This is a genomic window from Kitasatospora sp. NPDC086791 (genome assembly GCF_040685975.1).
Classification (GTDB): domain Bacteria; phylum Actinomycetota; class Actinomycetes; order Streptomycetales; family Streptomycetaceae; genus Kitasatospora.
The window spans coordinates 1-56,341 of record NZ_JBFBOC010000017.1; the positions used below are offsets into that span (position 1 = coordinate 1).

The following is a 56,341-nucleotide window of genomic DNA, read 5'->3' on the forward strand; positions in this document are numbered from 1 at the left end:
TGAGCGCCCAGTTGGCGAGCTGGGAGACGGTGATGCCGAGCACGATCGCCATCTGCTGGAAGGAGGCCAGCCGGCCGCGGTAGGCGGTCGGCGGGCCGTACGGTCAGGGGACGGTGTCCGGGGGAGGGGAGACGGGGGGTCAGTACACCTTCACGCCGTAGGCGGCCAGCGCGGCGTTGACCGGCTGGTAGAAGGTGGTGCCGCCGACGGTGCAGTTGCCGCTGCCGCCCGAGGTGAGGCCGAGCGCCTTGGTGCCGTCGAAGAGCGGGCCGCCCGAGTCGCCGGGCTCGGCGCAGACGTTGGTCTGGATCAGGCCGCGCACGGTGCCGCCGCCGCCGCTGTAGCGCACGGTGACGTTGAGCCCGGTGACCCGGCCGCTGTGCGTGCCGGTGGTCGAGCCGGTGCGCTTGACCTGCTCGCCGAGGACCGCGTTCGGGGCGGAGGTGAAGCCACCGGGGTGGCTCAGGGCGGGGTTGTCGTAGCGGACCAGCGCGTAGTCGTGGCCCGGGAAGGTGGAGGAGAGGGTGGGGCCGATCAGGGTCTTGTGGGCGGCGTCGGTGTACCACTGCGCGGCGACGTTCCCGCAGTGTCCGGCGGTGAGGAAGTAGTGGTCGTGGGAGTCCGCCACGTTGAAGCCGAGTGAGCAGCGGTACTGGCCGCCGTAGATGGCGTCGCCGGCGGAGACCAGCGGGGTGAAGGCGCCGGGGACGCGGCGGACCGTCAGGACGGACGCGTCGCCGCCGGAGACCTGGGTGAGCCGGTTGAGCGCCGCCGTGGAGACCGTGCTGTCGGCGGTCACCACGACGCGCCCGGCGGCCTCGTCGATGTACCACGCGGTGCCGTCGACCTCGGCGTGCAGGACGGCCTCGCTGATCGCGGCGAGCTGTTCGGGTTGGGGGGTGCGGGCGGGGGCGGCCGCGGCGCCCGGCACGGCGACCGCGGTGGCGGTCAGCAGGCCGAGGGCGACGGCGAGCAGGCGGGTGCGGCGTCGGGTGGTGCCGGGGCGGGGGGTCCCGCGCTTGGTCCTCACCGATCTCCTCCTGGGAGTGCGGCCCCTGGGGTTCAGGGCCGTGAGGCGCGGTCAGACGGCGGGCTGATCCCGGCCGTGCTGTCCGGAAGCGCGACGGATGATCTGCCCCTGACAGGCGCTGACCGGAAGTATCAGGAAACGGACCTTTCGGTACAAGCTTCCGGGCCGGGTGTCGGCCGACCGTGCGCGGTCGGCGGAGTGCACGGGGAAAAGTGTTATCGGTGCGGTCCGGTGCGGTCTCCCAGGTGCGGGAACGGGCGCACGATGCCGCGGGTGAGGGTCCGCGGCGGGTCAGCGGAGTTCGATACGGGGCGCTCCGCGCGGAGGTACACCTCCGCCGCGTCCGTTCCCGGTGCGCCGCCGGATCGTCCCGTCCGGCCGAGCGCGCCCGGCGGTCCGCACGCTCCCCCCACGGCGGCGGACCGCCGGGGTCACCCCCGGACTCGGGTGGCGCTCCGGGCGGCGGCCTGGGCACGGGTGAGCCGCCAGACCTGCTCCTCGCCGGTCTCGGCCGGGGCGACCGCCTCGCAGCGGCGGAGCAGGTGCGCGGTGAACCCCAGGCGGGCCGGGACGGCGCCGCTGGCCCGGTTGGCCGGGTCGTGGACGATCTCGACGTACTCCACCCCGGGCAGGCGGAAGGCCTGCTCGACCAGGGCCGCCGCAGCCCGGGTGGCCAGCCCGCGGCCGGTGGCGCCGGGGTGCAGCCAGTAGCCGATCTCGCAGGCGCCGTCCGGGGAGTCCTCGCGCCGGTACAGCCCGCAGGCGCCGAGGATGGCGCCGTCCCGCACGATCGCGTACGCGAAGTCCCGGCCGCTCGCCCAGCGTTCCGCCCGGGTGGCCAGGTACTCGGCGGTCTGGGCGCGGCTGTGCTCGGCGACCCACGCCATCCACGGGCGCAGGTGCTCCAGCGACTCCTCGATGACGGTGAGGAGTTCCGGGAGGTCCGCCTCGCCGGCGAAGCGGCGCAGCGTCACCTCGCCCAGGGCGATGACGGGCCGGGGGGAGGCGGGGTGGGCCGTGGGTTCCGTGCGTGCCGTGGGTTCCGTGGGTTCCATGGGGAGAGGATGGTCCGTGCCCGTTTCATCGGGCAACCGGATTCGGCGGCTGCGGGGGCTGCGGGGGCTGCGGGGGCCACGGCGGGCGGGCGGCGGCGCGGGTGCGGAGGAGGCGGAGCAGGGCGCCGAGGCCGGCCGCCGTACCGGCGACGGCGAGCAGGGAGGCGTCGGAGAGGCCCAGCAGCGAGAGGTCGAAACGCCCGCCGGTGGCGGCCCCGGTGAACTCCGGGCCGACCAGGCCGCCCGGGTCCTCGGTGACGCTGACGTGCTCGCCGACGGTGTCCCCGGCGCCGCAGGTCACCGAGCTGCCGTGCCCCGGGTCGTCCTCGTAGCGCACGGCGCAGGAGTACGAGGTCGTCTTGCCGTGGCTCACCCGGACGCCGGTGACCGTTCCCGGGTGCGCGACACCGCGCAGGCCGAGCACGGCGGCCTGCGCGGTGTTCATGGCCAGCAGCGGCACGCCGATCAGCGGGGAGAGCACCAGCGCGATGGCCACCAGCCGCAGCGCGGCGGACCGACACAGGCTGAGCAGGGCGTAGAGCAGGCCGACCAACCCGGTGATGACCACCACCAGCGAGGGCACCAGCAGCCACGGCCCGAAGGCGCCGAGCGCCCCGCCGATCGGTAGCAGGACGGCGGCGGCCGGGATCCACAGGGCCGTCAGCAGCGGCCGGCGCGGCCACGGCGGGTCGGCCTCGGTGCCCCGGCCGCGCCGCTTCCCCCGGCCGCGCCTCCGCCCCCGGCCGGGGGCGGAGGTCTCGCTTCGCGTCATGGCGGGAGATCCTGCCAGGTCGGGCGGCCGAGGGCGAAGCCCTTTCGGGGCCCCTCCGGCGACGTACGTCCGGGCTGCCGTCGCCGCTCGGGCCGCTACCGCTCGCCGACCGCCGGCAGGACCGGCTTCACGTCCAGCACCGGGGTGCCGTCGATCGCCTCCAGGCCGCTGACCCGCAGCCGCAGGCCGTCCACGGCCAGGACGGTGACCCGGTGCAGCCCGATCGGGTTCGGCCGGTCCGGCGAGCGGGTCGCGAACACCCCGGTCTCCGGCCGGGAGCGGTCCCCGCGCGGACGCACCGCCAGCACCTCCCGGTCGGCCCGGTCCAGCCAGGTCAGCAGCAGCACCTCCTGCCCGACCGTCAGGTCCCGCACCCCCCGGTCCACCGAGGCGTCGAACACCACCCAGGCCTCCGGCCCGCCCTCGTCCCCCTGCCGGGGCGCCCCGGCCCGCTCCAGCAGCGGCGACTCCACCCGTCCGATCTCCCGCACCTCGAAGCGCCGCTCCCGCTCGCCGCGCCCCTGGAAACCCCTGTCCGCCATTGCGCCCTCCGTGCACCCGGGACTCCGTCTGCCCGCACCGTAGCGGGCCCGGCCGTCCGTGGCCGGGTGCAGACTGGAGGTTCCCTCTCGTGGTCGATGGCAGAGATGAGACGCCATGAACGAGTACGACGGTGAACTCCCCATCCGCAAGCCGGTCTTCAACACCGAACCCGACCGCCTCCCCGACCCCGACCTCGACCCCGACCCCGACCTCGACCCCGACCTCGACCCCGACCGAGCCGACCGGCCGGAGTGGACGTACCCGTCGCTCCGGCGGGGCCCGCGCACCGCCACCCACCACGACCCGCACCGCCGGTCGCAGGACGGACCGCGCAACGAGCAGCGCGAGGCCTACCAGGAGCGCTACGCCCGCGCCGCCGCGAGCGACGGGCACGCCGTCGAGATCGAGCCCCGCACGGCCGACGGCCGCCTCCGCACCGCCGTCCTGGTCACCGGCGCGGACGGCCGCCGCTTCGGCTTCGAGCCCCAACTGTCCTACGCCACCGCGCAGTCCGTCCGGCGGCGGAACCGGATCGCGCGGCAGGACGGCATCACCGCGGTCTGGCACACCGTCGACCCGAAGGCGCCGCTCATCGACCGGGTGCCCTGGGCGCGGACCGACGACCTGCCGGCGCAGGCCATCCGGGAGGACCGCGACCTGCTGGTGCGCGGCGGCGTGCGCACGCTCCGGCTGCTGCCGTGCGACCGCACCGACCCGCGGCCCTGCCCGGTCCGCGGCCGCGGCCGCTGCCACCGCCGGCACCCGTACTGGGAGGTGCTGGCCCCGCGGATCGACGACTTCGTGCGCAGGGTCGCCGCGGGCGTCTACGTCCCGGTCGCCCTGTGCACCGGCTCCGGCGGCACGCTGCGCCTCTGGGTGCCCGAGGAGGACCGGCGGCGGTTCGTCGCCCACGGCGGGCAGCTCGCCGATCCGGACACCCGGCCGCTGATCCCCCGACAGCGCGGCTCCTCGACCGGCCGGCGCGCGGAGGAGTGCGTCCGGGGCCGCACCCGGCGGCGCGGCGCAGGCCTCCCACCGCTGCCGCCCCGGGACACCGGGGAGCCGTACGGCGTGCCGCCGACGGTGAGCGTCCCGCCGCCGGCCGGCCGGGTGATCCCGCCGGTGCGCGTGGGCCACTGCTCCGCCGGGTGGACCCCGTGCGGCGCCCCGGGCGCCCGGCTGTACCCGGGCGGCTGGTACTGCGACGACCACCGCCCGTGAGCCCCGCGCCGGCCGTCGGGCCCGGCCCGCGCGGACGGGGGCACACGGGACGGCGGTCGGTGGGGCCTCGGCCGAGGAGATCCGGGAGTGGTCGCGGGCGGGGGAGCCCCGGGCGCGGCCTGCGGCGGCTTCGCCGTCGGGACACGCGGTGGTGGGACTCCACCCTGGTCGTCGGGTGGGCGCCGGGACTCGCGGAGCCGTCGACGCCGCGGCACCTGGACGGTGATCCGGACGAGGATCAGACCGGTCTCGGCCCGGGAGCGAGGAGTTCTCCGGGGACGGGCGTTCGGACGGGCGGCGGGATGGCCGGATGTTGCAGAGTCCCGTCATTGCCGCCATCACCGCCCCCGGGCGAGGGTGGGGGCATGGACGACGCACTCCGACTGCCGCACCTGGTCGTCATCCCGGTCTTCGCCGGGGTGAACGCGCTCGACGTGACCGGGCCCGCCGAGGTCCTCGCCCTGGCCGGGCGGCTGCTGGCGCCGGACCGGCCCGGGTACGAGGTGCGGGTGTGCGCCGAGCGGAGCGGGCCGGTGGACACCTTCTCGGGGGTGCCGCTGTACGTGACCGCGACGCTCGACGGGGCGCGGGTGCGCCCGGACACCGTGCTGGTGCCGGGGCGGGTGGACCTCGGGCCGCACGGGCCGGTGCCGCGGGTCGACCCGGCGGTGGTGGCTTGGCTGCGGGAGGTCGGCCCCGGGGCCGGGCGGGTCGCCTCGGTGTGCGCGGGCGCGCACGTCGCGGCGGCGGCCGGGCTGCTGGACGGGCACCGCGTGACGACCCACTGGGCGACCGCAGAGCGGCTGGCCGCCGACCATCCGGCCGTCGAGGTGGACGCCGACCCGGTGTTCATCCGCTCCGGGCGGCTGTGGACCAGCGCGGGGCTGACCACCGCGATGGACCTCACGCTCGCCCTGGTCGCGGAGGACCACGGCGACGACCTCGCGCTGGAGATCGCCCGGATCATGGTGATGTACCTCCAACGCCCCGGAGGGCAGAGCCAGTTCAGCGTCCCGCTGGCGCACCGCACCGGCGGCCGCGCCGAGCTGCGGAGCCTGCGCCGGTGGATCGGTGAGCACCTGGACGCCGACCTGTCGGTCCCCGTGCTCGCCGACCGGCTGGCCATGAGCGAACGGCACTTCGCCCGGGTCTTCCGCGCCGAGACCGGCACCACCCCCGGGTCGTACGTGGAGGAGCTGCGCCTGGAAGCCGCCCGCCGACTGCTGGAACGGACCGACCACCCGCTGCCGGGCATCGCCCGGGCCTGCGGCTTCGGGTCCGTCGAGACACTGCACCGGGTGTTCCGCGACCGCCTCTCGACCACCCCCGGGGACTACCGGCGCCGTTTCCGCGTCGGTACCGCGAAGTGACGGAAACCGACCGAACCGACCGACCGACCGAACCGACCGAGCCGGCCTACCGAACCGACCTACCGACGGACCGAAGGAAGACCATGAAGATCACCGCCACCCACATCGGCACCGCCACCGTCCTGCTGGAGATCGGCGGGCTGCGGCTGCTCACTGACCCGGTCTTCGACCCGGCGCCCGCCGAGTACCGGCGCGACCCGGTGGTGCTGCGCAGCACCGGCGGGCCGGCCGTCGGCGCGCACGAGCTGCCGCCGGTGGACGCCGTGCTGCTCAGCCACGACGAGCACCCCGACAACCTGGACGCCACCGGCCGCACCCTGCTCGCCGGGCGCCCGGTGCTGACCACGGTCAGCGGCGCCGGCCGACTCGGTGGCGGCGCGCTCGGCCTGGCGCCCTGGCAGAGCCGTGATCTGACCGTGGACGGCCGGAGCCTGCGGGTCACCGGCACGCCCGGGTTGCACGGGCCGGTCGGGGACGTGACCGGCTTCGTGGTGGAGGTGCCGGGCGAGGAGGAGGTCCTCTACGTCTCGGGGGACACCGTCCACATCCCCGAACTGGACGAGGTGGGGCGGCGGTTCACCGTCGGGACCGCGCTGCTGCACCTCGGCGCGGCCCGGATCGAGGCCTTCGGTGGCGGCGAACTGATCACCATGGACGCGGCGCAGGCCGTCGCGCTCACCGCCTCGCTCGGGGCGCGCCGGGTCGTTCCGGTGCACTACGCCTCGTGGGAGCACTTCACCGAGGGCCGGGACGCGACCACCGCGCAGTTCGCCGCGGCGGGCCTGGCGGACCGCCTGCACTGGCTCACCCCGGGTGTGCCGGAGCTCCTGGGGTAGCCGTCCGCCGACGATCGCGCCGCTGTACGACTAATCCACCCCTGTGGGTGGTCCCGGCGTATCGCTGCCGTCGCGCGCCGGTCGGCGCGCCTATAAAGGGCCCGTCCTGTTGATCAACTGATGGGCTCTCACCATGTTGCAAGCCGCTCTGCGGGTGCTCGCCGCAGTCTCGCTCGCCTCCGCCGTCTCCGCCGTCGCCGTCTCCCCGGCCGCCGCCTCCCCGGCCGCGCCCGCCGTGCCCGCCGTACCCACGGTGCGGGCGGCCGCGGACGACGACCTGACCACCCCCTGCGGGCCGGTCCGCGACTACCGCGCCTCGGACTGGTGGCGCACCACGACCGAGCCGCAGATCGCCCAGACGGTCGCCTCCGTCGCGACGAACGAGCGCTGGCAGTGGCGCAACGACGTCAACACGCTCTGGCGCGGCGACACCCGCGAGAACGTGGAGGACATCTTCCGCACCGGCTTCACCCCACGGGGTGACCAGGTGACCCCCCTCGCCGAGTACATCGTCCAGGGCGGCGGGCAGAACAGCGCGCACCTGAGCACCAGTTGCGAGATGTGGGTGGCCCAGAAGTTCGCCACGTACGGGGCCGACAAGACGGGCTGGGTCTACGAGATCTACGCCCCCGGCGGCATCGACGTCAACGCCACCGCCCGGCTCAACAGCTACCAGTCCCCCTACCTCTGGAACAAGGAGATCGACTTCCCCGGCGGGGTCGAGGGCTGGTACCTCAAGGGCGCCTGCAAGTACCACCTGACCTACACCGACCCGGACACCAAGGTCAGCACCTTCGAAAACCTCGGCTGCAAGACCAACGCCGGCTTCGCGCCCTACCGGTAGGAGCCGGACCGCCGGACCGTCGCACAGCCGGACGCCGCCGTCGGGCGGGCTCAGCGCGGGCCGACCGGGGGCAGCCGCTCCAGGATCCGCTCCATGCCACTGGTCCAGTTGGCCTCCAAGGCGGTGACGGCCTGTTCCGTGTCGCCGTCGAGGAGGCACTGGGCGATCCGCTCGTGCTCCTCGGCGGCGCGTTCGAGGATCTCGTGGTCGCCGACCACCACCCGCTCGTAGCGGTGCAGGGTCAGCTTCAGCGAGTCGATCATCTCGCGCAGCCGGGTGTTGGCGCAGCCGGAGAGCAGCAGTGCGTGCCAGGCGTCGTCGTAGCGCTCTATGGTGCCGTGCGGGGCCTGCGGCGCGGAGAAGGCGCGGGCCTCGGCCAGCAGCCGGGGGGCGATCGCGGACAGGTGCGCCGGGTCGGAGGTGCGCAGGGCCAGCGACTCCAGGGCGATCAGGATCGCGGTGAGGTCGAGGAACTCCTGCTTGCCGGTGGGCGCGAAGCGGAAGCCCTTGCCGCGTTCGCTGGTGATGATGCCCTCGCGCTCCAGGCTGATCAGGGCCTCGCGCAAGGGGGTCCGGCTGACGCCCAGTTCCTCGGCGAGCTGGACCTCGTTGATCGACTCGCCGGGGGTGAACCGGCCGCGGCCGAGCTGCTCCAGGAGTTCGTCCTTCACCTGCTCGCGCAGGGGCCGCCGCTCGATCGCCATCGGGCTTCCCTTCTGTCCGGTTCCGTAGCGTACCGGCCGGGCGACCGGTGCTTCCGCCCGGCCGCCCGGACGACCGCGGGTCGTGCGGGGTGCCGGGCGGGCTCGGGCTCAGGCGGTGCCGGCCCCGTCGACGGCGATGACCGCGCCGCTGATGAAGGCGGCGGCGTCGCTCGCCAGGAAGGCGACGGTCTGGGCGATGTCCCGGGGGCGGCCGATCCGGCCGAGCGGGCGGTCGGCGGCGTCGGCGTAGAAGGCCTCGGGGCTCTCGCCGAGTTGACGGGCTTCCTCGGCGAGCATGCCGGTGTCGGTGTCGCCCGGGCAGACGCAGTTGACCCGGATGTCGTCCGGTCCGTGGTCGATGGCCATGGCCCGGGTCATGTTGACCACGGCGCCCTTGGAGGCGCAGTACGAGACGGCCCGGGCGCCGCCCCTGATGCCCCAGCCGGAGCCGGTGTTGACGATGCTGCCGCCGCCGGCCGCGGCCATCAGCGGGACGACCAGCCCGCTCAGCAGCATGATCGAGCGGACGTTGACGGCCATCACCAGGTCCCAGTCCTCGTCGGTGATCCCGGTGACGGTGGAACGGCGGATGATGCCCGCGTTGTTGAACAGCACGTCCACACCGCCGTGCTGGTCGACGGCGGTGCGCACGGCCCGCTCGCAGTCGGCGCGCCGGGAGACGTCGCAGTGCACGAAGGTGCCGCCGATCTCCTTGGCGGCCGGTTCGCCGCGCTCGGCGTCGAGGTCGGCGAGGACGACGGCGGCGCCGAGTTCGGCGAGCAGGGCGGCGGTGGCCCGGCCGATGCCGGAGGCGGCGCCGGTGACGATCGCGCGCTTGCCGTGCAGGTCGATCATGGGGGAGCTCCTCTGCGGGTCGGATTCAGGCGGATCGGTCGGGCGGGCGGATGAGGCGGATCGGTCAGGCGGACAGCCGGTAGACGGCGCCGGAGCGGCGGCCGGTGATCACCCGGACGTGGCCGGAGAGGGCATCGTCCAGCGCGGGATCGCCGGTGTCCAGGAGCAGCGGGCGGCCGGCCAGGGCGGCGAGTTTCGCCTCGGTGGCGAGGACGAGCAGCCGCTCCCGGCCCGCGGCGCGCAGCAGTTCGGGGGTGAGCTGCTGGTTGCCGCGCCCGAGCAGGAAGCCCTGGCCGCCGATGGGGGAGAGGGCGATCCAGGGGGCGGCGGGCAGGGCGCGCAGCTGGTCCGCCCGGACGTCCCGGAGCAGCACGCGGGCGGTGCGGTCGGGCAGCAGCCGCAGCAGGTCGACGCCGGTCAGGCTGGCGTCGGGCGCGCCGAGCGCGGTGGCGACGGCGTGGGTGGTGCTGCCGGGGCCGAGGACCAGCAGCCCGCCGGGGCCGACCCGTTCGGCGACTTCGGCGGCGAGGCCGGCGGGCGCCGCCGGGTCGGGCCCGGTGCTGCCGGTCTTGCGCTGCTGGACCCGCTCGGGCAGCACCGGGACGGTGAGCCGGCCGTACAGCCGGGCGGAGACCCGGCCCTCGCGCAGCGCGGCCTCGTCGCGGTCCACGACCTCGGCGGGCTCCAGCCGCACGCCGCGGCCGGTCACCCAGGCGGAGGCCACCTCGGCGGCCGCGCGGGGGTGGACGGCGAAGACGGCGGAGTGCATCTTGACCCCGGCTGGGATCCCGAGGACGGGCAGCCGGGGCTCGGGGCCCAGCGCGTCGAGGACGTCCCGGGCGGTGCCGTCACCGCCGCAGAACAGCAGCAGTCGGGCACCGGCCGCGACCACGGCGCGGACCGCCGCGCGGGTGTCGGCGGCCGTGGTGTCCGGGCCGGCGGGCCGGTGGACCACCCGCGCGGGCCGGGCGGCGGCTGCGGCGGCGTCGGCGCCCATCGGCCCGGCGGCGGTGATCAGCTCCACCCCGGGGAGGTGCCGGAGGGTGAGCGAGGCCCGGCGGACCGCCTCCGGCCGGGCCCCGAGCGCCCGGGCCCGCCGCTGGATCTCGGCGCCGTCGCTGCCCTTGAGGCCGACCCGGCCGCCGAGACCGGCGACCGGGTTGACCACGAGCCCGACGGAGGGTCCGGTCACGGCTGCTGCTCGCCGAGGACCTTGCGGCGGTAGGCACGCCAGCTGACGGCCCAGACCGCCGGGTCGTCCAGCGGTTCGGGCCGGATCCGGTGCACGGTGGAGCGGTGCGGGGCGGTCCGGACGATCTCCGGGTCCTCGTACGCCTCGCGGGCGACCTCGGCGAGGATCGCCGCGTACTCGTCCAGGTCGGCCCGGGAGTAGGACTCGGTGGGTTCCAGGGTCATCGGCTCGGGGACGACGTACGGGTGGTGGCTGGTCCAGTAGTGGGTGCCGAAGTCGGCGGCGCGGAGGCCGAGGTCCTCGCTGTGCAGACCGGTGTCCTCGTTGAGCCGCTGCCAGCTGTACCGGACCTGCTCGACCCGGGGCCGCCCCTCGGCGTACGGGACGGACACGCCGGGGATCCGCCGGACCCGGTGCAGCAGGTAGTTGTTGTTGAGCACGGCGGTCTCGGCGGCCTCGCGCAGGCCCTCGGCGCCCAGCGACATGATCCAGGCGTAGGCGCGCACCAGGTTGGGGACGACGCCCAGGTACGGGCGGATCTTGCCGATGGACTCCGGCCGGTCGTGGTCGAGCCGGTACCGCTCGCCGTCGAACTCGACGGTGGGGCAGGGCAGGTGGGGCGCCAGCTCGGCGGTGACGCCGCAGGCGCCGGCCGCCGGGCCGCCGCAGGCGTGCGGGGTGGAGAAGGTCTTGTGCAGGTTGAAGTGGCACAGGTCGAAGCTGGCCTCGCGGGCCCGGGTGATGCCGAGGATGCCGTTGGCGTTGGCCTGGTCGTAGGCGCACAGGCCGCCGGCCTCGTGGACGATCCGGACGAACTCGGCGATCCGGGGGTTGTAGATGCCGGTGTCCTCGGGGTTGGTGATGAGCAGCGCGGCGGTGCGCGGGCCGACGGCGGCGCGCAGCGCGTCGAGGTCGGGGTAGCCGTCGGCGTCCGGGTGCAGGGTGGTCACCCGGTACCCGGCGGTCTTGGCGCAGGCCGCGTTGGAGGGGTGCGAGAAGGCGGTGGTGATCACCTCGTCGCGCTGCTCCGCCTCGCCGCGGGCGGCGTGGTACGCGCGGATGACGGAGACGTTGGTCCAGATCGCGGCGGAGCCGGCGCCGGGCTGCAGGCTGACCCGGTCCATGCCGGAGATCTCCTTGAGCAACTGCTCCAGTCGGTACACGAGTTCGAGCACGCCCTGGACGGTCGAGGCGTCCTGGGCCGGGTGCAGGGCGGAGATCCGGGGGTCGCGGACGAAGGTGTCGTTGACCTTGGGGCTGTACTTCATGGTGCAGGTGCCCTGTCCGACGTCCACGTTGAGGTCGGCGCCGAGGTTCTCCTGGGAGAGCCGCAGGTAGTGTCGGAGCACCTGCTGCTGGCCGAGTTCGGGCAGCGCGGGCGGGGTCCGGCGGCGCAGCGCGGCGGGCAGCCGGTCGGCCGGGTCGCCGACGGCGGCGGTGACGGCGGGCTCGGGGAGTGGGGGCAGGACGCCGCGTTCGCCGGGGGCGCCGAGTTCGAAGACCAGCTTCTCGTCCCAGCGGGCCTGGTGGAAGCGGCGCAGCGCGGGTTTGCGGGCGATCCGGGCATCGACCGGTTCGTTGTGCTGACGATTCGTCACTTCGCGATCTCCTCCAGGGTGTCGGCGAGGCGGTCGAGGTCGGCCCGGGTGTGCTGCTCGGTCACGCAGTACCGGCCCTCGCGCGGGCCGGCCGGCGTCCCGCCGTGCAGGCCGCGGGCGAGCAGGGCGTCGGCGATCTCGGCGGCGGTGCGCGCGCCGGTGTAGCGGACGGTGAAGTCGGCGAAGTGCACGGCCGCGGGGTCGTCGAGCTCGATGCCGGGCACCTGAGCCAGGCGCTGCCGGGCGTAGGCGGTGTGGGCGAGGACGGTCCCGCCGATCTCGCGCATGCCGTGCGGACCCATGAGCGCGAGGTAGACGCCGGCGGCGATGCCGTGCAGGGCGGCGGCGGTGCCGACCCACTCCTTGCCCTCCTCGCGCAGCGCGAAGGAGGTGCGCTCGTACGCGACGTCGCCGAAGCCGTACTCGCCCGGGACGTCGGTGGGGGCGAGGCCGAAGAGGCGGCTCGGGTACTCGGCCACCAGGCGTTCGTCGTCGGGGCTGCCGATGAAGCCCGCGTTGCCGCCGCCGAAGCTCGGGTGGATGCCGAGCGGCTGGAGGTCGCCGCAGGTGAGGTCGGCGCCGAGGTCGGCCGGCGGGCTGAGCACCCCGAGGCTCAGCGGGTTGACCTGGACGACCGCCAACGCTCCGGCCGCGTGGGCGAGTTCGACGTACTCCGGCAGCGCCGGGTCCACCCGGCCGCGGTGGTCGGTGAGTTGGGCGTACACGGCGGCCACGTCGCCGCCCGCGAGCGCGGTCCGGACGGCCGCCGGATCGGCGGTCACCGGGTGGAGCCGGTGCGCGCCCCGGGTGTAGTCGCGGATCCGGGAGAGCCGGTCCGGGTCGATCGCGCCGACCAGCAGCAGCCGGTGCCGCCCGGTCGCCCGTCCGGCCATCCGCAGCGCCGTCGCGGCGGCCTGGAAGCCGTCGTACGTCGGCACGTTGACGACGTCGACGGCGAGCAGTTCGGCCATCAGCGACTGGTACTCCCACAGGGCCTGGAAGCGGCCGTGGTCCTCGTAGGGCTCGCCCGCGTAGGCGGTCAGGAACTCGCTGCGGTTGACGATCTCGTCCACCACGGCGGGCACGTGGTGGCGGTAGCAGCCGGCGCCGAGGAAGCTGCGGCCGGGCGGGACGGCGGTGTTGCGGGAGAGCAGCTCCTCCAGGTGTGCGACCAGCCGGGCCTCGGAGCGGAACGGCTCGGGCAGCCGCAGCGGGCGGTCCAGCCGGAGCGCGGCCGGGATGTCGGCGTAGAACTCCTCGACGTCCTGGGCGCCGACCGCCGCCAGCATCGCTTTCCGCACCTGCGGGGCGGAGTTGGGGATGTACGGGTGGGTTCGGGGAACGCGTGTGCTCATGCCGGCACCTTCCGCGATTTCCGTCGCAAGCCTTGACGGGCTTCTGAATGCTGAGTTCTGTATACAGCATTCGGCATTCACCAGTCGGGAGGCAAGATGTCCGCACGAACCCGGCCCGGAGAACATCCCCAACCCGCCCGTGAGCAGCGGGAGTTCGGTCGATCTCCGTCCCGTCGCCGACTGCTCTCCGCCGGACTCGCGGGCGGCGCCGCGCTGTTGACGGGCGCCACGGGCTGCGCCACCGGCGGCGGTGGTCCCGCGGACGCCAAACGGCTCACCGGCAGCCCGGGCACCGCCGTCACCGGGAAGGTCACCGTCTGGTCCTGGGACACCGCGGCCAAGGCCCTGCAACGGCTCGGCCGGACCTTCGAGCAGGCCCACCCCGGAACCACCGTCGAGGTCCTGGACATCGGCTACGACAACGCCTACGACAAGATCACCGTCGGGCTCGGCGCCGGCAGCGGACTGCCCGACGTCCTCACCGTCGAGGGCCACAAACTGCCCAGCTACCTCGGCAACTTCCCGAACGCCCTGGTCGACCTCACCGGCCGGGCCGGCGGCCTGCGGTCGCAGTACCCGCAGGCCGCCTGGCGCACGGTGACGGACGCCGGGGGCCGGGTCTTCGCCCTGCCCTGGGACAGCGGCCCGTGCGCCCTGTTCTACCGGCGTGACCTCTTCCAGCAGGCCGGCATCGACCCGGCCGCCCTCGCCACCTGGGACGACTACCTCGCCGCCGGCACCACCCTCAAGGCCGCCACCGGCCGGAAGCTGCTCATCCTCGACGGCAAACGGGACAGCCTCTTCGCCCAGCTGCTCCAACAGCAGGGCCAGGCCTGGTTCGTGGACGGCAAGGTGGCCGTCGCCTCACCCGCCGCCGAACGCGCCCTCACCCTGCTGAAACAGCTGGTCGACCGCGACCTCGTCGACTTCGAGAACGGCTGGGACGGCCTGGTCTCCGGCACCCACGACGGCAAGGCCGCCACCACCCCCACCGCCGCCTGGTGGGACGGCACCCTCACGACCGATCTGGCCGACCTCAGCGGCACGTTCGGCGTCGTCCCGCTGCCCGCTTTCACCCCCGGCGGACCGCGCACCTCCAACAGCGGCGGCTCCACCCTCTGCGTCACCGCGCAGAGCCGGAACCCGGAGACCGCCTGGGCGTTCCTCGCCCACCTGCTCGCCGACAAGGCCAACCAGGCCTCGATGATGCAGCACGAAGGGCTCTTCCCCGCCTTCCTCCCGGCCCTGGACGACCCCTACTTCCAGCAGCCCTCCCCCTACTACGCGGGCCAGTCCGTCATGCGGCTGTTCGCCGACCTCGCCCGCGCCATCCCCACCGTCGAGCGCACCGCCGACGACGCCAAGGCCGGCGACATCGTCACCACCGCCGTCAACCAGGTGCTGCACAACGGTGCCGACCCGGGCACCGTCCTGCGCTCCGCCGCCCGCCAGATCGCCACCGCGACCGGCCGCCAGACGGCCGCGTAGGCGGGCGCCGTGACCAGCAGCCTCCCGGCCCCGCCGGGCGAACCCGGGCGCACGGCCGCCCGCGAACCGGCGGCCCGCGAACCGGGGCCCCTGAGCGCCGCCCTGACGACCGCTTCGACAGCCGGCCGCAGACTCGCCCGCAGCACCGCCCGCGCACCGGGCCGCCGAAAACCGCTCCCCGAGCACGGCTCCGCCCGCCGCCGGCACTCCCCGCACCGGGCCGCCTGGCTGTTCGCCGGGCCCACCGCCGCCCTCTTCACCGCCTTCTTCGCCTACCCGCTCGCCGCCAGCCTCTACCAGAGCTTCACCGCCCGCCGCGGCGGCGCCAACGTCTGGGTCGGCCTGGACCAGTACCGCCGGCTGCTGCACGACCCGGCCTTCCTGCAGTCGCTGACCAACACCGGCCTGATCCTCGCCGTCCAGGTGCCGGTCATGATCGGCCTGGCCCTGGTGCTCGCCGTCCTGCTCAACCAGTCCTGGCTGCGGTTCCGGGCCGGCTGGCGGGCGGTGTTCTTCCTGCCCGCGATCACCACCCTGGTCGCCTACGCCGTGGTCTTCCAGGTGCTGCTGCGCACCGACGGCGGCCTGGCCAACCAGCTGCTCCGGGCGCTCGGCGCCGGCCCGGTCGACTGGCTCGACTCGCCCACCTGGGCCCGCGTCTCGCTGATCGGCTCGGTCACCTGGCGGTGGACCGGCTACAACGCCGTCATCCTGCTGGCCGGCCTGCAGGCGATCGGCCGCGACCAGTACGAGGCCGCCGCCCTCGACGGCGCCGGCACCGTGCGCACCCACACCCGGGTGATCCTGCCGCAACTGCGGCCCGTCGTGCTGTTCTGCGTCATCACCTCCACCATCGGCACCCTCCAACTCTTCGACGAGAACTACGTGCTGACCCGCGGCGGACCCGGCGACGCGACCCTCACCCCGGTGGTCTACCTGTACAAGGTCGGCTTCCAGCAGCTCGACTTCGGCTACGCGGCCGCCATCGCCTGGGCCGTCGTGCTGATCATCGCGACCGTCTCGCTGCTCCAGTTCCGGCTCTACGGAAGGGAACGCCGCCGATGACCGTCCCGCCGAAGGCGGCGTCACCGAACGCGGTGCCGGCGAAGGCAGCCCTGCCGAGGGGCCGGCGACCGGCCACCCCGCGACCGGCCACCCCGCTGCCCGCCCGCCTCGGCCGCGCCGCCGTCCTCGCGGCCCTCACCCTCGGCGCCGTCGTCAGCCTGGTGCCCTTCGCCTGGATGATGATCGCCAGTACCCACAGCAGCTCCGAACTCTTCCACTCCCCACCGCCGTTCCTGCCCGGCGGAGAGCTGCTGCGCAACCTGGCCCACCTCCAGCAGAGCATCGGCTTCGGCCGGGTCCTGCTCAACAGCCTCGGCATCGCCGCCGTGCACACCGTGCTCAGCTCGCTGCTGTCCGCCATGTGCGGCTACGGGCTCGCCAAGTACCGCTTCCGCGGCCGCGGTCTGCTGCTCGGCGTGGTGCTGGCGACGATGATGATCCCGCTGCAGGTGCTGCTCGTCCCGCTGTTCCAGATGATGGCCGGCCTCGGCTGGATCGACAGCTACCAGGCCGTGGTCCTGCCCTTCCTCGCCAACTCCTTCGGCATCCTGCTGATGCGCCAGGGCTTCCTGGACTTCCCCGACGAACTGCTGGAGTCGGCCCGGATCGACGGCTCCGGCGAGCTGCGCACCTTCTACCAGGTCGTCCTGCCGTGCGTACGGCCGCAGTTGGGCGCGCTGGTGATCTTCACCTTCATGGGCCAGTGGAACGGCTTCATCTGGCCGCTGCTGATGCTCAACACCGAGGACAAGTACACCGTGCCGGTCGCCCTCAACACCCTGACCGGAATGACCCACGTCGACTACTCCGGCCTGATGCTCGGATCCCTCCTGGCCACCCTCCCGCTGATGCTGCTCTTCCTGCTCTTCCAACGGCAGTTCGTGGCCGGCCTGCTGGGCGGAGCGCTGAAAGGATGACCGTGGACCGTCTCACCCGGGTGCCCGGCCTGCTGTACGGCGGGGACTGGAACCCCGAGCAGTGGCCCGAACAGGTGTGGGCCGAGGACGTGAAGCTGATGGCCGAGGCCGGGGTCAACCTGGTCACCGTCGGCGTCTTCTCCTGGGCCCGCCTCCAACCCGACTCCCACCGACGGGACTTCGGCTGGCTGGACCGGCTGCTCGACCTGCTCCAGCGGCACGGCATCGCCGCCGACCTGGCCACCGCCACCGCCTCGCCGCCCGCCTGGCTGGTCCGGGCCCACCCCGAGCTGCTGCCGGTCACCGCCGACGGCGTCCGGCTGGAGTTCGGCTCGCGCCAGCACTACTGCCCCTCCTCGACCGCCTACCGGGCCGCCGCCGTCCGGCTCACCCGGATGCTCGCCGAGCGCTACCGCGACCACCCGGCCCTCGCCCTGTGGCACATCCACAACGAGTACGGCGACCACGTCCAGGAGTGCTTCTGCCCCGCTTCGGCCGCCCACTTCCGCCGCTGGCTGCGCGAACGGCACGGCACGATCGGGGAGTTGAACCGTTCCTGGGGCACGGCGTGCTGGTCCCAGGGCTACGGCTCCTTCGAGCAGATCGAGCCGCCGCGCACCGCCCCCGGCCCGGTCAACCCGACCCAGCTGCTGGACTGGCGCCGGTTCTGCTCGGACGCGCTGCTCGCCCTGCACCGCGCCGAGAAGGCCGTCCTCGACGAGGTCTCGCCCGGCGTACCGGTCACCACCAACTTCATGTCGATGCTCAAGGCCCTCGACTACTGGGAGTGGAGCCGGCACGAGGACCTCGTCTCCGACGACGCCTACCCCGACCCGGCCGACCCCCGCGCCCACGTCAACGCCGCCATGACCTACGACCTGATGCGCTCGCTCAAGGGCGGCCGGCCCTGGCTGCTGATGGAACAGGCACCCTCCGCCGTCAGCTGGCGGCCGGTCAACCTGCCCAAACGCCCCGGCCTCCACCGCCTCTGGTCCCTGCAGGCCCTGGCCCGCGGCGCCGACGGCATCCTGCACTTCCAGTGGCGCGCCTCCTCCGCCGGCGCCGAGAAGTTCCACAGCGCGATGCTCCCGCACCGGGGCACGGCCTCGCGCGGCTGGCAGGAGACCGTCCGCCTCGGCGCCGAACTGCGCCGCCTCGGCGAACTCGCCGGCAGCCGGCTGCACGGGCGCACGGCCGTGCTGCTCGACTGGGACAGCTGGTGGGCACTGGAGCTGGACGACCACCCCTCCGCCCGGATGCGCTGGCTCGACCTGCTCCGCCCCTGGTACGCGGCGCTGTACGAGCGCGGCGTCACCGTCGACTTCGTCCCGCCCGGCGCGGACCTCGACGACTACCGACTGGTGCTCGCTCCCAACCTCTACCTGCTCGACACCGCCACCGCCGACCGGCTCACCGCCCACGTCCGGGCCGGCGGCCACCTGGTCTGCGGCCCGTTCAGCGGCATCGCCGACCGGCACGACCACATCCACCCCGGCGGCCACCCCGGCCCGCTGCGGGAACTGCTCGGCGTCGTCGTGGACGAGCACTGGCCGATCCCGGACGGGACGAGCACGGCCGTGACCCTCGGCGGGGCTACGGGAGCTGCACCCGGTGCGGCCCCGGGCGCGGGCGCCGGCGACCGGGAGCTGCGCGCCGAGCACTGGAGCGAGTGGATCGAGACCGAGGGCGCCGAGACCCTGGCCCGCTACGCCTCCGGCGCCCTGGCCGGCCTGCCCGCCGTCACCCGCCGCCGGTACGGCACGGGCAGCGCCTGGTACCTGAGTTGCCACCTCGGCACCGGCATCGGCCGGGTGCTCGACCTGCCGCTCGCCGAAGCCGGGGTGGGCGCCGAACTGCCGGGCCTGCCACCGGACGTCGAGGCCACCCGCCGGCACGCCGCCGACGGCACCCGGTACCTCTTCCTGCTCAACCACGGCCCCGCCGAACGCCGGGTGCCGCTCGACGCACCCGGAACCGACCTGCTCACCGGCACCGCCGTCGCCACCGCAGCCACCCTCGCGCCGCTCGGCGCCGCCGTCATCCGCATCCCCGCCGCCGAGGAGCGCCCGTGAACCCGCTGTCCCGCCGCCGCCTGCTGGCCGGATCCGCCGCCCTCGCGGCCGCCGGCACCCTCGCCGCACCGGCCGCGCACGCCGTACCCGCCGCACCGGCCGCCCCCGCCGCACCGGCGGACACCGCCGACCCGGCAGCCCGGCCCGACGAGCAGTACGCCGACGTCCTCGACCTGCACGGCACCCCCGCCCAGGCCTACCCCGGCGACCCGAGCGGCAACAACCCGATCACCGTCTTCGCCGACCTCGGCGCCTGGCACGCCTACGCCCTGCCACGCCCCACCGACCCGCCCGGCGGCTTCACCGGCCCGCTGTACCTGGCCCAGGAGTACCCGTGGTGGCTCAGCGACGGCCTCACCCGCCTGCGGCTCACCGAGCAGGACCGCACCCTGGACCTCACGGCGGGCGCACCCCCGCGCGCCACCGCGCTGCCCGGCCTGCTCCGCCAGTCCCACGACCTCGGCGGCGGCCTCGCCCTCACCCTGGAACTGCGCTTCGCGGGCAACCGCACCGCTCTGCTCCGGGCCCGCCTCAGCAACGGCGGACCCACTGCCCGCACCCTGCGCGCCGCCTGGACCGGCACTCTGCTGCGGCCCGCCACCGGCCCGCAGCGCGAGGCGCCGCGGCTGGTCGCCGGGGAGCGCGGCCCGGAGGTCCGGTTCGCCCGCGTCCGGCAGACCTGGGACTACCTGACCGACGGCACCGAGCGCTTCACCGTCCGCCACGCCCGGCCGGTGCGGGTCACCGTGGACGGCGACGGCCACCGCACCGAACTCGTCGAGCCGGTACGGCTGGCGCCCGGGCAGTCCCGCACCCTGGACTGGACCGAGAGCTACACCTTCACCGACGCCGAACACGACCGGGCGACGGTCGAGTCCGACGCCGCGCTGCGCGCCCCCGAGCGGGTCGCCGCGGCCGGCGCCGCCCGCTGGGCCGGGTACGTCGCCCGCGCCACCGAGGGCGTCCCGGCGGCCCGCCGCCGGACCGCCGTGAAGTGCGTGCAGACCCTGGTCACCAACTGGCGCAGCCCGGCCGGGCGGATCCGGCACGACGCCGTCACACCGACGCTCTCGTACAAGTGGTTCAGCGGGGTCTGGGCCTGGGACACCTGGAAGCAGGCCGTCGGCACCGCCCTCTTCGCGCCCGGCCTGGCCGCCGACCAGATCCGGGCGGTCTTCGACCACCAGGTCCCGCCCGGCGCCGCCGACCGGCCGCAGGACGCCGGGATGGTCCCGGACTGCGTCTTCTACAACGACCCGAGCAGCGGCGGCGGCAACTGGAACGAGCGCAACTCCAAGCCCCCGCTGGCCTCCTGGGCGGTGTGGGAGGTCTACCGGCGCAGCGGCGACCGCGCCTTCCTGCGCGAGCTGCTGCCCAAGCTGACCGCCTACCAGGACTGGTGGTACCGCACCCGGGACCACCACGGCGAGGGCCTGTGCGAGTACGGCGCGACCCTCGACCCGGCCAACGCCACCCCGGAGGACTGCCGGCAGGCGGCCGCCTGGGAGTCCGGCATGGACAACGCCCCGCGCTTCGACGCCGCCACCGTGGTCCCCAACCGGGACGCCGACGGGACGCCGCTCGGCTGGTCGCTCACCCAGCGCTCCGTCGACCTGAACGCCTACCTGGCCGCCGACCACCGCCACCTGGCGGCGATCGCCGCCGAACTGGGCGACCGCTCCACCGCCGAGCGGCTGCGCGCCCGGGCCGGGCGGATCGACGCCGCCGTGCGCGACACCATGTACGACCCGGCCGGCGGCTGGTTCCACGACACCGACCTGGCCACCGGCGCCCGGCTCACCGCGCGCGGCCGCGGCATCGAGGGCGCGATCCCGCTCTGGTCCGGCACCGCGACCCCCGCCCAGGCCCGTACGGTCCGGCGGCTGCTGCTCGACCCGGCGGAGTTCGGCACGGCACTGCCCTTCCCGACCGTCGCCCGCAGCTCGACGGCCTTCGACCCGGCCGGGTACTGGCGCGGACTGGCCTGGCTCGACCAGACCTACTTCGCGATCGAGGGCCTGCGCCGGTACGGCTGGGACGGGGACGCCCGCCGGACGGTCGAGCGGCTGCTGGCCACCGCCGCCGGGCTCGGCGGTGACGGCCCGCTGCGGGAGAACTACGACCCGTTGACCGGGGAGGGGCGCAACTCGACCAACTTCAGCTGGTCGGCGGCGCTGCTGCTGCCGCTGCTGCGGGAATGAGCGGCTTTGGCTCCCGGCGGTCCGAGCAGGCATGATCGGGGGCATGGTCGAACGAGTCATTGCAGCGTGTGACGGAGCAGCCAAGGGCAACCCGGGCCCGGCGGGCTGGGCGTACGTGGTGGCGGACGCCGCCGGGGCGCCCCAGCGCTGGGAATCCGGCGCCCTCGGGCACAGCACCAACAACGTCGGCGAACTGACGGCGCTGCAGCGGCTGCTGGCGGCGACCGACCCGGCCGTGTCGCTGGAGGTGCGGCTGGACAGCACCTACACCCGCGACTCGGTGACCAAGTGGCTGAAGGGCTGGAAGCGCAACGGCTGGAAGACGGCGGCCGGCAAGCCGGTCGCCAACCAGGAGCTGATCCAGGCGATCGACGCGCTGCTGGATGGCCGGGACGTCACCTTCGTCTACGTCCCGGCCCACCAGGTGGACGGCGACCCGCTGAACGCCATCGCCGACCAGGCCGCCAGCGACGCCGCCCGCACCCAGCGGGACGCCGCCGGCACCGCCGCCGACCTGCCCGAGCCCGACCCGGCCGCCGCCGCCAAGCCCCGCACCACCCGCGCCGGTACCGGCTCCCGCGCGGCCGCCGGCAGCGGAGGCACCGGCGGCGCGGCCGCGAAGCGCAGCTCCTCGGGCACCTCCCGCACCCTCGCCGCCCGCTACCCGGGCACCTGCCCGTGCAGCCGCCCGTACGCCAAGGGCGACAAGATCACCAAGGTCGGCTCCAGCTGGGGCCACCCGGAGTGCGTCACCGCCCACGCCTGAGCCGTTTCCGCCCGGGGCCGTTTCCGCCCGGGGCCGATCACGGCTGAGTCCCCGGGCGCCGCGCACCGTACAGGTGGGTGGGCAGGTTCGGAGGAAGGTGAGTGCGGTGATCGTCTCGGAGACGGCGGAGTTCCACGTCGGGGACGAGGTGTGGGTCTACCGGGAGTCGTCCTACGCCGCGGTCGAGAGCGCCGTCGTCGAGGCGGCTCCGGAGGACCGGAGCCTGCGGCTGGTGTTCGCCGACGGTCACCGCAGCCATCTGCGCTCGGGGCGGGTCGAGGTGCCGGCCCGGCGTTCCGCGCGGGCGGCGTAGGGCCCCTCCCCGCGCAGGGCGGAACGCGACCGGCCGACCGCGCAGTCGCGGTCGGCCGGTCGTGGTGAAGCGGTGGAGCTGTGGCGCCGTGGAGCTATGAGGCTGTGAGGCCGTGGAGCCAGGCAGCGTCAGCTGGGCTGCGAGATCTCCTTGATGTCCTCGAAGCTCATGCCGAGCGCGTTGAACGCGCGGGCCTGGGACTCCGGGACGCCGAGCTTGGCGAGCTCCTTGAGCTGGGCGTCGGTCAGCGGGGTCGCCGTGGTGGCCGTGCCACTGGCGCCGGGGGTGAGGCCGCCGGGGCCGGCGGCGAGGCCGAGCACCGCCTTCATCAGGTCGTCGCTGGTCAGCTTCACGGCGTCGGCCGGGGCCTGGACGTCCGGGGCCGACCGGTTGAAGGCCAGCTTCACCGGGAAGTTGACGCCCGGCTCGACCTTGCTCTCCAGCTGGGCGAGGTCGAAGGTGGCCGAGGAGAAGGCGCCGTCCTTCAGGTAGAGGTCGACGCCGACCTTGCGGTCCGGCACGTCGCTCGGGGCCTGGGACGGGAACTTCTTGAACTGCTGCGGGAACTTGTCCGCGACCGGCTTGACGGCCTTGAACACCTCGTCCACCAGCTGGCGGGCCGGGGCACTCATCCAGATGTGCTCGGCGCCGTCCTTCTTGCCCTTGTCCTCGTACGTGACGGTGCGGCCGAGCACGTCCTTGAGCGAGTTGAGGAGCTGCTTGGCGGCCTCCGGGTCGGCGGTGGGCGCTCCGCTCGGCGCGGCCTTCTTGCCGTCGTCCTTCTTCGCCGCGTCGGCGAGCTCCTGGAGGTCGAGCGAGACCCACTTGCCGGCCAGCGCGTCCTTGACCGGGCCCAGGTCCGCCGGCAGGTCCTTGCTGACGGAGTCCACCTGCGAGGGGTCCTCGCCGATCAGCTTGACCAGGCCCTTGGCGTCGACGTGCAGGTACCCCTTGGCGTCGACCTGGCGGTACTCCAGCAGCGGGGTGCCGCTGCGGTCGGACAGCACGTAGGAGACGCGCACCGACGTGTCGAGCGTCAGGTCCTTGTTCGCGGCCGAGCCCTTGGCCTCCTTGAAGGCCTCGATGTCCTTGAGCGGCTTGTCCGCGGAGACCGCGACGGCGATCGTGAGCCCGGACAGGGCCTTGGCGCTCTTCTCGTCCACCCCGTCGCCGGCGCCCTTGCCCCCGGTTGCGCCCTTCTCCCCGGTGGCCTTCGCGAAGGCGAGGATCTGCTCGGGGGTGGCGTCGATGGAAAGGGCGAAGCCGGCCGACTTTCCGTCACCGACCTTGTCGAAGGCCTTGGAGACCTTCTGGGCGGCGGACAACTGCTCGACGGTGCCGCAGGCGGCGAGACCGGTGGCGAGGACGGAAGCGGTGACGGCGACGGGCATCGCACCGCGGGCGGCCTTGCGGATGGCGGTGTTGATGGTGCAACTCCTGTGTGACTGGGCCCGATCTGACGACCGGACCTCCCCCTGTGGTGTGCAGCGCCACGGCGCCTACACATACGAGCACATTATCAGCAAGCAGTCATCCGATTATTTGGCGCAGACTTTAAGTGATGTGGCCGAGAACATCCGCGATGACCCGATGTGTCCGCATGCGTACCGTCATGGGGGAGTCGGCGGACGCGACTCCCTGCGGTGACCCGTCGTCATCCCGTTCGTACGGAAGTTTCCGGAGAGTTCGCCGATTGCTCGCCCGACGTCTACGTCTACAACAACGCCTGCGGCTCCGACTGGTGGTCCAACAAGGGCTTCGTCCACGCCGTCCTGAACGTCGACGGCCGTCGTACCCACGTGGTCGGCACCCACCTGCGGTCCACCGACTCGGGCTGCTCCAGCGGCCAGGCGGCCGACATCCGGGCCAAGCAGCTCACCGCGATGCGGACCTTCACGACGCCAAGCGGATCCCGGCCGACGAGCCGGTCGTCCTCGCCGGCGACCTCACCATCGACTCCCACGGCTCCGACTACCAGGCCCTGCTGACCGACGGCAACCTCGCCCCGGCCTCCGCCCGCCCCGGCCGGCCGTACTCCTTCGACACCGCCGACAACTCCATCGCCGCCTACCGCTACCCGGGCGACCCCAAGGAGGACCTCGACCACGTCCTCCACCGCGCCGACCACGCCCGCCCGCAGCAGTACGCCCACCAGGTCGTCCGGGTGCACAGCGCGCCCTGGACGGTGAGCAGTTGGGGCAAGAGCTACACCTACACCGACCTCTCCGACCACTACCCGCTCGCCGCGCACTGACGCCACGCGGGCCGTCGCCCGGACCGCCGGGCCCGGGCGGGCGGTGAAGGGCCCGCCCGGGGGCCGGTGTGGGATGCGTCACCGTCACGCCCCGGCGGCGGTTCGGCCCCTTACGATCCTGAACGCCGAGGTCGGGCGCCGTCGTACCCCGGCGGCGCCCGCCCGGTGCCCCGCGATCGGCCCGAGGAGAAGCGCCCGTGTCCACCCCCACCGCAGCGCCCGACAGCTACTTCCAGCGCACCGGCGAGAACCGCTACAAGCCCACCGTCCAGGCCCAGGGCGCCTGGCACCCCGACGAGCAGCACTTCAGCCCGCTCGGCGGCCTGATCGTCCACGCGATCGACCGGTACCGGGCCGACCGCCCCGGCGACGGCCTGGCGCTGGCCCGGATCAGCTTCGACATACTCGGCCTGATCGCCCTCGACGAGTTCGAGGTCACGGTGGAGACCGTCCGGCCCGGGCGCACCATCGAGCTGGTCGAGGCCACCGTGGTGGTCGGGGAGCGCGCCGTCGTCCGGGCCCGCGCCTGGTTCCTCGCCGAACTCGACACCGCCGCCGTCGCCGGGACGCACGACGAACGGCTGCCCGCGCCGGAGGAGTTCGAGCCCTGGGCGATGGACGGGGTGTGGGGCGGCGGCTACATCTCCTCGATCGAGGTCCGCCACCGGCGGACGGCACCCGGCCGGGCCGCCGCCTGGGTCTCCACCCCGGTCGAGCTGGTCGCCGGGGAGCCCAGCAGCCCGCACGCCTCCTTCGTCGCCCTGGTGGACACCGCCAACGGCATCGCCGTCCGGCAGGCGCCCACCGAGTGGATGTTCCCCAACACCGACCTGACCATCCACCTCTTCCGCCGCCCCGAAGGCCGCTGGACCGGCCTGGACACCAGCGTCAGCTTCGGCCCGGCCGGCCACGGCGTCACCAGCACCGTGCTGCACGACGAGCGCGGTCCGCTGGGCCGCGCCGAGCAGATCCTCACCGTCCGCCCGCAGCGCGGAAGGTGACGACCCGGACGGTCGGGTAGACCCGGTACGGCCGTGATGCCCGGATTCCCGGAGCCTCACGGCCGTCACTCACCCGGAGGACGCGCTCACTCGGAGATCGAGTCCATGAACGAGCTGACCGAGAAGACCGCCCGGCCCGGCCCGGCCGGCCCGTAGCCGGGCGGGGAGGAGAGGCCGAACTCCTCCAGGGTCGCGCGGTAGGTCCGCAGCAGCCGGATGTGGTACTCCAGCGGCGCGCCCTGCGGGTTGGCCTTGCCGAGCGGGGTGGTGGGCTCGGGGCACCAGGTGGTGAAGCGCGGGACCACGCCGTGTGACATGAAGTGGCGCAGGCCCTCCTCGGTGGAGGCGATCGCCTCGTCCACCGTGGTGAAGCCGAAGGGCTCGGCCATCTCCACGCCCGCGACGAAGTTGGGGATCACGTTCTCCGGGCCGAACACCTCGGTGGAGTCGAGGATCCGGCGGTGCCACTCGTCGCGGCCGACGTAGCGCTCCTTGCCCGGGCAGTAGAGCTCGAACAGCCGCTTGTCCCAGACCTCGAAGTTGGGGTGGTAGATCCGCACGCCGTAGTCGTGGAAGCGCTGGACGTCCTCGCGCGGCAGTGCCTGTGCCACGACCTTGCCGATCCAGCGGCCCGGGAAACGCTCCTCGATGGCCTTCGCGTACTGCCCGTAGAAGTCGGCCTCGTCCCGGCCGCCGACCTGCGAGGTGATCGCCCCGCCGGTGAGGGTGTACGCCCGGGAGGCGCGGGCGGTGTCGTGCTCGTCGATCAGCGCCAGCGCCTCCAGCACCTCCTCGACCGGCTTGACCCCGGTGTACGGGCGGCCGGCGGCCTTGTGCTGGCGCCAGTTGTGGTTGATGTCGCAGTACTGGCACTCCTCCTTGGCGCCGAAGTACTGGCAGACCCGGAACACCGTGAGGTAGATCAGGTAACCCCACTGGATGGTCGGGGCGACCTCCATCACGGACTTCCCGTTGGCGAGCGTGTGGCGGTAGTAGTCGGGCATCGGCGGCAGGCCGACGTCGGCGATCCGGGCGCCGTCCAGGTGGAGGCCGAGCGTCCCGTCCTCCCCGGCACCGACCCGGTACGGCGAGTCCGGGTTGACCCGCACCGACACCACCGTGCGGCGCAGCCCGTACGGCCCGCCGGTCAGCACGATCTCCTCCGGCGGCCGGTTGAGCGCGGCGGCGCCCAGCTCGGGCAGGGTGCGGTGGTCGAAGGAGAAGATGAAGTACGACTTCGGCTTCACCTCGCCGCCCCCGTCGGCGCCCGCGCTGCCGCTGAGCGCGGACTCGTCGAAGGCCATGCCGCCGCGCAGCAGGTCCTCCTTGATCACCGCCTCCCGGGGCACGTCGGGATAGCGCTCCATCAGCCCCTCGACGAGTGCGGTGCGGCTACCGGCCTGGCTCTCCATGCGCTGGTCTTCCTTCCTGGCCCCGATCCTCCACGGCGCCGCGCCCATTCTTCTCCCCCTTACGGGGCCGGTCCGCTTCGGTCCGCTTCGGGCGGGTTCGGTCCTGAAGCGCCGAAGTGTGGTCGGGTCAATGCACGGCAGGGGCGCCGCCAAACCTGGTCAGCCGAAACGTTCACCCTATCGGGTGTAGAAGATCGTCCGTTGCATTCCGTAATGCGCCTGCGCGCCTACGGTGAGGAACCGAGCGGGACCGGGCTCACCGCCCGGAGTTCCCACAGCGGGGGAGAAGTGACGCCCCGTCATGTCCTGTGATCCTTCTCAGAGGAGGCTTCATGCCCCTGCGTGTCCGACCGGACGCACCGCCCGGGCCCGCCACCCCGGCGGTGGGCCCATGAGCTCCCCGGCGATCGAGCGGATCCTGCGCGGGCCCGCCGGACTGGGTACCGCCGGGCTGCAGTTGAGGCCGGAGGCACCGCAGACGCCGGAGGCACCGGAGGTCGAGGTGCCCGAGCTCGCGACGCCCGAGGTCGAGGTGCCCGAGGTCCCGGCCGTCCCCGCCTTGTCCGTCCCGGCCCTGCACGGCCCCGCCCTGCCTGGCCTGGCCGGTCTGCCCGTTCCCGGTCCGGCCGTGGCCGCCGAGGTGCCGAGCGGCGGCAAGCCCAGGGCCGGCGACCCGATCCCCGGTCTCTACCACCACCCGGTCGCCGAGCCAGACCCGGCCCGGGTGGAGGCGCTCAGCCTGAGGATCAAAGCGTGGGCGATCGACGAGATCGAGCTCTACCCGCCGGAGTGGGAGAAGGACTTCGACGGCTTCTCCACCGGGCGCTACATGGTGGCCTGCCACCCCGACGCGCCCAGCGTCGACCACCTGATGCTCGCGGCCCGGCTGATGGTGGCCGAGAACGCGGTGGACGACTGCTACTGCGAGGACCTCGGCGGATCGCCGGTCGGCCTGGGCAGCCGCCTGCTGCTCGCGCACACCGCGCTCGACCCGCTGCACACCACGCCGGAGTACCGGCCGGCCTGGGAGGCCTCGCTCTCCGCGGACCCGCCCCGCCGGGCGTACCACTCGGCGATGCGGTACTTCACCCAGGCCTCCACGCCCTCCCAGGCCGACCGCTTCCGGCACGACATGGCGCGGCTGCACCTGGGGTACCTGGCCGAGGCCGCCTGGGACCAGACGGACCACGTGCCGGAGGTCTGGGAGTACCTGGCCATGCGCCAGTTCAACAACTTCCGCCCCTGCCCGACCATCACGGACACCGTCGGCGGTTACGAGCTGCCCGCCGAGCTGCACGCGCTGCCCGCCATGCAGCGGGTGATCGCGCTCGCCGGCAACGCCACCACGATCGTCAACGACCTGTACTCGTACACCAAGGAGCTGTCCAGCCCCGGACTGCACCTGAACCTGCCGGTGGTGGTCTCCGAACGCGAGGGCGTCTCGCGCAAGGAGGGCTACCTGAAGGCCGTCGAGGTGCACAACGACCTGATGCGCGCCTTCGAGGCCGAGGCGGCCGCGCTGGCCGTCGCCTGCCCGGTACCGACGCTCGTACGGTTCCTGCGCGGCGTGGCCGCGTGGGTCGACGGCAACCACTACTGGCATCAGACCAACACCTACCGCTACACCCTGCCCGACTTCTGGTGACCGCACCCCGACGCCGGGCCCACCGCACCCCCCCACGCCGGGCCACCGCACCCCGGCAGCGGCCGCCGATCCCGCCGACCAGTCCCACGAACCCTGGAGTTGACCCATGTCCCTGACCGACGACCGCACCACCCCCGGCCACCTCATCCCCGGCCCGGCGACCCCTTACCAGGGCGACATCGCACGCTACTGGGATCACGAGGCCCGCCCGGTCAACCTTCGTCTGGGTGACGTCGACGGCCTCTACCACCACCACTACGGCATCGGCGAGATCGACCAGGCCGCGATCGGCGACCCGGCCGACAGCGAGCGGGAGAAGAAGGTGATCGCCGAGCTGCACCGCCTGGAGTCCGCCCAGGCCGACCTGCTGCTCGACCACCTCGGCGACATCCCGGCCGACGCCACCCTGGTCGACGCCGGCTGCGGCCGCGGCGGCTCGATGGTGATGGCCCACCAGCGCTTCGGCTGCCGGGTCGAGGGCATGACCCTCTCCACCCAGCAGGCCGACTTCGGCAACAAGCGCGCGGCCGAGCTCGGCATCGGCGACTCCGTCCGGTCCCGGGTCGCCAACATGCTGTCCATGCCCGTCGGGACCGGCACGGTCGCGGGCTCCTGGAACAACGAGTCCAGCATGTACGTCGACCTGCACGACCTGATGGCCGAGCACTCCCGGGTGCTCGGTGTCGGCGGCCGGTACGTCACCATCACCGGCTGCTGGAACCCGCGGTACGGCCAGCCGTCCAAGTGGGTCTCGCAGATCAATGCCCACTTCGAGTGCAACATCCACTCCCGCCGCGAGTACCTGCGGGCGATGGCCGACAACCGCCTGGTGCCCCAGGCCGTCATCGACCTGACCCCGGACACCCTGCCCTACTGGGAGCTGCGGAACACCACCTCGCTGGTCACCGGCATCGAGGAGGCGTTCATCGAGTCCTACAAGGACGGCTCGTTCCAGTACGTCCTGATCGCGGCCGACCGGGTCTGAGTCGACCGGTCCGAGCGGAACGGGACGGATCGACGGCGGCCTCCTCGCACCGGTGGGGAGGCCGCTGCCCTGATGAAACGTCAGGGACGGTGGGGTCGCCACCGCCCCGGGTGCCGGATGTGAAGGAAGGGGAGGGGACCGGGGGAGAAGCAACGCACCCGTCGCGCTACTGTCGTGCCTTCTTCACGCGGAGCACGCCCGGCTCGGGAATGCTCCGGCGGGCTGCCCGGAGGAGGGCCGCCGGCCCGTTTCCGAACCTCGGGGGGTTCCCATGACCGCACGTCGCACCCTGTCCGGATTCCTGGCGGCCGGCCTGATCGCCGGCGCGGCGGCGCTGTTCACCACCGGCCCGGCGGACGCCACCCCGGGTGGCACCGGCGAGCTGCCGTTCGGCTCGGCCACCACCCTCGGCCTGCACAACACCTACGACCCGGCCGCGTTCCCGTACCTGGCCCAGGGCCTGGACACCGGCACCGGGATGATCGAGCTGGACCTCTGGCCGAACATCGTCACCAAGGAGTGGAAGGTCAGCCACTCCAACCCGCTCGGCAACCGCAACAACTGCACCGCCGCGACCACCCCCGCCCAGCTCTACGCCGGCGCCACCAACAAGAACCTGGAGAACTGCCTGGACGACGTCCGGGTCTGGCTCGCCGCGCACCCGGCGGCCGGGCCGCTGGTCGTCAAACTGGAGCTCAAGCCGGGCTTCTCCGCCAACCTCGGGATGGGCCCCGACCAGCTGGACGCGCTGATCGCCCAGCACCTGGGATCCGCCGTGCTGCGCCCCGCCGATCTGCTGGCCAAGCCCGGCGGCGGCTCCTACCCGAGCCTCGACGCGGCGGTGCGGGCGGGCAACTGGCCGAGCCGTTCGGCGCTGGCCGGGAAGGTGCTGCTGTACGCGATCCCGGGCACGGCCGAACTGGGCAACCCCTTCGACACCCTGCACACCGACGTCGAGTACGGGCGGCACCTGCGCGACCTGGCGGCGGCCGGCCGGATCGGCCGGGCCCAGGTGTTCCCGTCCGTGCTGGGCGCGGCGGCCGGCGACCCGCGCGGCCGGTACACCGGCGCGGACGACTCGATCCGGCCCTGGTTCGTGGTCTTCGACGGCGACGCCGCGACCTTCCTCGACGGCATCGACACGGGGTGGTACGACGCCGCGCACTACCTGCTGGTGATGACCGACGCCCACAAGGTCGCGCCGCGGATCAGCGCCACCGACCCGACGGCGGACCAGGCGCGGGCCCGCGCCGAGCAGTTGGCCGAGGCGCACGCGAGCATCGTGTCCAGCGACTGGCGCAGGCTGCCGACGGTGCAGTCCCTGGTGCTGCCGCGCGGCTGACGCCGCTGGCGGGCGACGGTGACCGACCGGGTCACGTCGCCCGCGGGTACGGGGAGTTGACCTCGGATGAAGAGTTGGATCAGGGCTTCCGGGGTGCCCGGACCGTCGCCATGCTGGTTGTCATGACCCGAACTCTACGCGCGTGGAAATCGCGCCTCGTCGCCACCGCCACCGTCGCCCTGGTCACCCTCGCGCCGATCGCCGTCGCCACCGAGGCGCACGCCGCGGTGAGCGGCTCGGTGTGCGCGTCCGCCCTGCCCGCCCAGGCCCGCACCACCCTCGACCTGATCGCCCGCGGCGGTCCGTTCCCGTACAGCCAGGACGGCGTCGTCTTCCAGAACAAGGAGCGCGTGCTGCCCTCCCAGTCGTACGGCTACTACCACGAGTACACCGTGGTGACCCCCGGCGCCCCGACCCGCGGCACCCGCCGCATCATCACCGGCAAGCAGTACCACGAGGACTACTACACCGCCGACCACTACGTGACCTTCCGCAGAGTCGACTTCGGCTGCTGAAGCGGCGGCCACCGCTCCACCCGAGGGCCCCGGCGACGCACCCCGCGCCGGGGCCCTCGCCCGTCCTCGCCCGTCTTCGCCCGTCTTCGCCCGTCTTCGCCCGTCCTCTCCCGCCCTCGCCCGTCCTCTCTCCCGCCCTCGCCCGTCCTCTCCCGCCCTCGCCCGTCCTCTCTCCCGCCCTCGCCCGTCCGTTCCCGTCCTCGCCCCGCCGGGCCGGCAGTGCGCGTCAGCGGTGGCGGTCCAGCCGGGCGCGCACGGCGTCGGCGTCGCGGTGCCGCAGGTCGTCGAGGATGGCGAGGCCCTGCGTCCAGGAGTGCCGGGCGGCCCCGGTGTCGCCGAGCGCGAGGTGGGTGTCGCCGATGTGCGTGTGGATGTCGGCCTGGAGGAAGTAGTCGCCGACCACCTGACGCAGCCGGAGGGACTCCTGGTACGCGGGAAGGGCCTCGTGGTACTCGCCGAGGCTGTGGTGGATGTAGCCGATGCTGTCCAGGGTGGAGGCCTGGGCCGGGAGGTTTCCGCAGGCGCGGGCCAGCTCCAGCGCGCGCCGGCAGTACCCGAGGGCCTCCCGGGGGCTGCCGAGGAGCGTCAGGTACCAGCCGATGCTGTTGAGCGCGAGCGCCTGTCCGTCCGGATCGCCGATCGCCTCGAACAGCCGCAGCGCCCGCCGGGACTCGGCCACCGCGTCGGCGTGGGCGTGCTCCTCGCCGTAGGTGAGGGCGAGGTCGAGCTGGGTCTTGCCCTGGCGGGTCCGGTCGCCGAGCGCGTCGAACAAGTCCAGGGCCAGGCGCAGTTCGCGGTGGGCCTGGGGCTGGCGGTCCTGGGAGCGGTGCACCTGGCCGAGCCAGCGGTGCGCGTGGGCCTGGCGGGCGAGGTCCCCGGTGCGCTCGGCGGCGGCCAGCGCGATCTCGCTGACCTGCTGCCACTGCTGCCACAGCCCGGACTTGAGCAGGTAGGAGACCTGTGCGCCGGCGAGCTGCCAGGCATGACCGTCCAGCCGCTCGCGGTCGGCCAGGGCGAGGACCCCTTCGAGCACCGGCTGCTCGTCCCGGTACCAGGCCAGCGCCCGTCGGCGGTCGGTGACCTCCTCGGGGGTCACCCCGGCGGACGGCTCCGCGAGGTCGAGCGGCGGCCAGGAGGTCTCGTCGGTGTAGGCGTGGGTGCCGGCGCGGTGGGCGGTCTGCAGGTAGTGGTCGAGCATCCGCAGGGTCGCCTCGGCCCGCTCCTGCGGGGAGTCGTGGGCGGCCGTCCGCTCGGCGGCGTAGGCGCGCAGCAGGTCGTGGAAGCTGTACCGCTCGCGGTCCGGCGTGGTGATCAGATGGGCGCGGTGCAGTTCGTCCAGGTGGCGGCGGGCCCGGACGGGCGGCAGGCCGGCGAGGCTCGCGGCCGCGGCCGCGCTGAGGTGCGGACCGGGGTGCAGGCCGAGCAGGCGGAACAGCCGGGCGGCCCCGGGGGTCAGGGCGCGGTAGGACCAGGAGAACACCGCCCGGACGTCGGCGTGGGCGTCGGTGTCGGCGCCGTCGGCCGACAGCAGGTCCAGCCGGGCGCGGACGTCCCGCAGCTCGCTCGTCCAGACGTCCAGCGGGGTGCCCGGGTGCGCCGCCGCGCGGGCGGCGGCCAGGTTCAGGGCCAGCGGCAGCCGGGCGCACAGCTCCACCAGCTCGCGGGCCGCGTCCGGCCGGTCCCGCACGGGTTCACCGCCCAGCCGGAGCGTGAGCAGGTCGAGCGCCTCGCCGGGGGAGAGCACGTCGAGGGCGAGCGGCACGGCCCCGTCCAGGGCGACCAGGCCGGGCATCCGGTTCCTGCTGGTGACCAGCACCAGGCAGGTGTCCGCACCGGGCAGCAGTGGGCGGACCTGCTCCGCCTCGCGGGCGTTGTCGAGCACGATCAGCGTCCGGGTGCCGGCCAACCGGCTGCGGTAGAGCGCGAGTCGCCCCTCCCGGTCGGCGGGGATGCGGGCGGGCGGCACGCCGAGCGCCACCAGGAAGCCGCGCGCCACGCCCGCGGCGTCGACCGGGGGACCGGCGGGGTCGAAACCGCGCAGGTCGGCGAAGAGCTGGCCGTCCGGGAAGCGCTCGGCCACCCGGTGGGCGAAGTGCACGGCCAGCGCGGTCTTGCCCACCCCGGCGGTGCCCGCGATCGCCGAGATCACGACCGCGCCGCAGCCGGGGATCCGCTCGTCCAGCAGCGCGTGCAGATCCTTCAGCTCGCCGACCCGGCCGGTGAAGTGCCTTACGGTCGCCGGGAGTTGGCGCGGCGCCGCAGTCGCCCCGTCGAGCGCGCCCGGGACGGCCCGGACGGGCGGGGCGGCCGATCCGGAGGCGGGCGAGTCGGGTCCGTGGGCCGCCGGCGTCGAGCGTGACTCGTCGCGGGCCCGCGCGACGTCCTGCCACCGCGCCCGCCACCGTGCCTCCTCCGCCGGCGTCGCCCCGCAGGCCCGGACCAGGGCGAGGCAGACCTCCAGCCGCGGTAGTGCGCGCCGACGCGGGCTGAGCGCGTCGGACAGGGTGCTGCGGGCGACGCCGCTGCGCCGCTGCAGCTCCTGCAGGGACGGCTGACCCGCCCGTACCTTCAGCGCCCGCAGATCGCGGACGAAGGCGGACACGTCCGCCGTCGCTCCACCCGCCTCCGGGCGTGGCTGTGCCTCCGTCATGTCGTCCCCCCTGTGCGACCGGCCGCCGCCCGAGCGCGGGCAACCGGGTTCGTCCGGACCTGACCGAGAACATTGTGGTGCCGGTGCCGGGATCCGCAGACTCCCTTGCAGACGGAAAATCCCCCGGCACGGTGCCGGGGGCAGGGAGGGGGAACACCATGCGGATCGTGAAGCGGCTCGGGGCCGGCGCCGCCGTGCTGGGCCTGGCCACGGCGGGGGTCGTCGGCATCGGGGCCGGCGCGGCGCACGCCGACGGCTGCAGCAGCTACGCCACCAAGTACGGGGCCCGGGTGTCGCTGTGCCTGACCGGGGACGGCACCTCGTGGGGCCACGGGTCCTGGTCGGTCGACACCTCGGGGGCGAGGACCGACGAGCGCGTCTACGTCACCTTGCAGACGAACTGCGGCGGCTACTGGCACGTCGTGTTCAGCGACAACAACAACGACTACACGCAGGCCAAGTCGGGCAGCCAGTGGGTCTCCTGCGGGTACGGCGCGGCCAACTACTACTTCAGCTCCTACGCGACCGAGTCGGGGAGCGTGACCGGCAGCGGCTCGGTCTCCTGAACCGTCACGTCGGCCGGCGCGGCCGGCGCGGCCGGGCGCACCGGGGGTGACGGGCGCGACGGGGGAACGCCCGTGGCCGGCCGGCCGGGACGGGACGAGGGCGGCACCACCGACCCCACGCGGTGGTGCCGCCCCTCGCCGTACCCGCCCGTCGCGTCCGCGCGCCGCGCCCGTCCCGCCCGTCCCGACCGTGCCGGACCGGCGGCGGCCGCCCCGGCCGAGGACCCGTCCGCGCACCGCCCGGCGGCACCCGGTAGCGTCGGCGCCGTAGTGTCCGACTCCCGGGAGGTTCCCGTGCCGCAGATCCTGGTCGACCACTCGGCCGAACTCGCCTTCGACCGGACGGCCCTGGCCGACGAGGTCCACCGGGCGATCACCGAGGTGATCGACACCACGGTGGCGGACTGCAAGACCCTCTTCCGCCCCGCCGCGCACCACCGGGTGGGCGACGGTACGACCGGCGAGGCCCTGGTTCTGGTCGAGGTCAAGATCCTGGCCGGCCGCAGCGCCGAGCAGCGGGCCGAACTGACCGCCCGGGTCCTCGCCGCCCTCCGCGCCCGGATCGAGGAGCCCGCCGCCCTCGGCGTCCAGGTCACCGAACTCGACCGTGACACCTACCGGGTCGTCCACCACCCGGGGCACTGACCCCGGTCAGTCCGTCGGGCAGTGGGTGCCGGCCGTCGGCACGGTGCCGTCCACCAGGAAGGCGTCCACCGAGGCCCGGATGCACTTGCTCGCGCCGTACCCGGTGTGGCCCTCGCCGTCGCGGGTGAGCAGGACGGCGTTGCCGAGCTCGGCGGTGAGCTTCTCGGCCCACGCGTACGGGGTGGCCGGGTCGCCGGTGCTGCCGACGACCACGATGGGCGCGGCGGCGGCGGACTTGATGGCGTGCGGCTTCTCGGTGGAGCGGAACGGCCAGACCCGGCAGTCCGGGTCGAACAGCGCCGCGAGCGGGTCGTGCTTGCTGACCATCGGGGCCTTGGCGGCGAGGTCGGTGAGCGCGGCCTGCAGCTCCTCGCCGGCCGGGGCGTCGGTGGCGCCGTCGGCGCAGTGGATGGCGGCGTAGGCGTCGGGCGAGGCCTCGTAGTGGCCGTCCTTGTCACGGCCGTTGTAGGCGTCGGCCAGCGCGAGCAGGTCGTCGGCCTTGCCGCGCACCATCGCCCAGCCGAGGGCGTTGCGCAGCCCGCTCCACGCCTGCTCGCCGCCGTAGAGCCGGCTGATCACGCCGGTCCACGCCGTGCTGGAGGTCAGGGTGCGGCCCTTCGCGGTCTTCAGCGGCTTGTCCTTGAGCCCGTCGAGGAAGTCGGCGAGCTTCTGCGGGGCGCGGCCGGCGTCGCTGCCGAGCGGGCACGGGTTCTTGCCGGCGCAGTCGGCGGCGAAGGCCTTGAGGGCGCGCTCGAAGCCGGCCTGCTGCTCGATGTTGTGCTGCACCAGGGAGGAGGAGGGCGAGGTGGCGCCGTCCAGGACGAGCCGGCCGACCCGGTCCGGGAACTCCTCGGCGTACAGCGAGCCGAGATAGGTGCCGTAGGACATGCCGAGGTAGCTGAGCTTCTGGTCGCCGAGGGCGCCGCGCAGCACGTCCATGTCCCGGGCGGTGTTGCGGGTGCTGACGAAGGGCAGCACCTGGGCGAACTTGGCCTGGCAGGCGTCGGCGAGCTGCTTGCCGTGGTCGGCGCCGGGCTGGTCGGTGCTGAGCCAGTCGTCCCGGGTCTGGTCGTCGAGGCACTTGAGCGGGCTGGTGCCGGCCACGCCGCGCGGGTCGAAGCCGACCAGGTCGTAGCGGTCGTGCAGCGGGCCGTCGAAGCGCTTGGGGTTGAAGGCGACCATGCCGACGCCGGTGCCGCCCGGGCCGCCCGGGTTGAGCAGCAGTGAGCCGACCCGCTGGTCGGGCTTGGTGGCGGGGTTGCGCACCACGGCGACGTCCAGGGTGCCGGTGGCCGGGGCGCTGTAGTCGAGCGGGACCTTGAGGGAGGCGCACTGCAGGGCCGAGGTGTCCGCCTCGTTCTGCGGGTCCTTCGGGCAGGCGCCCCAGGCGAGTTGCTGGCCGTAGAAGGCCTTGAGCGCCGGGTCGGCGGCGCCGGTCGGCTTGGCCGTCGGCGTGGGGGCCGGGGTGGCGCCGGGCGCGGTGGCGGCGGCCGTGGTGGTCGCGGGTGCGGCCTGGCCGCTGCTCCCGCCGGTGCAGCCGGCCAGCAGGGCGGTGGTGGCGACGGCTGTGACGGCGGCGGGCAGGAAGCGCCGAGAGCGTCGGGTGATCATTGAATGCACCGCACACAAATATCACCAGTCGATCACATCAGTCATCTTGGTTTCCCGGGCTGCTGCCGGGCCTGGGGCTTCGGCGCGCGCCGGCCCGGGGGCGTCGGTTCCGCCGCGCCCCTCCTGGTGCCATGCTGGGGCCATGACAGACGGCAGTGCGGTCATCCCGCTCCGTGAGCGGTCGGAAGTCGGCGGGCGGCGGCGGGAGTTGGCTGCGGCGACGGTCGGATCGGTGGTCGAGTCCTTCGACTGGAACATCTACGCCGTCCTCGCGCCGTACTTCGCGGCGGACCTCTTCGGGCACGGCAAGCACGGGGTCGGCGGGGTGCTCGGGGCCTACGCGGTCTTCGCGGTGGGGTTCGTCGCCCGGCCGGTCGGCTCGTACCTGATCGGGCGGCTCAGCGACACCCGGGGGCGGAGGTTCGCGCTCAGCCTCGGCATGGCGGTGATCGCCGCGGCCGGCCTGGGCATCGCGGCGGTGCCGGGCCGCGCCGCGATCGGCGCCTGGGCGGCGGTGCTGGCGGTGGCCGCACGGCTGGTGCAGGGGTTCGCGTTCGGCGGGGAGGCGCCCAGCGTGGCCGCGTACGTGACCGAGACCGCCCCGCCGCGGCACCGCTTCGCCTTCAGCTCGGTGTCCTACGGCGGGGTCGTCCTCGGCTCGCTGCTCTCCTTCGGGGTGCTCGCGCTGCTGCTCCGCACCATCGGCACGTCCGGCCTGGAGAACGGCGGTTGGCGCTGGGGCTTCGTGGTCGCCGGGCTGCTCGGGCTGGCCGCGGTCTGGGTGCGGCGCCGGGCGCCGGAGAGCGCGGAGTTCCGCCGGGCCCGCTCGCACGCGGCGGCCGGCGGCCGACCGTCCTTCCCGCGCACGCTCCGCACGCACCGGTGGGCGGCCCTCACCGTCTTCCTCACCACCCTCGGCGGGACGGTCGGTTACTACTTCGCGCTGGTCTACCTGCCGCAGTACGCCGCCGCGTACCACGTGATCGACAAGGAGTCGGCGGCCTCGTTCATGACCGCGGTGCTCGGCGTCGTGCTGGTCACCATGCTGCTCACCGGCGCCGCCGCCGACCGCTTCGGCCTGCTGCCGGTCGCCCGGATCGGGTTCGGCCTGCCGGTCCCGCTGGTCGGGCTGCTGCTCGCGGGGCTGCGCCAGGGCTGGCTGCCGTTCCAGGTCGTCGCCGTGCTGCTGGGGATGCTGGTGGCGACGGTGCTCGGCACGCTCAACGTCTTCACCGGGCTGCTGTTCCCGACCGAGGTGCGGGCGGTCGGCCTCGGCGTGGTGAACGCGGCCACCATCGCGGCGTTCGGCGGCACCTTCCCGCTGCTCGCGGAGTGGCTGGCCGACCGGGACCTGCTCGGCGTGATCCCCTGGTACGTCACCGTCTGCACGGCCGGTCCGGCCCTCGCGCTGCTGACCGCGACGAGGGTGCCCGGTTTCGCGGCCGCCGTCACCAAGGGCGCTACCGTGAGCGGGTGTTCACCGGGATCCGACTGACGGACGATCACCGGCTGTGGTTGAGTGGTCCGGACCGGACGCCGAACGGGGAGGGCGAGCGTGCACGCCGACACGCCGGACAACAGCGCATTCGACAGCGACGCATCCGACAGCGACGCATTCGACGACGGTGCGTTCGGCACCGACGGATTCGCCGCCCGCGCGTCCGAGAGCTGGCTGACCGAGGCCGGGTTCGAGGCGCCGCCGCAGGTCGACCTGCGCACCGATCGGGCGCACTCAGCCCGGGTCTACGACTACCTGCTCGGCGGCAAGACCAACTTCCCGGCCGACCGCGAGGTCGGCGACCGCGTCCTGGCCGACCTGCCCGGCGCCCGCGAGGGTGCCACCGCCGCCCGGGCGGTGATGCACCGGATGGTCCGCCGGCTCGCCGAGGTGCACGGCATCCGGCAGTTCCTGGACGTCGGCACCGGCATCCCGACCGCGCCCAACCTGCACGAGATCGTCCAGTCGATCGACCCGGCCTCCCGCGTGGTGTACGTGGACAACGACCCGATCGTGCTGGCCCACTCGCGCGCGCTGCTCACCAGCACCCCCGAGGGCCGGACCGCCTACGTCCAGGGCGACCTGCGCGAGCCGGAGCTGTTCCTGGCCGACCCGGCGGTGGCCGCCACCCTGGACCTGACCGAGCCGGTCGCGCTGACGCTGGTCAACATCGTGCACTTCCTCTCTGACGAGGCCGCGCACCCGCCCGTCCGCAAGCTCCTGGCGGCCCTGCCGGTCGGCAGTTTCCTCGCGCTGACCGCCGGCACCGCGGACACCTCGCCCGACCGGGCCGAGATCGGCGCCCGCCGCTACGCGGAGGCCGGGATCGAGGTCCACGTGCGGTCGCGCGAGGGGGTCGAGCGCTTCTTCACCGGTCTCGAACTGGACGAGCCGGGCGTGGTGCTGATCAACCGCTGGCATCCGGAGCTGGGCGAGGCCCCGTCCCCTGCGCTGGCCGACGAGCAGGTCTCGGTCTACGGGGGAGTGGGCCGCAAGGTGTAGCCGGCCGCCGGGCCGTGGCCGACCGCCGGAAACCACCCCGACCGCTGGAAGCCGCCCCGACGCCCCGACACCCCGACACCCCGACACCCCGACCGGCTACGGCCCGCCGCCGATGCGCCGATATTCCGTCATTCCGACGACCGTCAAACCCGAAGGGTGTCGAAAGGATCGTCATTACGTGCACCTGTCATTAAAGTGACTGCCCGTCGAATCCCCCACTCGACAGGCGGAATCCCATGACCATTTCCCGCAGGTCCATCCTCAAGGGCACCTCGGCGGCCGGAGCCGCCCTGGTGGCCGCAGGCTCGACGGCGGCCGCGCAGCCCGCGGCCGCCCGGCCGGCCGACGACGCACCCGTCGGCCCCCTGCTGCTGACCACCCCGCACCGCGCCGGCACGGCCGGAGTGACCGGCCTGCACCTGCAGTTCGGCAGCGACGCCGGCACCGAGATGACCGTCTCCTGGCTCACCCCGCAGTCCGTCCGCCGTCCGCAGGTGCGGTACGGCACGACGGACGGCGGGCTCGGCCGGGTCGTCCAGGCCGAGACCCGCACCTACCGGGACGCGCTGGACAAGGTCGACGTGTACGTCCACCACGCCCGCCTCACCGGCCTGCGCCCCGGCACCGGCTACCTCTACAGCGCCGGCCACGACGGCGCCACCGCCGAGACCGGCACCTTCACCACCGCCCCGCGCGGCCGCAGTCCCTTCACCTTCACCAGCTTCGGCGACCAGGCCGCCCCCAACCTCCGGCGCCGGATCACCTTCCCCGACGGCATGCCCTCGCCGCTCGGCAAGTACCCGGTCTTCATGAGCAGCCAGGTCGGCACCTCGGCCTCCGCCGACATCGTCGCCGCCGTCGAACGCGTCGGACCGCTGTTCAACCTCGTCAACGGCGACCTCTGCTACTCCTCCTACGCCGGCCGTCACGGCCAGAGCCGCACCGCGACCTGGGCCGACTGGTTCATCAGCAACAGCCGCTCCACCCGGCTGCGCCCCTGGATGCCCTGCGTCGGCAACCACGAGAACGAGGGCGGCAACGGGCCGATCGGCGCGCTCGGTTACCAGGCGTACTTCTCCCTCCCGGACTCCTCGGCCTCCTCCGACGAGGAGACCGAGGGCATGTGGTACGCCTTCACCGTCGGCTCGGTGCGCTTCATCAGCCTCGCCAACGACGACGTGGCGATCCAGAACTCCGGCGACCTCTACCTCCGGGGCTACTCCGGCGGCGCCCAGCAGCGCTGGCTGGAACGCGAGTTGCGGGCCGCCCGGGGCAACCGGGGAATCGACTGGATCGTGGTGTGCATGCACCACCCGATGATCTCCAGCTCCCGGCACGGTGCCGGCAGCGACCTCGGCATCCGCGAGACCTGGGGCCCGCTGTTCGACGCCTACGGGGTCGACCTGGTGGTGTGCGGCCACGAGCACTACTACGAGCGCTCCCACCCCGTCCGCGGCACCCTGCCCAACGACACCCGCACCCCGGTGCCGACCGACACCCGCACCGACCTGATCGACACCGGGCGGGGAACCGTCCACATGATCATCGGGGCCGGAGGCAACGCCGCCACCACCCAGGACGACCTCTTCGATCAGCCCAAGGGCCGGGTGGTCACCGGGCTGGAGGCCCCCAAACCGGGAGCGCCGTACCGGGAGTCGATCTGGCTCACCGAGGACGCGCCGTGGGCCGCCGTCCAGGACCGCGAACACGCCCACGGCTTCGCGGCCTTCGAGGTCGACCCGGGCGACCGGCGCGGCGGCGTCACCACCATGAAGGTCACCTACTACACCTTCGACGGGCCGCACGGCGACCTCACCCCGGTGGACACCTTCACGCTGTACCGGCGCCGGACCGACGGGCGGGACGGGCGGAACGGCTGACCCCGGGCGGTGGTCGCGGCGCGGCCGGTCCGCGCCGCCGTGGGCGGTCGGCGGAGCCGCGGGCGGCCGTTCAGCGCCGGAAGACGCCGATCAGCACGTCCCACCAACTGCGCCGCTGCGCCGGGACGGTCGGAGTCACCGGCCCGGCCGGCCCGGCCGACCCGGCACCCGCCGACGCGGCCCCGATCCGGCCGGCTCGCTCGGTGTCCACCGCCCGCTCGGCCTCCGCCGCCGCCTGCGCCGCGACCGCCGCCGCCCGTTCCGCCTCCGCGACCGACACCGGGTCCGGCTCGATGTCACGCGGGGTGAACTCCACCGGCAGCGCCGTCAGGTGCCGGGAGATCCAGGCCGCACTCCAGGTCAACTCCTCCTCCGGCACCGCGAGTCGGACGTCCGGCAGCAGGGTGAGCAGGATGTCGATGCCGGCCTCGGCGACGTGCCGCCCGATGTCCTGGCCCGGGCACTCGTGCGGCCCCGCACCGAAGGACAGGTGCGAGCGGTTGCCGTACAGCGGGGCGGCCAGGTCGGGGCGGACCACCGGGTCGACGTTCCCCGCCGCGAGCCCGAGCAGCAGCAGGTCGCCGGCCCGGATCCGCTGTCCGCCCAGCTCGGTATCGGCCGTCGCCCAGCGGCCCGCCACCAGGGACATCGGCGGGGAGTCCCACAGCACCTGGTCCAGCGCCTCGCCCAGGGTCATCTGGCCGCCGGAGAGGTGGGCGCGGAAGCGCGGGTCGGTGAGCACCATCTTCAGCGAGTCGGCGATCAGGTTGACGGTGGTCTCGTTGGCGGCGAGCAGCACCACCCGCAGGTGCTCCATCACCTCGTCCTCGGTCAGCCCGGCCGGGTGCGCCAGCAGACGGCTGGTCAGGTCGTCGCCGGGGGCCTCCCGCTTGAGGGCGATGGTCCGGCGCAGGCCGGCCACCACGTACTCGTTGCTGGCGATGGCGGTCTCGGTGCCCTTCATCAAGTCCCGGGCCGCGTCGACCAGTCGCGGTCCGTACTCGTCGGGCATGCCGAGCAGCTTGGTCATCACCAGCATCGGCAGGCGCTCGGCGAACTGGGTGATCAGCTCGGCCCGGCCGGTCGGCCCGACCACCTGGACCAGGTCGGTGGTGAACCGCCGGACGTGCCGGCGGATGCCGCGCCGGTCGAAGCGGTTCAGGCCGTCCAGCACCGCGCCGCGCAGCCGGCGGTGCTCGTCGCCGTCCGCGAACACGCAGATCGGCTGCCAGGCGATCACCGGCAGCAGCGGGGAGTCCATCGGGAGCTCACCGGTGCGGAACGCCGTCCACAGGCGCGAGTCGCGGGAGAACAGCGAGGGGGTGCGCATCGCGGTGATGTTCGCGCCGTGGCCGAGGATCAGCCAGGCCCGGTGGTCGCCGTGCAGCAGCACCGGGGCGACCTCACCGTACTCGGCGCGCAGCTTCTCGTAGAGGCCCGCCGGGTCGGCCTCGGCCTCCGGCCCGTACAGGCGCCGCAGGCCGCCGGGGCCGATCGGCCCCGGCGCATCGGCGGCCACCGGCGCGTGGGCGGGGTCGAGAGCGGATCCGGGGTCCAGCGCGTGCGTGCGGTCGGACCGGCCGTCGGCGCGGCCGTGCGCCGGGCAGCCCGGCGGCGGGGCGGGGACGGCGTCGTCGGGGAACGGGGTGGTCACAGGGTCTCCGGTCACAGGGTTCGGGTCGGCGGAGCGGCCAGCTCGTACAGGTAGTGCATCAGCGTCATCAGGGTGTCCCGGCTGGACTCGCGGCTGCGCGCGTCACAGGTGACGATCGGCACCTCGGACGGCAGGTCGAGTGCGCCGCGCAGCTCGTCGAGCGGGACGCTCGGCGCCTCGGGGAAGCCGTTGACGGCCACCACGAAGGGCACACCGCGCTCCTCCAGCCGCCCGATCACCTCGAAGCTGACCTCCAGCCGGCGGGTGTCCACCAGCACCACCGCGCCCAGGGCGCCCTCGAACAGGCCGTTCCAGAGGAACCAGAACCGCTCCTGCCCGGGGGTGCCGAAGACGTACAGCACGAGCCGGTCGCTGATGCTGATCCGGCCGAAGTCCATGGCCACGGTGGTGGAGGTCTTCTGCTCGACCCCGGTCGGGTCGTCCACGCCGACCCCGGCCTGGGTCATGGTCTCCTCGGTGGTCAGCGGGCGGATCTCGCTGACCGAGCCGACCAGCGTCGTCTTGCCGACGCCGAAGCCGCCCACGATCACCACCTTGACCGCCGTGGTGACGGTGTCCGGCAGCAGGTCCGCGCCGGTCGGCCCGGCCATCGTGTCAGAGCCGCTGAAGTCCATGGATCACCGCCTCCAACAGGGCCCGGTCGGGAAGTTCCGCCGCCGGGACGGCGGCGCGGGCCTCGATCAGTTCGTCGTCGAGCAGGTCCGCCAGCAGGACGGTGACCACGCTCGTGGGCAGCTCCAGGTAGGCGGAGACCTCCGCCACCGAGAGCGGGGAGCGGCACAGTCTCAGGATGGCCGCGTGCTCGGGCTGCAGGGCGGGGGTCGGCTCCGCACGGGAGACGATCAGGGTGACCAGGTCGAAGACGCCCGGCCCGGAGGGACCGCTGCGGCCTCGGGTGATCACGTAGAGGCGGTCGGGCTCGGGGCCGTCCCAGCCGCCCTGGTCTGCCGTCATGCAAGCGCCTCACTGTGCTCGTTCATGTACCCGCCCCGCCGCTGCGCCGGGCCGGGGGCCGGTTCACGCGACCGCCTCGGGGTTGCGCGGAGGCGTCGACAGGTGTTCGCCGATCCGGGCCACCAGGTCGCGCATCTGATGGCTCACCAGCCCGGCGTCCACGCCCTCGTCGGCGAGCACCGCGAGGTAGGCGCGGTCGCCGGCCGCCATCAGGTAGAAGTAGCCGCCGTCCACCTCGATCACGACCAGCCGCATCGAGCCGTCGCCGTGCGGGAACTCGTGGCCGATCGCGCCGGCCAGGCTCTGCAGCCCCGCGCAGGCGGCGGCGAGGCGGTCGGCGGTGTCCGGGTCGGTGCCGTACTGGGCGATCCGCAGGCCGTCGCCGGACAGCACGATGACGTGGCGCACGTACGGGACGCTGTGTGCGAGGTCGTTGAGGATCCAGTCCATGTTGCTGCGGTGCGGAATCACTGCTCGCCTTTCCCTGCCGTCTCTTCACTGGTGTGTCCGGGGCTCGGGTGCCCGGGCCGCTCGGGCCGCCCGGGCGCGTCGGTCCGGCCGGTCCGGCCGGTCTGGCCGGTCTGGCGGGGCACACCGGACTGCCCGGCCTCCCCGGCCCGCTCGGTCGGATCGGCCGAACCGACGGACGGTCCGGGCGCGGTGCCCTTGATGCCGTCCATGAACGCCTCCAGCCACAGGCCCGGCTGCTTCGGCTCCTGGGCGGGGCGGGGAGCCTGCGCCGCCGGTCCGGCCGTCGGACCGGCCACCGGCCCCGCCGTCGGGCCGGCGGGCTGCGGGCCGGCGGGCGCGGAACGCGCGGTGCGCGAGGGCGCCGCGTAGGTCCGGGTCAGCGAGGGGCGGCGCCGGCGCTGCGGCAGCCCGTTGGCCGTCCGCTCGGTCACGATCACCTCGTCGTCCCCGGTCGCCGCCGAACCGGACGAACCGGATGGCGACCCCCACGGATTGGTCGAGCCGTAGGACGGTCCGACGCCGGCCGAGGTGGCCCGGCCACCCCAGGGCCGGGTCGGGGCCGCGTGCCGGGGCGGGTTCGCCGGGAGCGGGCGCGGGCCGGAGAAGGCGCCGATGCCGTGCGCCCGCCCGGTCGGGGGAGCGGTGGTCAGCAGTTCCTGCGGCACGACCAGCACCGCGCGCACCCCGCCGTACGCGGAGCGGCGCAGCGACACCTGGAAGCCGTACGCCTGGCAGAGCCGGCCGACGATGGCGAAGCCCAGCCGGGGGGACTCGGTGAGGTCGTCGAAGTCCTTGGAGACCATGGCCTCGCGCATCGCGAGCTCGGCGCGGGCCCGGGCCTCGTCGGTGAGGCCGAGGCCGCCGTCCTCGATCTCGATCGCCATCCCGCTCTGCACCTCGGAGGCGCTCAGGTGCACGTGGGTGTGCGGCGGGGAGTACCGGGTCGCGTTGTCGAGCAGTTCGGAGACGGCGTGGATCAGCGGTTCGACGGCCGGGCCGGTGACCGCGATCTGGGCCACCGGGTGGAGGTCCACCCGCTGGTACTCCAGGATCCGGGACATGCCGCCGCGCAGCACGCTGTAGAGGGCGATCGGCCGGGTCCACTGGCGGCCGGGGCGGGCGCCGGACAGTACGGCGATGCTGTCGGCCAGGCGGCCGGTCAGCGCGTTGCCGTGGTCCAGGCGCAGCAGGTCGTCGAAGACCGCCGGGTCGTTGCCGTGCCGGTCCTCCATCTCCCGCAGGTCCTTGGCCTGCCGGTGGATGATCGCCTGGACCCGGCGGGCGATGTTGACGAAGGCGCGCTCGGCGGAGTCGCGCCGGCTGACCTCGTCGTCGACGGCGACGGCGATGCCGTGCGCCACGGACACCAGGGTCTTGCGGAACCGCGGCGAGACGGGCACGAGGTCCTGCTCGATCGGGTTCAGCAGGATGTCCATCGAGTACCCGTACCGGGCCCCGGCGACCACCCGGCGCAGCTCGACCTCGGCCAGCCGGGCCAGTTCGTCCTCCTGCCCGGCCAGTCGGCGCTGCAGGTCCTCGGCCTGCCGGGTGCTGCGGTCGCGCAGCTCGGCCAACGCCCGCCCTCGGCGGGCCGATTCGGCGGCCACCACGGCCACCAGCACGGTGGCCGTCGCCCCGCACCACAGCACCCCGGCCCGGGCCCCGGCGGTCACCACCACCTCGGCGACCGCCGTGGCCGCCACCATCACGGCCGTCGGCAGCAACCAGCCGAGCAGGGGCGCGGGGCGCCGTCTGGCGGGTGACGATCCAGCTCGAAGCATTCAGCATCCTCAAACGATCGGAACAGTACGGGGACGGACGGCGCTCGGCTCCGGAGGCGTGGGGCTGCAGCATAGCCAAGTTCAGGACAATCCTGACCGAAGCTCAAAAATACTGTCCCTCAACCGACTTGTGGCAACGTGCCGCACATGCTCGACATCTCGCACACCAGTCGCACTCCCGGCGGATCGCCGCCCCGCACCAGGCTTCTCGCCCCGTGGCTCCCGCACCGCCAACCCGCCCCGGATTCGCCCATGTGAAGGGTTTCCGGCCCAAGTCCCCCCGCGGCGAGCCGATTTCGTGCTAAGAGCGGAATTCCCGTCAACACGCGCAGCCGTGATCACCCGCTCGGGTGGCCTCAGGCGGGCAGCCCCGGCGCGCCCTCGAAGCGAGGATTCGTCCGCGTCCCGACCGGCGCGCCTCCTAGGGTCGTCGCATGACCGATCGCGGCAGCCGCATCACCTCCCCGCTGGGCCGGACCGTGCGCCACCTCATGGGCGACGAGGTCTGGACGAGCCTGCTGGACGGCGCCTTCGAGCGCCGACATCCGATCGGGTCGACCCTGCTGCGGCAGGGGGAGGAGGGCACGCACGTGCTCGCCCTGCTGGCCGGGGTGGCCAAGGTGAGCCGGCGGGAACGCAACGGGGACGTCCGGCTGCTGGCCTTCCGGGGCCCCGGCGAACTTCTCGGCGAGGTGGCCGTCCTCGACGACGGAGTCCGCTCCGCGAGCGTCCACGCGATCTCGGACTGCACGGTCGCGCTCCTGCCCAAGGCCGGGTTCCTGCGCTTCGTCACCGAGCGGGACCTGTTCCCCGTGATGGTGCGTTACGCCATGGGCCGGCTGCGGGAGTCGGACCTGGCGCGGGCCGGCGGGGACGTCGGGGCGCGGCTGGCGGCCGCGCTGGTCACGCTCGCCGACGTCTCCGCCGGGAGGGCGGCCGAGGGCCGGACCGAACTCGCCCTGACCCGCGACGAACTGGCCCAGCACCTCGGCGTGTCCAGGAACACCGTCACGGCGGCGCTCGCGGGCCTGCGGGCCCATCGGGTGGAGGCGGGACGGAAGGCGATCGTCCTCGGCGACCTCCCCGCACTCCGGCGGGCGGCCGGGACGCTCCACGACTGACGCACCCTCGGGGTGTGACCTCCGTCACCGGAGTTCCGCACCGAGTGAGCAGACCGGGCGCCGCCGTCTCGCGAAGCTTGGTGGCGCAAGGTCAGTACCGGAACGACGAGGAGCAAGAGATGACGGAGTTCGACCAGCCGCTGCCCCGGGCCAGTGCCCTGCCCTACAGCCGCAGCCGGCACCTCCCGCCCTACCGGGGGATCGTCGCCGTGGACGCCAAGGACTTCACCGGCTACCCGGCGATCGAGCACGGCGTGATCAGCGAAGCCGTCCCGCAACTGCTGCGGCGGTCCTTCGAACGCGCGGAGCTGGCCGAGGTCTGGAAGCACCAGAGGTTCCCGAACTCGACGGGCGACGGCTACGTCTTCGGCTTCGACCCGGCGTGGATGCCCTTCCTGATCCACCCCTGGCTGAACACCCTGCAGGAGGTGCTCACCGAGTTCAACGTGCACGCGGCCGGGACGGTCCGCATCCGGCTGCGGGTCAGCCTCAACATCGGTCCGCTCCCCGACGCGGGCGGCGAGTTCGACGGCAACGGCACCGCGCGCAACGACACCCACCGGCTGCTCGACTCCCGTCCGGTCAAGGCCATGCTGGCCGCGTCCAACGAGAGCGTCACCCAGGTCGCCGCGATCCTCTCCGACCGCTGCTACCAGGACGCGGTGGCCGGCGGATTCACCGGACGCCACCCCGACCACTTCATCGAGGTCCCCGCCACGGTCGAGGGCAAGCGCTTCGACCAGCGGGCGTGGCTGTACGTGCCCGCGCCGTCCGGCAACCTCTACGACCGCCGGATCCTCGGCGACGTGGTGGTCGAGGAGCAGGAGGCGCGGAACGGACGGCCGGCGGCCGCCGAGCCCGCGCCGGGCCGTCGTGCGCCGAGGACGGTGCTGAAGCAGCGGGCCGACGGCGGCAACGTCAACAGCGGCACGGTCCACGGCGGACAGAGCGTCACCACCGTGCGCGGCGACTACGCGGGACGGGACGTCGTGCGCGGGGACTCCCTCGGCGGCTTCGGCGGCGACTACGTGGCGGGCCGCAAGGGGGACACCGTGCACGGCGACAAGAACGAGCACCGCCGGTGAGCGTCCACGGGCGCCCGGCCATCGCCGGGCCGGCCGGCGCACCGGACGACCCCGACCCCGACTCCGTCTCGGCCACCGCCCCCGACGCGGACCCCGACGTCGATCCCGACCTGGACCCCGACTTCGACCCCGACTTCGACGGCCTCGACCGCGAGTTCGCGGACCGGCTCGGCCCCTGGGGAACCCGGCCCTACGTCATCTACGCGCCGAACGGCAACATCAACACCGGCTCCGTACACGGGGACCAGCACGTCGAGAACGGCGCCGGCGGGCCCGCTCCGGGCGGCGGCCCGCAGACGGAGGCGCACGACGGTCCCGTCTCCGAGCCGGAGATCCGGGCCGCCCGCACCGGGTTCGCGCCGCCCGACTGCTACCCCGAGGCGCTGGCGGCGCTCGGCACCCGCCTGCTCTTCCTCGCCGGAGAGCCCGGCACCGGTCGCCGCACCACGGCCCTCAACCTGCTGGTCGAGTGCGGCGGGAACAGCACGGGCCTGCGCGCGCTCGACAGCGACGAGGACCTGTCCTCCTGGCAGCCCACCCATCGCGAGGCGCGCGGCTACCTGGTGCACGGCCTGTCGCCGACGGTCCGGCTCGGTCCGGCGGCGATCGCCAAGCTCCGCCGCCGGCTGGACGACGCCGAGGCCTGCATGGTGGTCCTGCTGCCGAACGACGTCGGCCTGCTCCGCGGCCTCGCGCGCGAGTCGGACATCAGTCCGGTGTCCTACCGGCCCCCGTCGCCGCGCGCGGTCTTCGACGCACGTCTTGAGGCCGCCGTGCCCGACGAGCGGCGGCGCCGGGCACTGGTCGACCGGCTGGGGCAGGAGCTGGACGAGCTGCTGGCACCCGAGCTGGTACCGGCGCAAGTCGCCGAACTCGTCGACACGGTGAGCCGGTCCGGCGACGACGGCCCCGATCCGGCCGACCTCGGACAGCGGCTCAGCTTCCTCGCGGAGAAGGAGGTCCCCGACCTCCTGAGAGCGCTTCGCGAGGACCCGGACGCCCTGGCGTTCCTGCTGGTGACGAGCGTCCTCGAAGGACTCGACCACCGGCTCGTCCGGGACGAGACCGACCGGCTGCTCAAGCTGGCCGACGGTCGTCTTCACGCGGTGTCGCGGCCCGTGGACCAGGACGGTGATCGAGGCCGGGGCGCGCCGGGCGAGACCCCACGGCCGAACCCGGGATTCGTCTTCCGGCGGTCACTGGACGAACTGCTGGCGACCGTTCGGGCCGAGTACCTGCCCGGCGAGGTCCGGGAGGCCGACGGCTACAGCTACACGGTGGAGCCCGTTCGCTTCAAACGGCACCGGCAGGCGGAGACGGTGCTGCGGCACGTGTGGCGGCAGTACGGCGAGGTGTCCGGACTGCTGACCGAGTGGATGGACGCCGTCCCCGGCAACGAGCCCGAACTGGCCGGGCCCGTGGGCCGGGTGATGGGCCTGGCCGCCGGCTGGAGCGGTGGCCGGCGGGCGCTGCGGCACATCCACGAGCTGGCCCGGTCCGACCGCGCGCAGAGCCGCCGGACGGCCGCGTACGCGCTGGGCATCGCGGCGCGGGACGAGGTCCTCGCCGGAGAGGTGAAGTACCGGCTCAGGAGCTGGAGCGTGAGCGGCGGCTGGCGGCTGCGGTCGACCGTGGCCGATGCCTGCGGTACGGACTTCGGGGCGTCCCGACCGGCCCTCGCGCTCTCCCTGCTCCGGCGCTGCTACCGCGGGGCGGAGGGCGACGAGGGCGCGGTCGCCCGAGCCGTCGAGTGGGCCCTGATGAGCCTCTTCGCGGGCGGGAACCAGGAAGCCGTCTTCCGTCACCTGATGGAGTGGGCGGGCCGGCCGGGGCGTGACGGCGAGCTCGCGCTGAGCGTCTTCCCCTGGCTGCTGCCGGACCCGTCCTGGTTCCAGGAACAGCTGCTCACCGAGACCGAGTTCACCGATGCCGTCATCGCCTTCGTCCGCAGTGCGCTCAACGATGACGGCCTCTACGGCCGGACCAGCCTCGTGCTGCTCGACTGGTGTCACCGGGCCCTTCGGGACGAGACCTTGCGGGCCACCGTGGAGCGGCTGCTCACGATTCTCGCGCGGACGGTGCGGACGGGTGAGTTCCGGCTGTTCGTCGCGCTGGCCGGCCACGGTGCCGACCTCGTCGGGCACGACATCGCCGTCCGGGCCCTGGAGGCCTGGAAGCGCGGCGAGCCGCAGCCGTACGTCCCCGCCCACGCCTCTGGAGGACTGCTATGACCAGCGTGATCGACCGCCCCGTCTACACCCAGGCCACCCGCGCCCCCTGGCGGGAGATCCTGCGGCACCGCTGGTCCGGGCGGCGGGACCGGGCCCTGGTCGTCCGGGACCGGGCCGGGCTGCACCACCTGCTGGGGGAGCGCCGGCCGAGGCCGACCGAGCCGGGCCCGGGCACCGGGCCGGGAACGGAGGGCGGAGCGGCCGGGCGGCCGGGGCTGCGGGGGTTCGACCGGGCGTACCTGGTCGAACTGGACGAGCGGCCGGGCGTCCGGGCGGTCGGTCTCCCCACCCCGTACGGCATGGAATCGGTGGAGGTCCACGTCCTGTGGTGGGTCCAGGACGCCGCACAGGTCGTCCGGACCGGGACCAGCCGGGGCTGGCACCCGGTCCGCAAGGACCTCGAAGGCCGACTGCGCCGGCTCGACGACCAGTTCGCCGCCGCGCAGACCAGGCTGGGGCCCGCCGAACTGGTGCAGTACCTGTCCGTCCCGTACGTCCTGCCGCACGTCGGCCTCGCCTATCGCGTCACGGACGTGTTCACCCGCGAGCACGGCAACGAGCTGAGGCTCGGGGAGCCCGGGACGATGGACGTCCCCTTCGACTGGATGGCCAAGAGCCAGGAGGAGTACGCGTTCTGCCGGCGGGCCGTCCAGGAGGGGCCGGTCTTCCTCGCGGGGCTGTGGCTGGCCAGAAGGCCCGACGAGGTGCGCGAGGTCCTGGACTGGGCCGTCAACCACGCCGACCTGCTCCGGGGCGAGACCACCTGGCAGGACCAGCTGGCGGGCATGCTGGGCACGTTGACGGCCCAGGAGCGGGAGGAGCTGTCCAGGATGCTGCGCGACCGCCTGCAGGCCCTCGGACGGAAGGTCCCCGGACCGGCCCCGACCCCGGCCCCGGCCGCTGCCCCGTCCCCGCAGGGCGGTGGGCCCGGGCCGGAGTTCGTCAAGATCCGTTCCCAGGTCAACGGCTGGTCCGGCGGCGTACCCAACGGCGGCGTACCCAACGGCGGCGTACCCAACGGCGGCGTACCCAACGGCGGCGTGCCGAACGGCGGCGTGCCGAACGGCAGGTCGAACGGGGTGCCGCGGTGATCCGGGCGGGCGTGCACCGCGAGCGGGCCCGGCGCCGTCGGGCGGCCGCCGCGCCGACGGCGCTGTCCAGTCCGTCCGCGGTGTCGGCGATGGAACGCCTGATGGCGGCCAACAGCGCGGAACTCGTCCGGGCCGACACCAAGGCCGCCGTGTTCCTGGCGTTCACCGGGGCGGTGCTCGCCGCCTTCGTCCCGTCGGACGGGGGCGGCGGCGATCCGGTCGGCCGGCTCCTGCGCTGGAGCGCGGTGGCCGGCGCGCTGCTGGCCGTCGCCTGCTTCGCCGCCGCGCTCGTGCCGCGCCGCCGCAAGGGGCGGCGGGGCGGCACGGCGGGCCCGGGGTACTTCGAACACGTCGCCCGGGGCGCCGGCCCCGACCGCCTGCGGAGGGCCTTCGAGCGGGCCGGGCGGGATCCGGCCGGGCCGTTGCTCGCCGCGCTGGCCGGGACCAGCGCGATCATCCGGGTGAAGTACCGCTGGATCGAGGCCGGGACGGTCCTGCTCCTGCTGGCGCTTCCCCAGTTCGCGCTGACCCTGCGACCGCTGTGAGGTGACGGGCCCGGAACCGCTCACCGCTGACCGCTCACCGCTGGCCGCTCGCTCACCGCCCGGCGGCGGTGGCGGCGTCGGTGACGGGGGCCGACGGGGCGGTGGCGGGGCCCCGCGAGGGCGATTGTCGGTGCGGGGGCATAGCTTCGGTCACGTCGGCGGGCCGGAGCAGCCCCCGCGAAAACCATCGCCGTTGCCCGAAAGGGGACTTCGCCGTGTCCGTCGCCGTGGAAGAGCAGGTCACGTACCTCGAACTGTCCGAGGACGAGGGGAGTGCGCACAAGTTCTACGAGGTGCGACTCGCCGGTGCGGTGGTGACCGTCCGGTACGGGCGGATCGGCGAACCCGGGCAGAGCAAGGCCACCAGCTACCCGAGCGCCGAGAAGGCGGCCGCCGCGGCCGCGAAGAAGGTCGGCGAGAAGGTCCGCAAGGGCTACGCCCCCGCCGTCCAGGGCGTGCGCCAGCGCCGCGCGGTGACCAGGCGGCAGATCGTCAGCAGCCGCTCGACCGCCCACCAGGCGCCGCTGCTGTGGCGGTTCCGCTCCGGTTCGCCCGCCTTCGGGATCTTCGTCGGCGAGGAGCACGCCTGGGTCGGCAACGAGCGCGGCGACGTCTACACCCTCACCCACGACGGCGAGGTCACCGCCCGCTACGGCCTGCCGGACGGCGTCAAGTGCATCGTCGCGGACGACTGGTGGATCTACGCCGGCTGCGACGACGGCAAGGTGTACGACCTGGGCGGCAAGGTCCCGCGGGTCGCGTACGAGATAGCCCAGGACGTCGACATCTACTGGCTCGACATCCACGACGGGGTGCTCGGCGTCGCCGACGAGCGCGGCGGCCTGACCACGGTGGACCACGAGGACGAGTTCCAGTGGCGTCGTCAGGCCGACGGCCGGTCCGGCTGGATGGTGCGCTGCGACACCGACGGCGTCTACCACGGCCACTCGCGCGGCGTCGCCCGCTACGACAACCGCAGCGGGGACCCGCGCTGGCACACCCCCACCAAGGGCGAGGTGCTGTTCGGCTGGCAGGAGGCCGAGGAGGTGTTCGCCGGCACCGGGCGCGGCTGGGTGCACCGGCTGCGCAAGTCGGACGGCGCCGAAGTGGCCGCCTACCGCTGCGACGCCGCGGTCTTCTCCTGCGCGGCCTCCCCGGACGGCGAGTACGTCTTCGCCGGGGACAACCACTCCTCGGTGTACTGCTTCGCCGCCGACGGCACCCGGCTGTGGAAGCTCGCCACCGGCTGCGGCTCGGCGTACAGCATGCAGTACCGGGACGGCCGGCTCTACCTGGTCACCACCGACGGCTCGCTGGCCTGCCTGGACGCGAGCGAGCAGGCCGTCCGGGCGGCCGAGGGCGGCACCCTGCCGAAGACCGCCGAGGTCAAGGGCGCAGGATGGGAGCCGGTGCTGGCGGGCGCGGAGCTGGAGACGGTCGTTTCGGCCCCGGGTGGCGCGGCCGGTGGCGGGATCGAGGTGGAGTGCGTCCAGGACGGCACCCGGCTGCGGGTGCGGGTGCTCTCCCAGGGCTACGACCCGACCTGGCGGGTGCAGTTCCCGAAGGACATCCGGGTCCCCGGTGCGCGCTACCTGGTCGCCGAGGTGCGGGAGTCCGCCTCGGGCGGCTTCTACCGGGCGCGCGGCGAGATCAAGCGCCTGCTCTGACCCGGGCCTCGGGCGGCCGCCCGGGGGGTAGCGGCCGCCCGAGGAGTCTTCGGGACACGCGGGTCGGGTGAGGTCGACCGGGCCGGGGCCGGATCGGTGAGCCCGATCCGGTGAGCCGGGATGTCAGGTGAGGCGGAGCACCAGCTTGCCGGTGTTCTCGCCGCGGAACAGCATCCGGAAGGTCTCCGGGAAGTCGTCCACGGTGCCCTCCACCACCTGCTCCTTCACCTTGATCCGGCCGTCGCCGATCCAGCCCGCGATCTCGGCGGCCGCCTCCCCGTACCGGCGGGCGTAGTCGAACACCACGAAGCCCTCCATCCGCGCCCGCCGCACCAGCAGCGACAGGTAGTTGGACGGGCCCTCGACGGCGTTCTCGTTGTTGTACTGGCTGATCGCCCCGCAGACCACCACCCGGGCGTGCAGGGCGAGCCGGGTCAGCGCGGCGTCCAGGACCGGCCCGCCGACGTTGTCGAAGTAGACGTCGATGCCGTCCGGAACGTGCGTGCGCAGCGCCTTTCGGACGTCCTCGGCGCGGTAGTCGATCGCGGCGTCGAAGCCCAGCTCCCCGGTGAGCAGCGCGCACTTCTCGGGGCCGCCCGCGATGCCGACCACCCGGCAGCCCTTCAGCTTGGCGATCTGCCCGACCATGCTGCCGACCGCCCCGGCGGCGCCGGAGACCACCACGGTCTCGCCCTCCTTGAGCGCCCCGACGTCCAGCAGCCCGAAGTAGGCGGTCATGCCGGGCATCCCGAGGGCGCCGAGGTACGTCGACAGCGGCGCGAGCGCGGGATCCACCGTGATCGCCCCCTTGCCGTCCGACACCGCGTACTCCTGGACCCCGAAGGCCCCGACCACGTGGTCCCCGACCCGGAACCCCGGGTGGTTCGACGCGACGACCTCCACCACCGAACCCGCCCGCATCACCTCGCCCAGCCCCACCGGCGGCAGGTACGACGGCCGGTCGTCCAGCCACCCCCGCATCGCCGGATCCAGCGACACGTACCGCGTCCGCCCCAGGAACTCCCCGTCCCCGGGCACCCCCACCGGCTCGCTCCCGTGCGCCCAGTCCTCCGCCCGGACCTCCCCGACCGGCCGCCGGGCAAGGCGGATCTGACGGTTGACGGCGGTGTCTCCGGTCATGACGTCTCCTGGTGCGCATTCGGCTCTGGAACTCGACCGCCCGATTCTAAGCAAGCGCTTATTCATCTGACCAGAGCCGGGAACCCACGGAACACAGCCGGGTTCTGAGGCCTTACGGGCGTAGGCCGTGGCGGCGGCCGCCCCGGGGGTCAGCCCTCGGCGGGGGCCGGGGCGGGGCGCCAGCCGAGGGCCGGGCCGAGCCGGGTGGCCAGGTCGGTGAGGATCTGCACGTAGTCCCGGTGTTCGAAGGTGAAGGGCAGCGCGAAGGCGACCTCGTCCACCTCCCGGTAGCCGGCGTGGGCGTGCAGTCGCTCGACCAGTTCCTCGGTGGTGCCGACCAGGTCGGGGGCGAACAGCAGCCGGCCCGGTCCCTGCGGGGCGAGCGTGCGCGCGGTGCGGGCGAGGGCGTACGCCTCGTAGCGGGCGCGCTGGTCGGGCGTGGCGCTGTCGGTGGGGATGACCACCAGCCCCTGGGAGACCCGGGCGCGTTCGCCGTCGGGGTGGCGCTCGCGGAAGGCGCGGATCTGGGCGGCCTGGATCGCGGCGAAGTCGAACGGTCCCCCGTCAGCCCCGGTCGCTGCGCCGTCCGTCCCGGTCGGTCCCCCGTCCTCCGTCCCGGCCTCGCCGCTCTCGGCCTTCACCACGCTGCTGGTGAGGAGGTTGAGCCCCTGGTCGCCGGCCCAGCGGGCGGAGCGCAGGCTGCCCGCGCCGTACCAGAGCCGGGAGGCCAGGCCGGGGGAGTGCGGTTGGACCCGGCGGGAGTACACCTCGATGCCCTCGGTGCCCGCGAAGTCGGAGGCGTCCTCGCCGCGGACCAGGGCGATCAGCCGCTCGGCGCGGCGGGGGCCGAAGTCCTCCTGCCCGCCGGTGTCGGGGTGGAGCGCGCCGCGCACGTGCTCGTAGTGGGTGGGCGGGCCGACACTGAAGCCGGGGTTGAGCCGGCCGCCGGACAGGACGTCCACGGTGGCGAGGTCCTCGGCGAGCCGCAGCGGGTTCTCCCAGCCGAGCGGGGTGACGGCGGTGCCGAGCTGGATGCGGCTGGTGCGCTGGGTGGCGGCGGCGAGGACGGCGACGGGGGAGGAGATCCCGAACTGGAGGTGGCGGTGGCGCAGCCAGGCGCTGTCGAAGCCGAGCTGCTCGCCGAGCGTGATGAGCTCCAGGGTGGACTCGTGGCCGCGGCGCGGGTCCGCCTCGTCGAAGAGTCCGATGGTCAGGAAGCCGAGCTTGCGCAGCGGGCGGGGGTCCGGCGACATGGTGGGCGGCTCCGCGGGGTGTCGAGGCGGCCCCGGGGAAGGGCCGGACCAGTGGTGCCCTTCGAACGTAGGCGCCCGCCGCCCGGCCCGACAAGATCGGCACGCGATCCGGACAACGGGCGGT

The 56,341-nt window shown here is 74.0% G+C and carries 48 protein-coding genes; 28 read left to right on the plus strand and 20 right to left on the minus strand.

All coding sequences use genetic code 11. The features are described 5' to 3' along the window. Nucleotides 1-139 precede the first annotated feature (139 nt). From AB0Q99_RS21910 to tsaA, 4 genes are all read right to left on the minus strand, one after another. On the minus strand, nt 140-1,030 hold the full coding sequence (locus AB0Q99_RS21910) for a S1 family peptidase (protein ID WP_363574233.1): 891 nt from the start codon (nt 1,028-1,030) through the stop codon (nt 140-142). Between the two features lie 431 nt (nt 1,031-1,461). Then, nucleotides 1,462-2,085, minus strand: a complete 624-nt coding sequence (locus AB0Q99_RS21915; protein ID WP_363574235.1) for a GNAT family N-acetyltransferase — start codon at nt 2,083-2,085, stop codon at nt 1,462-1,464. Between the two features lie 25 nt (nt 2,086-2,110). Then, nucleotides 2,111-2,857, minus strand: coding sequence for a hypothetical protein (locus tag AB0Q99_RS21920; RefSeq protein ID WP_363574237.1), 747 nt, complete (start codon nt 2,855-2,857; stop codon nt 2,111-2,113). Between the two features lie 95 nt (nt 2,858-2,952). Further along, nucleotides 2,953-3,399 (minus strand): tRNA (N6-threonylcarbamoyladenosine(37)-N6)-methyltransferase TrmO, encoded by a 447-nt coding sequence (gene tsaA / locus AB0Q99_RS21925; protein WP_363574239.1) that lies wholly within the window; start codon nt 3,397-3,399, stop codon nt 2,953-2,955. Between the two features lie 115 nt (nt 3,400-3,514). Here tsaA and AB0Q99_RS21930 point away from each other — a divergent pair, with 115 nt between their 5' ends. From AB0Q99_RS21930 to AB0Q99_RS21945, 4 genes are all read left to right on the plus strand, one after another. Then, nucleotides 3,515-4,621, plus strand: coding sequence for a hypothetical protein (locus tag AB0Q99_RS21930; RefSeq protein ID WP_363574241.1), 1,107 nt, complete (start codon nt 3,515-3,517; stop codon nt 4,619-4,621). A gap of 365 nt (nt 4,622-4,986) precedes the next feature. After that, on the plus strand, nt 4,987-5,991 hold the full coding sequence (locus AB0Q99_RS21935) for a helix-turn-helix domain-containing protein (protein ID WP_363574243.1): 1,005 nt from the start codon (nt 4,987-4,989) through the stop codon (nt 5,989-5,991). 83 nt (nt 5,992-6,074) lie between these two features. After that, nucleotides 6,075-6,827 (plus strand): MBL fold metallo-hydrolase, encoded by a 753-nt coding sequence (locus tag AB0Q99_RS21940; protein WP_363574245.1) that lies wholly within the window; start codon nt 6,075-6,077, stop codon nt 6,825-6,827. Nucleotides 6,828-6,960: 133 nt separating this feature from the next. Then, the gene (locus AB0Q99_RS21945) at nt 6,961-7,671 is read left to right on the plus strand and encodes a hypothetical protein (protein ID WP_363574247.1); all 711 of its coding nucleotides are present in this window, start codon (nt 6,961-6,963) and stop codon (nt 7,669-7,671) included. A 50-nt stretch (nt 7,672-7,721) separates the two neighbouring features. On the opposite strand, the gene AB0Q99_RS21950 is transcribed toward AB0Q99_RS21945, so the two are convergent. The 5 genes from AB0Q99_RS21950 to gcvPA form a co-directional block, all read right to left on the minus strand. Next, the gene (locus AB0Q99_RS21950; protein WP_363574249.1) at nt 7,722-8,375 is read right to left on the minus strand and encodes a GntR family transcriptional regulator; all 654 of its coding nucleotides are present in this window, start codon (nt 8,373-8,375) and stop codon (nt 7,722-7,724) included. A gap of 108 nt (nt 8,376-8,483) precedes the next feature. Then, complete coding sequence (locus AB0Q99_RS21955; RefSeq protein WP_363574251.1) at nt 8,484-9,230, minus strand: SDR family oxidoreductase; 747 nt, start codon at nt 9,228-9,230, stop codon at nt 8,484-8,486. Between the two features lie 64 nt (nt 9,231-9,294). Beyond that, complete coding sequence (locus tag AB0Q99_RS21960) at nt 9,295-10,422, minus strand: NAD(+)/NADH kinase (protein ID WP_363574253.1); 1,128 nt, start codon at nt 10,420-10,422, stop codon at nt 9,295-9,297. Next, the gene (gene gcvPB / locus AB0Q99_RS21965) at nt 10,419-12,020 is read right to left on the minus strand and encodes an aminomethyl-transferring glycine dehydrogenase subunit GcvPB (RefSeq protein ID WP_363574255.1); all 1,602 of its coding nucleotides are present in this window, start codon (nt 12,018-12,020) and stop codon (nt 10,419-10,421) included. Before gcvPB ends, AB0Q99_RS21960 begins: the two co-directional genes overlap by 4 nt. Further along, nucleotides 12,017-13,375: an aminomethyl-transferring glycine dehydrogenase subunit GcvPA gene (gene gcvPA, locus AB0Q99_RS21970; RefSeq protein WP_363574257.1), complete on the minus strand. Its 1,359-nt coding sequence runs from the start codon at nt 13,373-13,375 to the stop codon at nt 12,017-12,019. Before gcvPA ends, gcvPB begins: the two co-directional genes overlap by 4 nt. A 96-nt stretch (nt 13,376-13,471) precedes the next feature. Here gcvPA and AB0Q99_RS21975 point away from each other — a divergent pair, with 96 nt between their 5' ends. The 7 genes from AB0Q99_RS21975 (at nt 13,472) to AB0Q99_RS22005 (ending at nt 22,197) form a co-directional block, all read left to right on the plus strand. Further along, complete coding sequence (locus AB0Q99_RS21975; protein ID WP_363574259.1) at nt 13,472-14,863, plus strand: sugar ABC transporter substrate-binding protein; 1,392 nt, start codon at nt 13,472-13,474, stop codon at nt 14,861-14,863. 9 nt (nt 14,864-14,872) lie between these two features. After that, nucleotides 14,873-15,928 carry a sugar ABC transporter permease gene (locus tag AB0Q99_RS21980; RefSeq protein ID WP_363574261.1) on the plus strand — a complete coding sequence of 352 codons (1,056 nt, stop codon included), beginning with the start codon at nt 14,873-14,875 and terminating at the stop codon, nt 15,926-15,928. Further along, a complete protein-coding gene (locus tag AB0Q99_RS21985; RefSeq protein ID WP_363574263.1) occupies nt 15,925-16,845 on the plus strand; it encodes a carbohydrate ABC transporter permease in 921 nt (306 codons plus the stop codon). Before AB0Q99_RS21980 ends, AB0Q99_RS21985 begins: the two co-directional genes overlap by 4 nt. Next, complete coding sequence (locus AB0Q99_RS21990; protein ID WP_363574265.1) at nt 16,842-18,917, plus strand: beta-galactosidase; 2,076 nt, start codon at nt 16,842-16,844, stop codon at nt 18,915-18,917. The genes AB0Q99_RS21985 and AB0Q99_RS21990 overlap by 4 nt, the downstream gene beginning before the upstream one ends. After that, nucleotides 18,914-21,118, plus strand: a complete 2,205-nt coding sequence (locus tag AB0Q99_RS21995; protein ID WP_363574266.1) for a trehalase family glycosidase — start codon at nt 18,914-18,916, stop codon at nt 21,116-21,118. The genes AB0Q99_RS21990 and AB0Q99_RS21995 overlap by 4 nt, the downstream gene beginning before the upstream one ends. Nucleotides 21,119-21,161: 43 nt before the next feature. Beyond that, nucleotides 21,162-21,884, plus strand: a complete 723-nt coding sequence (locus AB0Q99_RS22000; protein WP_363574268.1) for a ribonuclease H — start codon at nt 21,162-21,164, stop codon at nt 21,882-21,884. Nucleotides 21,885-21,990: 106 nt separating this feature from the next. Further along, nucleotides 21,991-22,197, plus strand: a complete 207-nt coding sequence (locus AB0Q99_RS22005; RefSeq protein ID WP_363574270.1) for a hypothetical protein — start codon at nt 21,991-21,993, stop codon at nt 22,195-22,197. A 128-nt stretch (nt 22,198-22,325) separates the two neighbouring features. Here AB0Q99_RS22005 and AB0Q99_RS22010 read toward each other — a convergent pair whose 3' ends face one another. After that, complete coding sequence (locus AB0Q99_RS22010; RefSeq protein WP_363574272.1) at nt 22,326-23,588, minus strand: hypothetical protein; 1,263 nt, start codon at nt 23,586-23,588, stop codon at nt 22,326-22,328. 350 nt (nt 23,589-23,938) lie between these two features. Here AB0Q99_RS22010 and AB0Q99_RS22015 point away from each other — a divergent pair, with 350 nt between their 5' ends. Both AB0Q99_RS22015 and AB0Q99_RS22020 read left to right on the plus strand, forming a co-directional pair. Continuing rightward, nucleotides 23,939-24,451, plus strand: a complete 513-nt coding sequence (locus AB0Q99_RS22015) for an endonuclease/exonuclease/phosphatase family protein (protein WP_363574274.1) — start codon at nt 23,939-23,941, stop codon at nt 24,449-24,451. Between the two features lie 197 nt (nt 24,452-24,648). Continuing rightward, nucleotides 24,649-25,452: a thioesterase family protein gene (locus AB0Q99_RS22020; RefSeq protein WP_363574276.1), complete on the plus strand. Its 804-nt coding sequence runs from the start codon at nt 24,649-24,651 to the stop codon at nt 25,450-25,452. 86 nt (nt 25,453-25,538) lie between these two features. Here AB0Q99_RS22020 and AB0Q99_RS22025 read toward each other — a convergent pair whose 3' ends face one another. Continuing rightward, nucleotides 25,539-26,864, minus strand: coding sequence for a radical SAM protein (locus tag AB0Q99_RS22025; RefSeq protein ID WP_363574278.1), 1,326 nt, complete (start codon nt 26,862-26,864; stop codon nt 25,539-25,541). Nucleotides 26,865-27,255: 391 nt separating this feature from the next. Here AB0Q99_RS22025 and AB0Q99_RS22030 point away from each other — a divergent pair, with 391 nt between their 5' ends. From AB0Q99_RS22030 to AB0Q99_RS22045, 4 genes are all read left to right on the plus strand, one after another. After that, the gene (locus AB0Q99_RS22030) at nt 27,256-28,509 is read left to right on the plus strand and encodes a family 2 encapsulin nanocompartment cargo protein terpene cyclase (RefSeq protein WP_363574280.1); all 1,254 of its coding nucleotides are present in this window, start codon (nt 27,256-27,258) and stop codon (nt 28,507-28,509) included. 106 nt (nt 28,510-28,615) lie between these two features. Beyond that, on the plus strand, nt 28,616-29,494 hold the full coding sequence (locus AB0Q99_RS22035; protein WP_363574282.1) for a geranyl diphosphate 2-C-methyltransferase: 879 nt from the start codon (nt 28,616-28,618) through the stop codon (nt 29,492-29,494). Between the two features lie 271 nt (nt 29,495-29,765). After that, nucleotides 29,766-30,836 (plus strand): phosphatidylinositol-specific phospholipase C domain-containing protein, encoded by a 1,071-nt coding sequence (locus AB0Q99_RS22040; RefSeq protein WP_363574284.1) that lies wholly within the window; start codon nt 29,766-29,768, stop codon nt 30,834-30,836. Nucleotides 30,837-30,958: 122 nt separating this feature from the next. After that, nucleotides 30,959-31,351 carry a ribonuclease domain-containing protein gene (locus AB0Q99_RS22045; RefSeq protein ID WP_363574286.1) on the plus strand — a complete coding sequence of 131 codons (393 nt, stop codon included), beginning with the start codon at nt 30,959-30,961 and terminating at the stop codon, nt 31,349-31,351. 226 nt (nt 31,352-31,577) lie between these two features. Here AB0Q99_RS22045 and AB0Q99_RS22050 read toward each other — a convergent pair whose 3' ends face one another. Then, a complete protein-coding gene (locus AB0Q99_RS22050; protein WP_363574288.1) occupies nt 31,578-34,001 on the minus strand; it encodes a tetratricopeptide repeat protein in 2,424 nt (807 codons plus the stop codon). Nucleotides 34,002-34,159: 158 nt separating this feature from the next. On the opposite strand from AB0Q99_RS22050, the gene AB0Q99_RS22055 reads away from it, so the two are divergent. Together AB0Q99_RS22055 and AB0Q99_RS22060 are read left to right on the plus strand one after the other, a co-directional pair. Then, nucleotides 34,160-34,567: a hypothetical protein gene (locus AB0Q99_RS22055; protein ID WP_363574290.1), complete on the plus strand. Its 408-nt coding sequence runs from the start codon at nt 34,160-34,162 to the stop codon at nt 34,565-34,567. A gap of 294 nt (nt 34,568-34,861) precedes the next feature. Beyond that, the gene (locus AB0Q99_RS22060; protein ID WP_363574292.1) at nt 34,862-35,212 is read left to right on the plus strand and encodes an isomerase; all 351 of its coding nucleotides are present in this window, start codon (nt 34,862-34,864) and stop codon (nt 35,210-35,212) included. 6 nt (nt 35,213-35,218) lie between these two features. Here AB0Q99_RS22060 and AB0Q99_RS22065 read toward each other — a convergent pair whose 3' ends face one another. Beyond that, nucleotides 35,219-36,823, minus strand: coding sequence for an alpha/beta hydrolase (locus AB0Q99_RS22065; protein WP_363574294.1), 1,605 nt, complete (start codon nt 36,821-36,823; stop codon nt 35,219-35,221). A 142-nt stretch (nt 36,824-36,965) separates the two neighbouring features. Here AB0Q99_RS22065 and AB0Q99_RS22070 point away from each other — a divergent pair, with 142 nt between their 5' ends. The 3 genes from AB0Q99_RS22070 to AB0Q99_RS22080 all read left to right on the plus strand — a co-directional run bounded on the left by AB0Q99_RS22070 (nt 36,966) and on the right by AB0Q99_RS22080 (nt 41,203). After that, on the plus strand, nt 36,966-38,318 hold the full coding sequence (locus AB0Q99_RS22070) for an MFS transporter (protein WP_363574296.1): 1,353 nt from the start codon (nt 36,966-36,968) through the stop codon (nt 38,316-38,318). 60 nt (nt 38,319-38,378) lie between these two features. Next, nucleotides 38,379-39,323 (plus strand): SAM-dependent methyltransferase, encoded by a 945-nt coding sequence (locus tag AB0Q99_RS22075; RefSeq protein WP_363574298.1) that lies wholly within the window; start codon nt 38,379-38,381, stop codon nt 39,321-39,323. Between the two features lie 236 nt (nt 39,324-39,559). Next, the gene (locus tag AB0Q99_RS22080) at nt 39,560-41,203 is read left to right on the plus strand and encodes a metallophosphoesterase family protein (RefSeq protein ID WP_363574300.1); all 1,644 of its coding nucleotides are present in this window, start codon (nt 39,560-39,562) and stop codon (nt 41,201-41,203) included. 70 nt (nt 41,204-41,273) lie between these two features. On the opposite strand, the gene AB0Q99_RS22085 is transcribed toward AB0Q99_RS22080, so the two are convergent. From AB0Q99_RS22085 to AB0Q99_RS22105, 5 genes are all read right to left on the minus strand, one after another. Further along, a complete protein-coding gene (locus AB0Q99_RS22085) occupies nt 41,274-42,722 on the minus strand; it encodes a cytochrome P450 (RefSeq protein ID WP_363574460.1) in 1,449 nt (482 codons plus the stop codon). 146 nt (nt 42,723-42,868) lie between these two features. Then, nucleotides 42,869-43,492 carry an ATP/GTP-binding protein gene (locus AB0Q99_RS22090; RefSeq protein WP_363574302.1) on the minus strand — a complete coding sequence of 208 codons (624 nt, stop codon included), beginning with the start codon at nt 43,490-43,492 and terminating at the stop codon, nt 42,869-42,871. Beyond that, entirely contained in the window at nt 43,473-43,832 is a 360-nt protein-coding gene (locus tag AB0Q99_RS22095) for a DUF742 domain-containing protein (protein WP_189925645.1), read from the minus strand. Before AB0Q99_RS22095 ends, AB0Q99_RS22090 begins: the two co-directional genes overlap by 20 nt. Nucleotides 43,833-43,895: 63 nt before the next feature. Beyond that, nucleotides 43,896-44,282: a roadblock/LC7 domain-containing protein gene (locus AB0Q99_RS22100; RefSeq protein ID WP_363574304.1), complete on the minus strand. Its 387-nt coding sequence runs from the start codon at nt 44,280-44,282 to the stop codon at nt 43,896-43,898. Nucleotides 44,283-44,299: 17 nt separating this feature from the next. Next, the gene (locus AB0Q99_RS22105; RefSeq protein WP_363574306.1) at nt 44,300-46,084 is read right to left on the minus strand and encodes an ATP-binding protein; all 1,785 of its coding nucleotides are present in this window, start codon (nt 46,082-46,084) and stop codon (nt 44,300-44,302) included. 434 nt (nt 46,085-46,518) lie between these two features. Here AB0Q99_RS22105 and AB0Q99_RS22110 point away from each other — a divergent pair, with 434 nt between their 5' ends. The 6 genes from AB0Q99_RS22110 to AB0Q99_RS22135 all read left to right on the plus strand — a co-directional run bounded on the left by AB0Q99_RS22110 (nt 46,519) and on the right by AB0Q99_RS22135 (nt 53,824). Continuing rightward, entirely contained in the window at nt 46,519-47,205 is a 687-nt protein-coding gene (locus tag AB0Q99_RS22110; protein WP_363574308.1) for a Crp/Fnr family transcriptional regulator, read from the plus strand. 119 nt (nt 47,206-47,324) lie between these two features. Further along, on the plus strand, nt 47,325-48,290 hold the full coding sequence (locus tag AB0Q99_RS22115) for a hypothetical protein (RefSeq protein WP_363574310.1): 966 nt from the start codon (nt 47,325-47,327) through the stop codon (nt 48,288-48,290). After that, a complete protein-coding gene (locus tag AB0Q99_RS22120; protein ID WP_363574312.1) occupies nt 48,287-50,521 on the plus strand; it encodes a hypothetical protein in 2,235 nt (744 codons plus the stop codon). Before AB0Q99_RS22115 ends, AB0Q99_RS22120 begins: the two co-directional genes overlap by 4 nt. Beyond that, on the plus strand, nt 50,518-51,612 hold the full coding sequence (locus AB0Q99_RS22125) for a hypothetical protein (RefSeq protein WP_363574314.1): 1,095 nt from the start codon (nt 50,518-50,520) through the stop codon (nt 51,610-51,612). The genes AB0Q99_RS22120 and AB0Q99_RS22125 overlap by 4 nt, the downstream gene beginning before the upstream one ends. Further along, the gene (locus tag AB0Q99_RS22130; protein ID WP_363574316.1) at nt 51,609-52,157 is read left to right on the plus strand and encodes a Pycsar system effector family protein; all 549 of its coding nucleotides are present in this window, start codon (nt 51,609-51,611) and stop codon (nt 52,155-52,157) included. The genes AB0Q99_RS22125 and AB0Q99_RS22130 overlap by 4 nt, the downstream gene beginning before the upstream one ends. A gap of 215 nt (nt 52,158-52,372) precedes the next feature. Beyond that, the gene (locus tag AB0Q99_RS22135) at nt 52,373-53,824 is read left to right on the plus strand and encodes a WGR domain-containing protein (RefSeq protein ID WP_363574318.1); all 1,452 of its coding nucleotides are present in this window, start codon (nt 52,373-52,375) and stop codon (nt 53,822-53,824) included. A 123-nt stretch (nt 53,825-53,947) separates the two neighbouring features. Here AB0Q99_RS22135 and AB0Q99_RS22140 read toward each other — a convergent pair whose 3' ends face one another. After that, the gene (locus tag AB0Q99_RS22140) at nt 53,948-54,964 is read right to left on the minus strand and encodes an NADP-dependent oxidoreductase (protein WP_363574320.1); all 1,017 of its coding nucleotides are present in this window, start codon (nt 54,962-54,964) and stop codon (nt 53,948-53,950) included. A gap of 149 nt (nt 54,965-55,113) precedes the next feature. Continuing rightward, nucleotides 55,114-56,217, minus strand: a complete 1,104-nt coding sequence (locus tag AB0Q99_RS22145) for an LLM class flavin-dependent oxidoreductase (RefSeq protein ID WP_363574322.1) — start codon at nt 56,215-56,217, stop codon at nt 55,114-55,116. Nucleotides 56,218-56,341: the final 124 nt, after the last annotated feature.

Bases quoted from the DNA above. Each gene is read 5' to 3' on its own strand.
- AB0Q99_RS21915 (WP_363574235.1), bottom strand. From the start codon at position 2,085: ATGGAACCCACGGAACCCACGGCACGCACGGAACCCACGGCCCACCCC.
- AB0Q99_RS21920 (WP_363574237.1), bottom strand. From the start codon at position 2,857: ATGACGCGAAGCGAGACCTCCGCCCCCGGCCGGGGGCGGAGGCGCGGC.
- tsaA (WP_363574239.1), bottom strand. From the start codon at position 3,399: ATGGCGGACAGGGGTTTCCAGGGGCGCGGCGAGCGGGAGCGGCGCTTC.
- AB0Q99_RS21930 (WP_363574241.1), top strand. From the start codon at position 3,515: ATGAACGAGTACGACGGTGAACTCCCCATCCGCAAGCCGGTCTTCAAC.
- AB0Q99_RS21935 (WP_363574243.1), top strand. From the start codon at position 4,987: ATGGACGACGCACTCCGACTGCCGCACCTGGTCGTCATCCCGGTCTTC.
- AB0Q99_RS21940 (WP_363574245.1), top strand. From the start codon at position 6,075: ATGAAGATCACCGCCACCCACATCGGCACCGCCACCGTCCTGCTGGAG.
- AB0Q99_RS21945 (WP_363574247.1), top strand. From the start codon at position 6,961: ATGTTGCAAGCCGCTCTGCGGGTGCTCGCCGCAGTCTCGCTCGCCTCC.
- AB0Q99_RS21950 (WP_363574249.1), bottom strand. From the start codon at position 8,375: ATGGCGATCGAGCGGCGGCCCCTGCGCGAGCAGGTGAAGGACGAACTC.
- AB0Q99_RS21955 (WP_363574251.1), bottom strand. From the start codon at position 9,230: ATGATCGACCTGCACGGCAAGCGCGCGATCGTCACCGGCGCCGCCTCC.
- gcvPA (WP_363574257.1), bottom strand. From the start codon at position 13,375: ATGAGCACACGCGTTCCCCGAACCCACCCGTACATCCCCAACTCCGCC.
- AB0Q99_RS21975 (WP_363574259.1), top strand. From the start codon at position 13,472: ATGTCCGCACGAACCCGGCCCGGAGAACATCCCCAACCCGCCCGTGAG.
- AB0Q99_RS21985 (WP_363574263.1), top strand. From the start codon at position 15,925: ATGACCGTCCCGCCGAAGGCGGCGTCACCGAACGCGGTGCCGGCGAAG.
- AB0Q99_RS21990 (WP_363574265.1), top strand. From the start codon at position 16,842: ATGACCGTGGACCGTCTCACCCGGGTGCCCGGCCTGCTGTACGGCGGG.
- AB0Q99_RS22000 (WP_363574268.1), top strand. From the start codon at position 21,162: ATGGTCGAACGAGTCATTGCAGCGTGTGACGGAGCAGCCAAGGGCAAC.
- AB0Q99_RS22010 (WP_363574272.1), bottom strand. From the start codon at position 23,588: ATGCCCGTCGCCGTCACCGCTTCCGTCCTCGCCACCGGTCTCGCCGCC.
- AB0Q99_RS22025 (WP_363574278.1), bottom strand. From the start codon at position 26,864: ATGGAGAGCCAGGCCGGTAGCCGCACCGCACTCGTCGAGGGGCTGATG.
- AB0Q99_RS22030 (WP_363574280.1), top strand. From the start codon at position 27,256: ATGAGCTCCCCGGCGATCGAGCGGATCCTGCGCGGGCCCGCCGGACTG.
- AB0Q99_RS22035 (WP_363574282.1), top strand. From the start codon at position 28,616: ATGTCCCTGACCGACGACCGCACCACCCCCGGCCACCTCATCCCCGGC.
- AB0Q99_RS22040 (WP_363574284.1), top strand. From the start codon at position 29,766: ATGACCGCACGTCGCACCCTGTCCGGATTCCTGGCGGCCGGCCTGATC.
- AB0Q99_RS22045 (WP_363574286.1), top strand. From the start codon at position 30,959: ATGACCCGAACTCTACGCGCGTGGAAATCGCGCCTCGTCGCCACCGCC.
- AB0Q99_RS22050 (WP_363574288.1), bottom strand. From the start codon at position 34,001: ATGACGGAGGCACAGCCACGCCCGGAGGCGGGTGGAGCGACGGCGGAC.
- AB0Q99_RS22055 (WP_363574290.1), top strand. From the start codon at position 34,160: ATGCGGATCGTGAAGCGGCTCGGGGCCGGCGCCGCCGTGCTGGGCCTG.
- AB0Q99_RS22065 (WP_363574294.1), bottom strand. From the start codon at position 36,823: ATGATCACCCGACGCTCTCGGCGCTTCCTGCCCGCCGCCGTCACAGCC.
- AB0Q99_RS22070 (WP_363574296.1), top strand. From the start codon at position 36,966: ATGACAGACGGCAGTGCGGTCATCCCGCTCCGTGAGCGGTCGGAAGTC.
- AB0Q99_RS22080 (WP_363574300.1), top strand. From the start codon at position 39,560: ATGACCATTTCCCGCAGGTCCATCCTCAAGGGCACCTCGGCGGCCGGA.
- AB0Q99_RS22090 (WP_363574302.1), bottom strand. From the start codon at position 43,492: ATGGACTTCAGCGGCTCTGACACGATGGCCGGGCCGACCGGCGCGGAC.
- AB0Q99_RS22095 (WP_189925645.1), bottom strand. From the start codon at position 43,832: ATGACGGCAGACCAGGGCGGCTGGGACGGCCCCGAGCCCGACCGCCTC.
- AB0Q99_RS22100 (WP_363574304.1), bottom strand. From the start codon at position 44,282: ATGGACTGGATCCTCAACGACCTCGCACACAGCGTCCCGTACGTGCGC.
- AB0Q99_RS22105 (WP_363574306.1), bottom strand. From the start codon at position 46,084: ATGCTTCGAGCTGGATCGTCACCCGCCAGACGGCGCCCCGCGCCCCTG.
- AB0Q99_RS22110 (WP_363574308.1), top strand. From the start codon at position 46,519: ATGACCGATCGCGGCAGCCGCATCACCTCCCCGCTGGGCCGGACCGTG.
- AB0Q99_RS22115 (WP_363574310.1), top strand. From the start codon at position 47,325: ATGACGGAGTTCGACCAGCCGCTGCCCCGGGCCAGTGCCCTGCCCTAC.
- AB0Q99_RS22125 (WP_363574314.1), top strand. From the start codon at position 50,518: ATGACCAGCGTGATCGACCGCCCCGTCTACACCCAGGCCACCCGCGCC.
- AB0Q99_RS22140 (WP_363574320.1), bottom strand. From the start codon at position 54,964: ATGACCGGAGACACCGCCGTCAACCGTCAGATCCGCCTTGCCCGGCGG.
- AB0Q99_RS22145 (WP_363574322.1), bottom strand. From the start codon at position 56,217: ATGTCGCCGGACCCCCGCCCGCTGCGCAAGCTCGGCTTCCTGACCATC.